Source organism: Streptomyces roseofulvus, from assembly GCF_039534915.1.
In the GTDB taxonomy this organism is placed as follows: domain Bacteria; phylum Actinomycetota; class Actinomycetes; order Streptomycetales; family Streptomycetaceae; genus Streptomyces; species Streptomyces roseofulvus.
In genome coordinates this window covers 3,847,177-3,903,340 of the sequence record NZ_BAAAWE010000001.1, presented here as the reverse complement: position 1 = coordinate 3,903,340, position 56,164 = coordinate 3,847,177, and the positions used below count along the sequence as shown (strand labels likewise).

Here is a 56,164-nt window from a genome sequence, read left to right as displayed (position 1 = left end):
CTCACCCCCGCCCAGTTCAACTCCTACCGCGGCGCCCTCGGCGAGGGCTCCGGCTTCCAGTCGGCGATGTACCGCCGCATGGAGTTCCTCCTCGGCGAGAAGTCGGCGTCCATGCTCGTCCCGCACCGGGGCGCGCCCCGCGTCCACGCCGAGCTGGAGAAGGCGCTGCACGAGCCGAGCCTGTACGACGAGGTGCTCGGCTTCCTCGCCCGGCGCGGCCTGCCGGTGCCGCCGTCCGTCCTCGGCCGCGACCTCACCCGCCGGTACGAGCCGTCGCCGCAGGTCGAGGCGGTGTGGGCGGGGCTCTACGCGGAACCCGACGCCGACGGCAACGCCGAGCTGGTCCGCCTCGGCGAGGCACTCAGCGACGTCGCCGAACTGGTCTGGCGATGGCGCAACGACCACCTGGTGGCGACCCGCCGCGCGATGGGCGCCAAGACCGGCACCGGCGGCTCCGCGGGGGTGGCCTGGCTGGAGAAGCGTGCACAGAAGAACGTGTTCCCCGAGCTCTGGACGGCCCGAAGCCATGTCTGACCTGTACGAGCGAGCCCTGGAGCTCGACGCCGCCGACCCGCTGGCCGGCCACCGCGCCAAGTTCGCCCTCGACGAGGAGACCGTCTACCTCGACGGCAACTCGCTCGGCGCGCTCCCCGCGCACGTCCCCGCCCGGATGGCCGACGTCATCGGCCGCGAGTGGGGCGAGCTGCGGATCCGCTCCTGGGACGAGTCGGGCTGGTGGACCGCCCCCGAGCGGATCGGCGACCGGATCGCCCCGCTCGTCGGCGCCGCCGCGGGCCAGATCGTCGCCGGCGACTCGACCAGCGTGAACGTCTTCAAGGCGGTCGTCGCGGCCACCCGGCTCGCGGGCGAGGGACGCGACGAGATCCTCGTGGACGCCTCGACCTTTCCCACGGACGGGTACATCGCGGAGTCCGCGGCCCGGATGACCGGTCACCGGATCGTGGGCCTCGACCCGGCCGACATCCCCGCCGCGGCGAACGAACGGACGGCGCTCGCGCTCGTCAACCACGTCGACTACCGCACCGGCCGGCTCCACGACCTGCCCGGAACCACCGCCGCCCTCCACGCGGCGGGCGCCCTCGCCGTCTGGGACGTCTGCCACAGCGCCGGCGCGCTGCCCGTCGGCCTCGACGCGCACGGCGTGGACCTGGCCGTCGGCTGCACCTACAAGTACCTCAACGGCGGCCCCGGCGCGCCGGCGTTCCTGTACGTCGCCGAGCGCCACCAGGACCGCTTCGACTCGCCGCTGCCGGGCTGGACCTCGCACGCCGAGCCCTTCGGCATGGACTCCGGCTACCGGCCCGCGGGCGGCGCCGTCCGGGGTCGCGTCGGCACCCCGGACATCCTGTCCATGCTGGCCCTGGAGGCGGCGCTCGACGTGTGGGACGGGGTCACGATCGACGCCGTCCGCGCCAAGTCCCTGGCCCTCACGGACCTGTTCCTGGAGTGCGTGCGGGCGTACGTCCCCGAGGGCCGGGTCACGCCGATCACCCCCGAGGCGCACGGCGAGCGCGGCAGCCAGGTCGGACTGGCCTGCGCGGACGCGGCCGCCGTCATGCCGGAGCTGATCCGGCGCGGCGTCGTCGGCGACCTGCGCCCCGGCCTCCTGCGGTTCGGCTTCACCCCGCTGTACGTCGGCTTCGCGGAGACCGAGAAGGCGGCCCGTGTCCTCGCCGACGTGCTCGCGGAGACGCCGGCCGCGTAGCCGCCGACTCACCGACGGTGGACGGCCGGTGACCGGTCGTCAGGTCGGATCTTCACCTGATCTGCGGGGCCCGGACCCTGATACGGTCCCCGCAGGTCAGGCCGATTCGGCCCCGTCACCGAGAGGTTGGAACACGCCATGCCGGACCCCGCCGCGCGCGAAGCCGCCGAACAGGCGTCGGCCTTCTCGCACCCGGCCGTCCCACCCGACGCCACCGCGGCGTACGGCGAACACCCGGACCAGGTCGTCGACTTCTACGCCCCCAGGACCGGCGCCGGGCGCGCCCCGCTGGTCGTCGCCCTGCACGGCGGCGCCTGGCGCGCGCCCTTCGACCGCCTGCACCTCGGCCCGTTCGCGGACTTCCTCGCCCGCCGCGGCTTCGCCGTCGCCAACGTCGAGTACCGGCGCGGCCCCGGCCTGCCGCACCAGGGCGGTGCGGCCCCGGTCGCCGGCCGCTGGCCGGAGACCTTCGCCGACGTCGCCGCCGCCCTCGACGCGCTGCCGGAGCTCGCCGCCGCCCACCTGCCGTCCGCCGACCCGCACCGGATGGTCCTCACCGGGCACTCGGCCGGCGGCCAGCTCGCCCTCTGGGCCGCCGCCCGGCACGTGCTGCCGGCCGGCTCCCCCTGGCGGCTGCCCGAGGCGCCCGCGCTGCGCGGGGTCGTCGCCCTCGCCCCGATCGCCCACTTCGAGCGCGCCCGCGAGCTGGACGTCTGCGGCGGGGCGGTCACCCAGCTGCTCGGCGGCGAGGAGGCGTACGAGGAGCGGGCCGCCGGCACCGACCCGGCGCGGCTGCTGCCCACCGGCATCGCCACCGCCGTCGTCCAGGGCCGCGAGGACTTCACCGTGCCCGCCGAGGTCGCGGACGCCTTCGTGGAGGCGGCGGCGAAGGCGGGCGAGACGGTCGGCCTGACGCTCCTGGAGGACGTCGGCCACTTCGCGCTGATCGACCCCGCGGCCGACGCCTGCGCGGTGGTCGCGGAGGAGCTGGCGCAGCTCGCGTTCTGAGCCCTCCGGGGGCGTGTAGTACTCAAGGGGGACGGCCCGGGATCCGCATCCAGCCGGACGCGGCCGTCCCCGGGCCTTCCGTACCGTGGACGGCGTGAACCCGACACAGACCCCCGACCCGGGCAGCCGCAGCCCCGAGCTCCGCATGACGCTGGACGCCCTCGGCGGTCTGCGCGACGACCTCTCCGGCGACGCCCTCTCCTACCGTCCGCTGCCCCGGCTCGCGCCGGACAGCCCCGTGCTGCGCTTCCTGCCCCGGCGGCTGCGCCCGCACGCCGTGCTGCTGCCGCACGCCGCGATCGGCTTCCTCGCCCTGGTGACCTTCCTCATGGGCTTCGACGAGATCAACGGCGCCGTCGGCCCGGTCGCCCTCGTCACCTGCGTGGTGCCGACGGCCGCCGTGGCCCTCACCCTGATCCGCCCCGCCGCGGCCTTCTGGCTGTCGATCTGCTCGACGCCCTTCGTCGCCTACCTGACCGGGTACGACGGCTGGCCCTGGGCGCCGAACTCCTTCGCCGCCCACCTCTTCGTCCTCGTGATCGTCGCCCTGCGGACCCGGCCCCGCACGGCGGCCTGGATGTGGACGGTCACCGCCGCGTACGCCACCTTCACCTCCTTCTTCCTGAGCATGGGCTCCGGATACGGCTTCAACGGCGCCGAGATGCTCTTCTTCTCCGCGCTCTTCCTGCTGGTCATCGCCGTCGTGCAGATCCGCGGCCAGGCCGCGCGGGAGGTCACCGCCCAGCGGACCGTCACCGCCGTCGAGCGGTCCAAGCGGACCCTCCTCGAAGAGCGGACCACCATCGCCCGCGAACTGCACGACGTCGTCGCCCACCACATGTCGGTGGTCGCCATCCAGGCCGAGGCCGCGCCCTACCGGGTGGAGAACCCGCCGCCGGAGCTGGAGCAGGCGTTCCGCACCATCCGGGAGAACGCCGTCGCCGCCCTCACCGAGCTGCGCCGCATCCTCGGCGTCGTCCGCGCCGAGGACTACGAGGCCCCCGACGCCCCGCAGCCGACCCTCGCCGACCTCGACGGCCTCGTCGCCAACGTCCGGGAGGCCGGGCTCGACGTGACCATGACGGTGACCGGCGCGGTGCGCGAGCTGCCGCAGGGCGTGGAGCTGTCCGCGTACCGGATCGTCCAGGAGGCCCTGTCGAACGTGCTGCGGCACGCGCCCGGCGCCCCGGCGAAGGTCGAGGTCAGCCATGTCCTCGGCGGCCTCGGCCTGCGCATCGCCAACGGGCCGGCGCGCGGCGCGGTGAAGCCCTCGCCGGGCGCGGGCCACGGCATCACGGGCATGCGGGAGCGTGTCACGATGCTCGGCGGCGAGATGACCGACGGGCCGACCGAGGACAGCGGCTACGAGGTCGCCGTCTTCGTCCCCGTCCAGCGGGAAGGGGCCGACCAGTGATCAGGGTGCTGATCGTCGACGACCAGATCATGGTCCGCGAGGGCTTCTCCGTGCTGCTCGGCGCGATGCCGGACATCGAGGTCGTCGGGGAGGCCGTCAACGGCCGGGAGGCCGTGGCGCAGGTCGCCGCGCTCCGCCCGGACGTGGTCCTCATGGACATCCGGATGCCCGAGCTGAACGGCATCGAGGCCACCCGGGAGATCGTCGCCGCGGACGCGGACGCCAAGGTGCTCGTCCTCACCACCTTCGACCTCGACGAGTACGTCTACCAGGCGCTCCGCGCCGGCGCCTCCGGCTTCCTCCTCAAGGACGCCTCGGCGCGGCAGCTCGCCGACGGCGTCCGGATCGTCGCGGCCGGGGAGGCGCTGCTCGCGCCGACCGTGACGAAGCGGCTCATCACCGAGTTCGCGAAGTCGGCCGACACCGCGCCGAAGGCGCCCGCCGTCGCCCAGATCGGCGAACTCACCGAACGCGAGACGGAGGTCCTGGTGCTGATCGCCCAGGGCCTGTCCAACCAGGAGATCGCCGGCCACCTCGTGGTCGCCGAGTCGACGATCAAGACGCACGTCAGCCGGATCCTGGTGAAGCTGGGCCTGCGCGACCGGACGCAGGCGGCGGTCTTCGCGTACGAGGCACGGCTGGTCCAGGTCGGGCGCTGACCCCTGCCCGGGCGGTAGCGTCCGGGCATGGACGCCGTCGCCGCATTCGACCCCTGGTCCCCGGAGTTCGTCGCCGACCCGTACCCCGCGTACGCCGCGCTGCGGGAGGGCGGGCGCGCCCACTGGTACGGGCCCACCCGGCAGTGGTTGGTCCCGCACCACGCGGACGTGTCGGCGCTGCTGCGGGACCGGCGCCTGGGGCGCACGTACACCCATCGCTTCACCCACGAGGAGTTCGGGCGCGCCGCCCCCGACCCGCTGCACGAGCCCTTCCACACCCTCAACGACCACGGGCTGCTCGACCTGGAGGGCGCCGACCACACCCGGATCCGGCGCCTGGTGTCGAAGGCGTTCACGCCGAGGACGGTGGAGAAGCTGGCCCCGACGGTACGGGAGCTGGCCGCCGGTCTGGTCGGCGAGCTGGTCGCGGCGGGCGGCGGCGACCTCCAGGCGGCGGTCGCCGAACCGCTGCCGGTCGCGGTGATCGCCGCGATGCTGGGCGTCCCGGAGGAGGACGAGGAGCGGGCCATGCTGCGGCCCTGGTCGGCGGCGATCTGCGGGATGTTCGAGCTGAACCCGTCGGAGGAGACGGCCCGGCGGGCGGTCCGGGCGTCGGTCGAGTTCTCGGACTATCTGCGGGAGCTGATCGCGCGGCGGCGGTCCGACCCGGGCGACGACCTGGTCTCGGCGCTGATCGGGGTGGAGGAGCTGACCGAGCAGGAGATGATCTCCACCTGCGTGCTGCTGCTGAACGCGGGGCACGAGGCGACCGTGAACACCGCGACGGGCGGGGTGTGGACGCTGCTGCGGCACGGGAGGTGGGACGCGTCCCTGGCGGCGGAGCTGTCCTCGGATCCCGGGAAGTTGTCCACAGCTGTGGACGAACTCCTGCGCTACGACACGCCGCTCCAGATGTTCGAGCGCTGGGTCCTCGACGACATCGAGATCGGCGGGACCGTCGTCCCCCGCGGCGCGGAGGTCGCGCTCCTCTTCGGCTCCGCCAACCGGGACCCGGCCCGCTTCGGCCCCACCGCGGACGCGCTCGACCTGGCCCGCGCGGACAACCCCCACGTCACCTTCGGCGCGGGCGTCCACTACTGCCTGGGCGCGCCGCTGGCCCGCCTCGAACTCACCGCGGTCCTCGGCGAGCTGCTGCGGCGGGCGCCGGGGATGCGGCTCGCCGCGGACCCCGTCCGGAGACCCGGTTACGTGATCCGCGGCTTCGAGTCGCTGCTCGTGGAGGTCTGAGCCCGTCAGACCTGGAGGTCGCGGCGGCGCAGGGCCGCCAGGCCGGCCGCGGTGAGGGCGGCCGCCAGGGCGGTGAGCAGGAGGAGCGGGGTCCAGGTCGTCTCCGGGCCCGGCAGCCTGGGCAGGTGGGCGAAGGGGGAGACGTCCAGGACGGCCTGCGGGAGGTCGAGGGCCGGACCGATCCAGCCGAGCGCCAGGCAGAGCCCGGCGGCGGCCCAGCCGGCCCCCGCCGCCCTCGGCACCGCGCCCCACAGCAGCGTCGCCACGCCCGCGAGGGTCCAGACGGCCGGCAGCTGGGCCAGCGCCGCGCCGAGGACGGACCCGTACGAGCCGCCGAAGCCGAGGGAGAGCCCGAGGCCCGCCGCGAGGAGGATCAGCGCCGCGCCGCCGAACGCGGGCACGAGGTGGCCCGCCGCCCAGCGGAGCCGGCCGAGGGAGCCCGCGAGGAGCGGTTCGGCGCGGCCGGAGGTCTCCTCGGTGTGCGCCCGCAGCACCGCGCCGACCGCGTACAGCGCGGCGAGCATCCCGAAGAGGGAGACCATCGTGGCGAGGAAGGCGTCGGTGAGGGCGGCCTGGCCGCCCATCCGCTCGAAGATCTCGCGGGCCTTCTCGTTGTCGCCGACCAGCTCCGCCGCGCCCTCGGCCATGCCGCCGAAGACGAGCCCGCCGAGCAGGAAGCCGGCGCCCCAGCCGATCAGCGCGCCGCGCTGGAGCCGGAGGGCGAGCGCCCCGGCCGTGGCGAGCCGGCCGGCGGCCGGACCGGGCCGGGTGGCGAGGAACGAGGCGCCGACGTCGCGGCGGGCGGCGAGCCCGTACGCGAGGACCGTCTGGGCGAGCACGGCGGCGGCGATCAGCAGCAGCACCCACCACCGCTCCCCGCCGAAGGCACGGACGTTCTCGGCCCAGCCGACCGGCGACAGCCAGGTGAGGACGGACGAGCCGGAGGCGTCCCCGGAGTCGCCCGCCGCGCGCAGCACGAACGCGAGGCCGAGGACGCCGCCCGCGATGCCCTTGGCGAGCCGCGCGCTCTCGGTGAGCTGCGCGGCGAGCGCGGCGACCGTCGCGAAGACCATGCCGGTGCCGCCGACGGCGAGGCCGAGCGCCAGCGCCCCGGCGAGGCCCTGGCCGGCCAGTCCGGCGACGATCACGAGCGCGGCGGCGGTGTTGAGCGTCAGCGCGGCGAGGAGCGCGGAGGTGAGCGGCGCGCGGCGGCCCACCGCGCCGGCGGAGAGCAGTTCCTGGCGGCCCGTCTCCTCCTCCTCGCGGGTGTGCCGGACCACGACGATCAGCGAGGCGACGGCCGCGAGGACGGCGGCGAAGGCACCGAAGCGCCAGGCGACGAGCCCGCCGAGGGAGTCGGAGAAGACCGGCCCGTAGAGGGAGCGCATCGAGCTGTTGGCGGTCATCGAGGCGGCGAGTTCGGCGCGCGCCGCGGCCGTGTCGTACAGCCCGCCGAGGGAGCCGGGGCCGGAGGCGACGAGGCCGCCGGTGACCAGGGCCCACAGCGGGAGGGCCAGCCGGTCGCGGCGGAGCGCGAGCCGGGTGAGGGTGCCGGTGCCGGCCAGCGCGGTCATGAGGCCACCTCGTCGTCCGCGTAGTGGCGGAGGAAGAGCTCCTCCAGGGTGGGCGGGGTGCTGGTGAGCGAGCGGACGCCGGCGGCGAGGAGCGCGGCGAGGACGGGGTCGAGCTTGTCGGTGTCGACCTGGAGGCGGACCTTGCGGCCCTCGGCGCGCAGGCCGTGGACGCCGGGGAGGCGGTCCAGGCCCTCGGCGGCGCCGGCGAGTTCGGCGCTGACGCTGGTGCGGGTGAGGTGGCGCAGGTCGGCGAGCGAACCGGACTCCACCGTGCGCCCCTTGCGGACGATGGAGACCCGGTCGCAGAGGGTCTCGACCTCGCTGAGGATGTGGCTGGAGAGCAGGACGGTACGGCCCCGGTCGCGGGCCTCGCGGACGCAGTCCTGGAAGACCTCCTCCATCAGCGGGTCGAGGCCGCTGGTGGGCTCGTCGAGGACGAGGAGTTCGGCGTCGGAGGCGAAGGCGGCGACGAGGGCGACCTTCTGCCGGTTGCCCTTGGAGTAGGTGCGGCCCTTCTTGGTGGGGTCGAGCTCGAAGCGCTCGATCAGCTCCGCCCGGCGGGCCCGGTCGAGGCCGTTGCCGCGCAGCCGCCCGTACAGGTCGATCACCTCGCCGCCGGAGAGGTTGCGCCAGAGGGTGACGTCGCCGGGCACGTACGCGAGGCGCCGGTGGAGGGCGACGGCGTCGGCCCAGGGGTCTCCGCCGAGCAGCCGGACGGTGCCGGAGTCGGCGCGCAGCAGCCCGAGGAGGACGCGGATGGTGGTGGACTTCCCGGCGCCGTTGGGGCCGAGGAAGCCGTGCACCTCGCCGGTGGCGACGGTGAGGTCGAGTCCGTCGAGGGCGTGCGTGCGGCCGAAGGACTTGTGGAGTCCGGCGACGCTGATGGCGTTCGTCATGCTTCGGAACGTACGCTCATTTCACAAACTTGTGAAGTTAAGGAAGCGTATAAAGTCGCTGTCGCAGCGCGACCGAGGGAGACGATGGAGCCATGACCAGGAGCGACGAGGAAGCCGTGTCCCGATTCGTGGAGCGTTTCGCCGCGGAGATGACCGAGGCGGGCATGCAGCGGATGGCCTCCAGAGTCTTCGCCGCGCTGCTCGCCTCCGAGACCGCCTCGCTGACCTCGGCGGAGCTCGCCGAACAGCTCAGGATCAGCCCGGCCGCCGTCTCCGGCGCGGTCCGCTACCTCACCCAGGTGGGCATGGTCGCCCGCGAACGCGAACCGGGCACCCGGCGCGAGCGGTACGTGCTCCACAACGAGATCTGGTACGAGACCTTCACCCGCCGCGACCAGATCCTGACCCGCTGGGAGAAGGTCCTCCGCGACGGCGCCGACACCCTCGGCCCCGACACGGCGGCCGGCGCCCGCACCGCCGAGACCGCCGACTTCTTCGCCTTCCTCCAGGAGGAGATGGCCCTGATGCTGGAGCGCTGGAAGGAGCGGAAGGCGGCGCGGGCCGCTCAGGACTGACGCTCGGGCTCCATCACCAGGGCCGGCCCGTCGAGCAGCTCGGCGGCCGTGCGCGAACCGGCCTCCCCGTACGGTCCGGCGGGCCACAGCGGCCGCTCCCCGCACCACGCCACGACCACCGCGTCCCCGTCGCCGCCCGGCTCCCCGTCGCGGTCGAGCCAGCCGCGCAGCTCCACCGTCCCGGTCGGCTCCACCGGCCGGTCCGGCGGCAGCAGCGGCAGGACCCCCTCGGGCCGGTCGTCCGGTCCGCCGTGGGCCGGGAAGACCACCAGCAGGGCACCCTCGCCGACCGGCTCGGGCACGAGCGCGTACCGCCGCTCGACGGGTACGGGAGCGGTCGCGGCCCGCACCAGGACCCGGACGACCGGCACGCCCCGCGTCCACGCGGCGAAGCAGGCCCACACCAGCCAGCCCGCGCCGAGGAGCAGCAGCACGGAGCTCGTGAGCACGTCCGGCCCGCCGGACCCCGGCTCGGGCCAGATCACGTCGAGCGCGAGCAGGCCGCCCATGACCGCCGTGACCGCCGCCGCGCCACCCACCTGGGTCAGCCCCGCGATCCGGCGCAGCGTCCGCACCCGCCACCACGGCACCGCGCGCACGTCCGCCTCCGGACGGCGCGTCCGCGCGTTCCGGCCGGCGGCCGCCCACCCCTCGGCGTGGGCGGCGAGGCGGGCGTACGTGAGCGCCGACGGAGCGGCGACGGCCGCCGCCGGGGACTCCGCGTCGGCGACGGCGGCGGCCCGCGGCCGGGCCTCCGCGTCGGCGGCGGCCTGCGGCTGGGCCGGGAACGGCAGGCCCGCCAGGCCCGCCTGCTCGGCGCGGGCCACGGCCCGCCGCCGCGCCGCCGCTCCCCGCACCGGCTTCGCCCGGAAGAGCTCGCCGCCGCCGGGCGCCGCGAGCACCCCGCCCGCCGCCGGGTCGCCGCACCACCAGAGCACGCCCACCGGGACCGGCCGGACCGCCGCCCAGCGGGCCCGCGACGCGATCGGCCGCAGCACCCACCGGCCCGCGCCGTCCGGGGCCGTCAGGACGACGGCCTCGCCGGACATGGCGCGCGAGAAGGCGGTGGCGGGATGCGCCGACCAGGGGCCCGCCGACAGGATCCGGCGGAAGCGGCGGGCGTAGGCGAAACGGCCGAGGCCGAGCAAGACGGACGCCGCCGCGCCCGCCACGATCCACGTGACCAGTTCGGCGCCGTCGGTGAACGTCCCGACGCCGACCGCGAGGGCCGCCAGGACCGCACCGCCCGCCAGCAGTCCGCCGCCGCCCCGCCGGTACGCCGCCAGCGCCTCAGCCGTCGCCGGCAGATCCAGAGCCCGTGCCACTTGCGCCCCCCAGGTCACACCCGTCACTCCCGCGGACGAAGGTAACCCCCGCGGACCGGCGCGAACACCCTCAGGCCGGCGGATCCGCGTCCCGGGGCAGGGTCAGCCCCCAGCCGGCCGCCCGGACCGTCCACGTGCGGCGGCGGACCGGTCCCGTCACCCGCCCGTCCGCGCGGTAGCGGAAGTCCGGGCCGGAGACCGTCAGGGTGCCCGCGACGGCCCGGCGCGGCGCGCCGGCCGGCCCGGCCGGGTGCACCGTCACCTCCGCCGTACCGCCGCCGCCGTCCACCGGGCGGGCGGTCACCGCCGCCACCGGCGCGTCCACGTCGGCCAGCAGCACCCCGTCCGCCTCCACCCGCAGCCGGTGCACCGGCACCGAGAGGACCGGCGGCACGGCCGGCCGCACCAGGGTGCGGACCAGCGAGCGGCAGGTCCCCCAGACGGAGGGCGCGCTGCCGGCGGCGGGCGCCGGCAGCGCGGGCAGCCGCAGATCGCCGAGGACCACCCCGCCGCTGTCGTCCACCAGCAGGTCCAGGCTCCGCACCGCCCCGTCCAGGACCGTCCGGGCCGCCGCCACCGCCGAGCGCGGCACGCCGAGGCCGTACGCGACCTCCAGCGCGTCCGGCGGCCCGATCGGGACCAGCGCGAGCGGCGCCCGGTCCCGGTGCAGCAGGGCCACCGCGCGCAGCAGCGCCCGGTCGTCGCCCAGCACGACGGGGCGCCGGGAGCCGCGCCGGGACAGGGCCCGGGAGAATTCCTCGGGGGAGTCCGGCAGGCAGATCTTCGCTTCCGCGCCCGCGGACAGGACATCCTTCGCGATCCGTACGGACTCGCCGTCACTTCGGCGGGCGACCGGGTCGACGATGACCAGCAGCTGGTCGTGATCCGACACCTCGGTCCTTCCTCGGGTAGCATCTTTGTGCAAGAGCCCCTTGCGCTATTGCGCCAGGGGCTTCGTCTATTCCGGGGCACACCGGTGAGGCGGCGTACGCCATCTGACCTTGGACATGCCCCACCCGGAAGGGGTGTACGCCTGTGCCCGCACTTGTGCTGCTCGGTGCTCAGTGGGGTGACGAGGGCAAGGGAAAGGCCACCGACCTGCTCGGTGGATCCGTGGACTACGTGGTGCGTTACCAGGGCGGCAACAACGCCGGCCACACGGTCGTCGTCGGCGACCAGAAGTACGCGCTGCACCTCCTCCCTTCCGGAATCCTCTCCCCGGGGTGCACCCCGGTGATCGGAAACGGTGTCGTCGTCGACCCGGCGGTCCTGCTCTCCGAGCTGAGCGGACTGAACGAGCGCGGCGTCGACACGTCGAAGCTCCTGATCAGCGGCAACGCCCATCTGATCACCCCGTACAACGTCACCCTCGACAAGGTGACGGAACGGTTCCTCGGCAAGCGCAAGATCGGCACCACCGGCCGCGGCATCGGCCCGACCTACGCCGACAAGATCAACCGCGTCGGCATCCGGGTCCAGGACCTGTACGACGAGTCGATCCTGGAGCAGAAGGTCGAGGCGGCCCTGGAGCAGAAGAACCAGCTCCTCGCCAAGGTCTTCAACCGCCGCGCGATCGAGTCCGGCCGGATCGTCGAGGAGATGCTCCAGTACGCGGACCAGATCAAGCCGTACGTCGCGGACACCACCCTGATCCTCAACAACGCCATCGACGAGGGCAAGGTCGTCCTCTTCGAGGGCGGCCAGGGCACCCTCCTGGACGTGGACCACGGCACGTACCCCTTCGTCACCTCCTCCAACCCGACCGCCGGCGGTGCCTGCACCGGCGCCGGCGTCGGCCCGACGAAGATCAACCGGGTCATCGGCATCCTCAAGGCGTACACCACCCGCGTCGGCGCCGGTCCGTTCCCGACCGAGCTCTTCGACGAGGACGGCGAGGCGCTGCGCCGCATCGGCGGCGAGCGCGGCGTCACCACCGGCCGCGACCGCCGCTGCGGCTGGTTCGACGCGGTCATCGCCCGCTACGCCACCCGCGTCAACGGCCTGACCGACTTCTTCCTCACCAAGCTGGACGTGCTGACCGGCTGGGAGGAGATCCCGGTCTGCGTCGCGTACGAGATCGACGGCAAGCGCGTCGAGGAGCTCCCGTACTCCCAGACCGACTTCCACCACGCGAAGCCGATCTACGAGACCCTGCCCGGCTGGTCGGAGGACATCACGAAGGCCAAGACCTTCGCGGACCTCCCGAAGAACGCGCAGAACTACGTGAAGGCGCTGGAGGAGATGTCCGGCGCCCCGATCTCCGCCATCGGCGTCGGCCCCGGCCGCACCGAGACCATCGAGATCAACTCCTTCCTGTAGGACGCATTGAGCGGCGGTCGGCGTGTAAGCGCCGACCGCCGTCATGTTTCGCCGACGGGAGGAGGGATGGTGTGACTAATCTGGCCGCCATGAGGGAGACAGGATGCTGCTGAGATTCCGGGTGGCGAACGTGCGGTCGCTGCGCGACGAGCAGGAGCTGTCGTTCGTGGCGCTCGACGACGCCGACGCCGAGGCCGAGCGTGCCGCGGCCCGCGAGACCACGCTCTCCGACGGCAGGAAGCTCCCCGTCCACACCGTTCTGGGAGTCTTCGGCTCCAACGCCTCGGGCAAGTCCAATGTCGTCGCCGCCCTGAAGAACATGCGTCACGCGGTGTTGCGTTCCTACACCGACTGGACTTCGTACGACGGCATCCCTCGCGAGGAATTCGCCTTGGACGCGAAGGCCGCCTCCGAGACCTCCCTCTACGAGGCGGACATCCTCCTCGAGGACGGCGTCCGCTGGACTTACGGCTTTGAGCTCGGCTCTCGCAGAGTCGAGGCGGAGTGGCTCTATGCCTATCCCAAGGGCCGCCGACAGGTCTGGTACGAGCGGGACGCGAGCCGCGAGAAGCTGATCGACTTCCCCGGTGACCGTCTGCACGACCGGGCCGGGCTGACCCGCATGGCAACTCCGGACGCCCTGCTACTCACCCGCGCGGGCAACGCCAGCCACGAGCAGCTCACGCCCGTCTTCGACTGGTTCCGGGACAACCTCTGGGACGTCACTCCGGAGACGGAACGCACGCAGCGCGAGGCATACACGGCCCTGCGGTTGCTGAGCAGCGAGGAGTTCCGGAGGCGCGCCGAGGAGCTGCTGCGCGTGGCGGATCTCGGTATCGCCGGGGTGGAGGTCGAGCAGACCTCGTCCGGCCGTCCGCTGGTCCGGCTGTCACACACCGGAGGTGGCGGAACGACTCTCATGGACTGGTCGTCGGAGTCCTGGGGCACCCGCTCCTGGTTCGCCCTGATCGGCCCGCTCCTGCTGGCCCTCGACACTGGGGCGGTCCTGCTCGTCGACGAGCTGGACGCCAGCCTCCATCCACGCTTCGCGGCCGAGGTCGTCCGCCTCTTCCAGTCGCCCAGGGTCAACCGGAAGGGTGCCCAGCTTCTCTTCACAGGCCACGATCCCTCCCTCCTCCGGTCGCCGGGAGGTGGGCGGCTGCTCCAGCCCGGCCAGATCTGGTTGACGGAGAAGGACGAGCAAGGCGCCACCGTCCTGTCGTCGGTCGCCGACTGGGAGCCCACGGAGGAGGAGGACCTGATGGCCTCCTACCTCGCAGGCTCCTTCGGAGCGGTGCCGAGAGTGTCGGAGGGGCAGATCGGGCGGCGGCTGCTGCGCACGGACGAGCTGGCACGGACGGGGACGGAAGAGAGCTGATGGCGAGGACACGGGGCGGGGACGGTATCAACCGGAAGCGCGGAGGCGGGGCGACACGAGGCCGTGCCCATCGTTCTCGGCAGGTCTACGTCTTCACCGAGGGCGAGGTCACCGAGCCCGAGTACATCGACCTGATCGTGAAGAACGGGACCCCGAAGAAGGCCGGGGAGACCGTCCAGGCCCACATCGCCAACCCGAACGCCGAGGGCAAGCTACGTAAGCCCCTGCGGCTCGTACAGGACGCTGTCAAGACTCTCCGCACAGTGGAACGCGAGGCCACGGACGCCGGGCTGCAGAAGGGCGAGCACTGGAACTGGCCCCAGGTGTGGGTGCTCTTCGACCGCGACGACCACCAAGGGATCGCGGAGGCCATGAGGCTGGCCGACAAGGAGGGCGTTCACGTCGCCTACTCCCACCCGTGCTTCGAACTGTGGCGACTGCTCCACTACACGAACTACACCAGCAGCTTCGGCGGCGTCTGCGGCGACGCCAACAGCCGGTTGAGGTCGAGCGCCGGGTTCGCGGCGACGTACGGGCCTGGGGTACGCACCGTGACCGAGCAGAAGTCCAAACATGTGCGTGGGGACCAGGTGCTGCACGAGAAGGGTGACCGCTACCGGAACGCCAAGAAGCATGCCCAGAAGATCAACGAGCGCTGCGAGTCGCCCGACCCGAACAAGTGGGACCCGTACACGGACGTCTTCGCCTTCGTGGAGGACGGGCTGCTCCTCAGCGGCTACTAGTCTGGGGCCTGCACCTTCCCGGCAGAGCAGCGAGCCGCCTGCCCGACGACCGTCCGCCACACCCAGGGAGCCCGTACGTGGCCAAGCTCACGCTCGACCAACTGGAGCGCCACCTCTTCGCTGCGGCGGACATCCTGCGCGGCACGATGGACGCCGCCGAGTACCGTGACTTCCTGCTGGTCCTGCTCTTCCTCAAGCGGGCCAACGACGAGTTCGAGGCGGCGTACGAGGAGATCGTTAAGCAGGAGCTGGCCAACGGAGCCTCACGCGAGGAGGCCGAGGAGGAGGCGTACGAGCCCGCCCAGTACACGGCGCGGCGGATCATGTACGTCCCGCCGGAGGCCCGCTGGGAGCGGCTGGCCGGGGCAGTGGACGACGTGGCCACGAAGTACCTTCAGCCGGCGCTCGACGCGATGGAGGGCCAGAAGGGCAACGAGCGGCTGCGCGGCCTGTTCAACCACATCAACTTCAACCGGATCGGTGGCGGCGGTGGTACCGGCGCCTCGGCTGCGAAGCTGGCGGACAAGCGGCTCCAGGCGCTCATCGGCCACTTCGGCAGTCTGCGGCTGCGTGGCGAGGACTTCGAGTTCCCCGACGTCATCGGCGCGGCGTACGAGTACCTGCTGAAGGACTTCGCCGACTCGGCAGGTGCCAAGGGCGGCGAGTTCTACACCCCCCGCGCGGTGGTGCGGATGATGGTCGAGCTCGCCAGGCCCCGCGCCGGCGACCACGTGTACGACCCGTGTGTCGGCTCGGGTGGCATGCTCATCCACGCCAAGGAGTACATCGAGGAACACGGCGACGACAGCGAGGACCTGGCGCTGGCCGGCCAGGACGCCAACAACGGCTCCTGGGTCATGGCCACCATGAACATGCTGTTCCACCGCGCCCACGACTTCGACCTGCAGACCGGCGACACCCTGACGAACCCGCTCCACCTGGACCGGTCGTTCGACATCGTCCTCAGCAACCCGCCCTTCTCCATGGACTACCGGGCGGTGGACATCGACGACATCGACGACCGCATGCCCTACGGCCAGACCTCCGAGAAGGGCAAGGCCGACCTGATGTTCCTGCAGCACATGCTGCACATGGTGAAGGGACGCGAGGGCTCCGTCTTCACCGTCATGCCGCACGGCGTGCTGTTCCGGGGCGGCGCGGAGGAGCGGATCCGGGCCAGGCTCGTCGAGGACGACCTGCTGGAAGCCGTGATCGGCCTGCCCGCCAACATCTTCTACGGCACCGGCATCCCGGCCTGCGTCCTGGTCCTGCGCTCCCGGGGCCGCAAGCGCGACGGCCGGGACGACCAGGTCCTGTTCATCAACGCGGACCGTGAGTTCCATGCTGAGCGGGCACAGAACGTGCTGCTGCCGGAGCACGTGGAGAAGATCGTCTCCACGTTCCACGCGAAGGCGGGCACGGAGGTGCCGCGGTTCGCCCGCTGGGTGAAGCGCGACGAGATCCGGGACAACAACTACAACCTCAACATCCGTCGGTACGTGGACAACACCCCGCCGCCCGAGCCGCAGGACGTCCGCGCGCATCTGACGGGCGGGGTGCCGAGGGCCGAGATCGAGGCGACGGAGAAGGCCCAGGTCCTGGAGGCGTACGGGGTCGGCGTCACGGACCTGTTCGCCGAGCGGGCCGAGGACTCGGACGACGCGTACGTCGACTTCCTTCCGGAAGACCGGCGACCGGACGCCGACCGGCTGACGGCCCTGGCCGAGCAGCGGGAGACGAAGCTCTGGGAGGCGTTCGAGGCCTGGTGGACGACGGAGACGGAGCAGATCGCCTCCCTCGCGCCGTACGACGGCGACGACCGTACGGAGTCCGAGAAGCGCGCCCAGCTCGCGCGACTGCGGGCTGACCTGATCGACTCGTTCCGCGCGCGCCTGCTCAGTGTCCAGCTCCTCGACCAGCACGCGCTGGCGGGTGCGGTCGCGGGCTGGTGGCAGGAGGCCCGTAACGAGCTCAAGGCGCTGGCCGGAAACGGCTTCAAGGGCGTCGTGGAGGGCTGGGTCGACACGGTGGAGACCCTGCTCGAACCGGAGCCGAACCCGTGGACGGGCGGGGCGCGCAAGCGCAGCGGGGCCGAGCGGCGGCAGGCGTACGCGCACAAGGTCGTGGCCCGGATCGCCCCCGACTTCCTGAAGGGACTCGCCGCGGCGGACGCGGAGAAGGCCCGCCTCGACGCGGCGGTGAAGACCGCAGAGGAGGCGGAGGCCGCACGGGCCGCGGCGGCGCTGGGCGTCTCGGAGGACGGCGAGGACTCCGAGGGCACTCCTGCCCTCGACCCGGCGGTGGCAGAAGCCCTGCTCAGCGAGGCCGACCTGAAGAAGCTGAAGCGGCAGCGCACGGCGGCCGGCAAGGCGGTGAAGGCGCTGGAGGAGGACTTCTACCCCCTGGACGGCCTGGGCGCGTCGCGCGCCCCATCGCTGCCGAAGGCCGCCCCGGAGGGGACGGACGGCCAGACGGCCCTCGACGTGACGCCCCCGGCCGAGCCCGACCGCCCCACCCCCCGCCTGCACGAGCGGCGCGACGCTCTGACGGAGGAAGGCGCGCGCGAGGCCGTCCTCGGCATCCTGCGAGACGACCTGGCGTCGAAGCTGGAGGGCCATGTCGTGCGGAGGCGGCGCGAGTTGATCGACACCTATTTGGGCTGGGAGCGGAAGTACCTGGTTTCGCTGCGCGACATCGAGGCACGGCGTGAGGCGGCGGCGGAGCGCTTGAACGGGTTCCTGGAGGAGCTGGGTTATGGGGCGTGAGGTGCCCAGCGGATGGCAGTCTTCCACCTTGGGAGACCACTTCGAGATGTCCCTTGGCAAGATGCTCGACAAGGCGGCAGCTCAAGGCGCAGACCACAGCCTGTACTTGACGAATCGCAATGTCCGCTGGGATCGCTTCAAGCTGGGTAACCTTGAGACAATGCACTTCACCCGCGAGGAGCGGGAGCTCTACAGGCTAGTCCCGGGCGACCTCCTGGTCACTGAAGGAGGCGAGATCGGCCGTACGGCGATGTGGGGCGGCGAACTGAAGGACTGTTTCTTCCAGAAATCGTTGCACAGGCTGCGCGCGCGGGGTGGAATTGAGCCGCGTTATCTTTTGCACTATATGAGGTTCGCGGCGCGACACGGATTGTTTGCGCATCTGTCAGGTCAGACTAGCATTGCCCACTTGACTAAAGAGAAGCTCTCTGGGCTAACGGTTATTCACCCAGTTGCTCGCGGGGAGCAGCGGCGAATCGTTGCTATGTTGGATTCGGTTGGGGAGAATGAGCGCACCGTTGAGGCATCAATCGCCAAGCTCCGTACGGTACGTCAAGCTGTCCTGGCCGATGCTCTCCGATCGGGTGCAACGGGCTGGCCTCGGCGACCGCTGACTGACGTTGTGCAACTTCCCGCGGGGCAGGTCGATCCGAGGGAAATGCCGTACCGGGAGCAGATTCTGTTGGCCCCAGATCATGTGGAGCCCAGGACGGGTAAGGTGATTGGTCGCGAGTCAGCGCAATCCCAAGGGGCTGTCAGCGGAAAGTACATCGTGAGGCCGGGGGACGTCGTCCTCAGTAAAATTCGGCCTGGCCTGAGGAAAGTTGCAGTCGCAGATTTTAGAGGTACTTGTTCGGCGGACATGTACCCTCTCTCTGTTGGCGATGACGTGCTGCCTGGTTTCTTGTGGGCGATGCTGCTCGGCGATGAATTCTCGAGTTTCGCCGAGAGTGTTTCAGGTCGGACCGGCATTCCAAAGCTGAACCGGAAGGACCTCTCGGACTACCTGATGTGCATTCCCCCTCTAGGGGAGCAGCGGCGGATTATCGCTGTGCTGGACGGCATTATCGGCCAGGAGCAATCAATCGAGGCGTTGGGTGACAAGCTGCGCGCGCTGAAGCAAGGCCTCGCTGATGCTCTGCTCAGCGGGAAGGTGCGCATCGACGACGTGGCTCTGTGAGTTGACCGAAAGGGGAGTGCATGCCCGTCCGCAAGCCGTCGACCGAGCGGCAGCGACGTCTCGGTGCCGAGTTGCGCAGGATGCGCGAGCACATCGGTATGACGATCAACGAGGCGGCCATTGAGCATTTTCAGCGCTGACGTTCCAGGGTGAGGATGGCTGCGGCGATGGCGGTCATGCGGTTGGGACTGCAGCGGGCTTTGCGGAAGATTCGCCAGGACTTCAGTCTTGCGATGCTCCGTTCGACCGGTGCCCGCGCCGCGGACAGAGCCCGGTTGATCGTCCGCTGGGTCGTGGTCAGGTCCCGTTTCGGGAGCCGTCTGATCGGTGTGGTCACCCAGGGGCCGGCGCCGATGTAGGCGCGGTCGGCGAGGACGGGGATGCCCTGGCGTTCGCAGATCCGGATGATGCGGTGGGTGCGGGCGGCGGTCAGGTCGTGGGTGCGGCCGGGCAGTGCGGGTGAGATCCACAGCAGGTTGCCCGCGGGGTCGGCGACGACCTGCACGTTCACGCCGTGGCGGCGGTGCTTCTGGGAGAAGTCGGCCCGGCTGTCGCCGACCCGGTCGCACTCGGCGAGTGTCCCGTCGAGCAGGACGTGATCAGGATCGGCCTCCCGCAGAACCCGCAGCAGTCCGGGCGCCCGACCGGATAGGTGTTGGACGACGGCTTTGACGTAGGCGTGGGCGGTGCCGACGGATATGCCGAAGCCGGCCGCGATCTGCGCGAGCGTGTCGTGCCGCCGAAGATAGACCAGCCCCACGAGGGCACGCTGGTGGGGCGGCAGTTTGCAGCGGCGGTCACCCTCACGGGTGACGATGAGCATGGATACCCACTCGACCAGGGCGTGCGGCAGGTCGAGTGCGGCAGGATGGGGAACCAACAGGGCTCCTGTGCCGATGGGTTGAGACTTCGAACACCTCCCTCAACGGCGCGGGAGCCTTGTGCGTTGCGGTTCTCATCCTGACTCGGTCTGGGTCACTCGATCAGTGGCCCCTCTGAAAGAGCTCATTGTTCACCGCACCGACCGGACGACGGTGAGTAATACGGAGTCCGCCCGCTCCGGCGTGAGCAGTGACCGGGTGAGGGTCTGGGCGGCCAACTACCGCTGCCCTGACGCCGCGTACGTTGATGCTCTGGCGGACATGGCCAGGGAGCGTGGCGCGAACTGGTGGGACGAGTACCGAGATGCGCTCCCCGCCAGCCTGTTGGACATCGCAGAGATGGAGCATCACGCGGCGGCGCTGCGGTCTGCGCAGATCATGCACATGCCTGGCGTGCTCCAGACCCCCGACTACATGCGTGGCATCTTCGCCGAGGCAGTTCCAACCATGGACCCCGCAGACCTCGAACGGCATGTTGAGTTCCGGGTGAGGCGCGCCGCGGTGCTCGATCGTCCCGAGCCGCCTCCAAGCGAGTTCCTGATCCATGAGACGGCGCTGCGCATGAGCTTCGGTGGCTTGAAGGCGCTGCGCAGGCAGCTGGAGCACCTGTTGGAGCAGGCCGAGCGGCCTGGCATCGTCGTCCGCGTCGTACCGTTCAGCGCCGGAGGCTTTGCGAATGCCGGCAGTTCGACGCTGTACGCGTGCGGACCGGTGCCGCAGCTGGACACGGTGCAGATCGACGTACCGACCGGAGTCACCTTCCTGCACGCCGAGACGTACCTTGCGAACTACCGTGCGGTCCTTGATCGCATGCGAGCGCGGGCGCTTGATCCCGCCGCTTCACGGGACTTCGTCCAGCAAGCAACCATGGAGATATGAGGGTTGGGGACCGGTGGAACTTCACTGGCGTAAGGCGTCCTTCTCGGCCGACACCGGAGCCTGCATCGAGGTTGCGGAGGGGGAAGGCTGGGTGTTTCTTCGTGAGAGCGACGACCCGGAGGTGATCGTGCGGACCACGCGTCGGAAGCTGCGCGCGTTCCTCGACGGAGTCAAGGCGGGGGAGTTCGACGACTTCGTTTAGACGTCTCATCCGACCGGCATATGCCAGTTTTCGCGAGCGGAGACAACATGTTGTCTCACGCATTGAGTGGTCCCTACCGTATGTAGTGGCTGCCCGGCGCTGCGTGCACTGCCGGGGAGTAAAGCGCCCCGGCGGTGTTAGCGGCACCCCGGGGCTTGGCCAACGCCTCGTAGGAGCGTCAGCATGCCCCACCGTATCCGGCCTGGACTTGTGCGAACACTCGTGCACCTCGCTGTGCCCGCCCTCGCCCACCTCGTGCTCGCCCTCGCCCCTGGGGCCGCTCCGGGCTCCGGATGCCCGACCGCGCCCCACGTCCCCCGGAATGCCGCCGACACGGCCGTACCGCGGCCGAGCAGCCGCACGCCCGGCGGTCGGAGGTGCCGCACCGCCCACCGGCCCGCGCCCGCGACCCGGGTCCGCCTCTACCTCGTCGTGCACGAGCAGCGTTCTCGCGGGCGGGCCCTCGCGCTCGCGCTGGACGGGATCGACGTCGGGCCGTGGGTGATCCACGGGCACCGGGTCGGGCAACCCGTCGCGACCGCGGGGCCCTTGGGGGTGGTGGCCTGATGGGCGGCGCACCCCGGATGCAGGTCAGCCGCGTCCCCGGCAAGCGGGTGCGGCGGGAGCGGGACGGCAACCTCACCATCGACCTCTGGCTGTGCAGGGATGGGGCGTTCGACGCCGATCTCCCGCTGCGGCTCACGCCGACCGAGGCGGAGGTCCTGCACGCCCAGCTCTGCTACGTCCTGGACGACGACACCGTGTCCGTGATCACCCCCGCGACCGACCTCCCCGACTGCCGTCGGCACGTTCAGTCCACCCGCCGCCAGTGAGGGTGACATGTGCTGTGTGCCGCAGCAGGTGGTCACCTCCTCGTACGGCGGTCCGTAGTGTCACGGTGTGGGGGAAGATGCTCGTGGCCACCAGTGTCGGCGGCCTGCTCGCCGTGCTCGTCGTGACGTTGATCCGTCAATCGGTGTGACGCGACAGACCGAAGCTTCCCCTCCGGCAGATCACCTGCCGGAGGGGAAGCTCAGCGGTTCACCGCCGTCGTAAGCCCACGTCACCGCCACTCGCTCCCGCTGAAGCTCTCTCCCAGCAGCTCGGTCAGGAGCCCCACCCGGAACGACTCGTGCTTGGCGATCAGTTGGGTGTGTGCGTCGATCTGGTTGCCGATCTCGCGCATTGCCCCCGCGATCAAGCGCTGCCGGTCGAGCGAGGGAAGCGTGACAGGGGTCTCGGCCAACGTCCGGGAGGTGAGGGTCTCCACGGCCTGGCCCTTGTTCGACTGGGCGACGATCCAGCCGTGGACGAGCGGATGTCCGAGGTAGTGCAGCAGGTACTCGGGCAAGACCCCTCCCTTCTTCGGCCGGAGGCGCAGGCAGGCGACCCCGAACAGCCAGGTGGCCTCCGCCGGGCCGACCACGGCGCGGCGCCCCAGCGTCCCCTGGCGTACGTAGATCAGGTCTCCCTGCTGGACCTGGTACCGGGCGAGACCAGCGGCCGTGCCGGGGCTGACGCGCTTGATGTGCGCCGTGGTGATGGCGTGGTTGGGGGTCAGGTCGGGGGCTGAGATGACAGGGACGCCTTCCAGCCCGGCCGAGAGCTCGGCCAGCTGCTGACCCGAGGGTCCGGAAGTGATCTCGCAGAGGTCGGCGAGTCGTGGGGTGTGGCTCACAGCCATCTCGTCATCCTTCTGGTGGGCATAAGTCGACGCGGGCCGAGTCCGGCCCGCGCGCCCGTGTCCTTCCGTCCGGGGTCGGACCCGACTGCCTTGCGGTGAGTTGCTAGTCGAGGATCTCGCGGATCCTGCGCAACCGGTCCTCGGCGACCGTGGAGCGGCCAACCCTCCGCAGGGTCTCGTCGCCCTTGCTGCTCGGGCGGAAGACCGCGTCGACGAGGTCGGCGACGGGGGAGTCGCGCAGGTAGACACGGACCTCGTGGTCCTGGTTGCCGGGCAGTTCCGCCGGGAAGTGCCCTATGCCATGCGCCTTCAGCTTGCCGGAGATGGTGGCCAGCACCCTGTTCCCCAGTCGGCCGGCACCCTCGATGTCGCGCAACGTGCCCATGGTGACGACCTGGAGGCCCCCCTCGGCCCTCGTCGACTCGCGGAGGTCCTCGTAGCTGCTGGTCATCAGTTCCCCTCCTGTGCGTTCAGTGCGCACGAATGAATTCAGCGATGAATGACGCTCGGCGTTCAAATTGTTTCGTTCACATCTCGCCGGTAGATGACTTCAGAACCGATGCGACTGTCTTCATAGGTCGCTGTGAAGTTCACTAGCGGTGTAGGCTTCAGCATCGCCGTGTGCTGAAGGGCTGTCAAGTCAGTTGTGTTCGCGCGTGATCGTGCGCGGTTTGGCCGGACGAGCCACCAGAGCGGCCCGAATCGATCGCGCGTCCGTACCCCTGGCGCACAATGGACCCTCACACGTTCACCGTGACGCAGGGGAGGGCGCGGCGGATGGCTGCCGGAGTGGTCGGCGAGGTCGGCGAGCGGGGCGAGGCGGAGTTGCCGCTGCTTGAGCACCTCAAGGCGATGGGCTGGCAGCACATCGAAGGGGCCCGGCTGCAGGCCGCGGGCGAGCGCGCTGACCATCGCGAGGTCCTCCTGGAGCGGCGGCTCCGGGCCGCTCTGCGCCGGACGGCGCCGTGGATGACCGAAGACAACGACACCGAACCAGCCATGTCCCGGCTGCGTGCCACCGCGCGCCATGTGTCGGCACAGTCGCTGCGCGACGCCAACCGCGACGCCACCACCCTCCTCCTGCACGGTGCTTTGCACCAGGGCCCGAACGGCAAGGACGTCAAGACCCACTACTTCGACTGGTCGCAGGCGGCACTGGAAGGAAGCCGCGAGGAGAGGCTGGCACACAACGACTACCTCGTCGTCGACCAGTTGAGAGTGCACGATGCCGACGGCCGCCCCGCCGTGCTCGACCTCGTCCTGTTCGTGAACGGCATCCCGCTCGTCGTCATCGAGTGTAAGTCGCCGCAGGTCCGTGACCCGCTGGGCAAGGCGATTCGTGACCTCCGCGCCTACACCGGCCGGCCCCTGGACGACGACACCCGCCACGGCGCGGGCGCACCGCGCGGTGTGCCGCACCTCTTCGCGCCCGCTCAGCTGCTCGTCGCCGCCGACGGACGGGACGCGGCCCTCGGTACGTACTCCTCGTCTGAGGAGCACTACGCGCTGTGGCGCAGCCTGACCCCCGACTACGGCGATCCGGCCCGTCCCGGCGACGACGGCGTGGAGCGGCTGCGCCGCGAGCTGCGCGGCTGGGGGCTGCTCGGCCCGGACGAGGCGCCCTCCCTCCAGCAGCGGCTGACCGCGATCGTCCTCCGGCCCGGCAACCTGCTGAACATCGTCCGGCACTACGTGTTCGAGAAGCCGACCGAGAACGATGACGGCGGGCGCGCCGGAGCGTCCAAGGGCCGGGCCGTCGGGCCGAAGACGGCCAAGGTGGTCTGCCGTCACCAGCAGTACCGTGCCACCGAGAAGATCGTGGCGCGGCTTCGCACTCGCCCGAGCCGGGCTGTCACCGGCGGCGAGCGGGACGAGCGGGGCGGTGTCGTCTGGCACACGCAGGGCGCCGGCAAGAGCTTCACGATGCAGTTCCTCGCTCGCCGCCTCCACATGAGCCCCGACCCTGACCTGAACACGATCACCCTGGTCGCCGTCACGGACCGCACCGACCTTCAGCGGCAGCTGCGCCGAGCGGTCGGGCTGAGTGAGTCCGAGACCCGCGAGGCCACCTCCCGTACGGACCTGGAGCGGCTGCTGGGCCGGGCGGGCCGGTCCGGCGGACGGGCGGTGATCTTCGCGACCATTCAGAAGTTCCTCGGCGACCTCGCACCGGGCACGACGGAGGGGAAGGACACTGCCGACGGCGAGGACCGGGCACTGGACGAGGACTTCGAGCAGGCGCGCCGACGCGTCGAGGCGGGCGAGAACGCGGAGGACGTGGCCGACCCCGCGCCCGACGAGCACACGCTCAAGCGCGCCGAGCGGATCTTCCCCGAGTGCAGCGACTCCGACCGGATCCTCGTCCTCGTCGACGAGGCGCACCGCTCGCACACCTCCGTCCTGCACGCCTGTCTGCGCAAGGCCCTGCCCAACGCCGCCCGGGTGGGCTTCACCGGCACCCCCTTGATGCAGGGGCGGCTGACCGACACCGGCCGGATCTTCGGCCTCGAACCGAGCACCGAACCGGGCGGGGCGCCGGAATTCCTCGACACGTACCGTATGACCGAGGCCGAACGCGACAAGGTCGTCGTGCCCGTCCGCTACGAGGGCCGGGCCATGACCGCCGAGGTACGCGACAAGGAACGCCTGGACGAGTGCTTCGAGGACCTGATCGAACCGCTTCCGGACGAGGAGCGGGCGCGGGTACGAGCGAAGTACGCCACGCCCTCCGCGCGGGCCGTCGCCGAGTCGCTGCCGCTGATCCGCCGCAAGGCCGTCGACATGCTGGAGCACTATGTGCGCGGCCCGCTCACTGGCGGCTTCAAGGCACAGGTCGCCGCCGTGAGCCGACGGGCCGCCGTCCTCTACCGCAGCGCGCTGCTGGACGCACGGGCCGAGCTGCTGCGACGGGTCGCCGAGTTCGACCGCAGCGGCCACCGCGAAGCCCTGCGGGGCAGGGCGCCCGAGACGTACACCGCGGAGGAGTCGCTCCTGTTGTGTGCCTGGCAGTTCCAGGAACTGCTGCGGCGCATTGACTTCGTCCCGGTGATCTCCGCTGGCGCCGAGCAGAAGGACGGGCTGTGGCGGGAGTGGAGCGACGAGAAGCATCAGCGTGAGCACATCGCGCGCTTTCTGCGGCCCTTCCCTCAGCTCCCGCCCGACAACCCCTGGGCGGTCGGGCCATTCGCCGAGCCGGAGCCTGACCCCGTGCCTGCCGGGTCCGTCGGCAGCATGAACCCATGGAGCGACCTGCTCCGCGGCGCGGGCGCACGGGGCGGGGACGGGCGGAAGACAGCTCGCGCCGAGGAGGCGGAACAGCCGCCCATCGCGTTCCTCATCGTCAAGTCGATGTTGCTCACCGGCTTCGACGCGCCCATCGAGCAGGCGCTCTACCTCGACCGGCCCATCCGCGACGCCGAACTCCTCCAGGCCATCGCCCGAGTCAACCGACCCTCTCGCCGCAAGCGGGAAGGACTGGTCGTCGACTACTACGGCGTCCTGAACAACCTTGGGGTCACACTTGCCGCCTACCAGGGCAACCCACCCGCGCTGGACTCGCTGCGCAGCATGGCCGATGAGGTTCCGGCACTGAAACTGACCGCCGACGAGGTCCGCGCCTTTTTCGCACGGGCCGGCATCGCCCCGGACGCGCTCACCACCCGGGCGGGGCTCGGCAGGGCCGTCCTCGCGCTCGGTGCACCAGAGGACCGTGCCGCCTTCGACACGGTGCTGAGCGAGTTTCTGGGCGCCGTGGACCGCGTGCTGCCGCACGAGGCCGCGCTAGGGCACCTGCCCGACGTGCGAGCCTGGAGCGTGCTTCAGATGAGGGTGCGCCGCCACTACCGGGACGACACCAGCGGCGGTTTCGCCATGCGCGGGTACGGGCGCAAGGTGCGGGCGCTGATCGCTGACCACCTCCAGGCACAGGAGGTCGAGCAGTGCATCCCGCCCGTCTCGATCCTCGCCCCCGACTTCGACAAGGTCGTCGGTACTCTCCCCGCCCGCGAATCGGCGGCCGAGCAGGTGCAGGCCCTGCGCTACCACCTGGAGGAGCGGCTGGCAGTGGAGGACCGACCGGTGTACCGACAGCTGTCGGTCGAGCTCGAGCGGGTCCTTGAGGAGTTCGCCGGGCGCTGGGAGGAGATCGGCCGGGAGCTTGGTCCGCTCGTCGAGAAGGCCCGGAGCGCCGAGCAGGCCGATCCCGCCGTCGCGGACCTGTCGCCGATGGAGCAGCGGCTGTATGTGCTGATCGGCGACAGGCTGGCCGAGAGCGCGGTCCTTCCGGATGCCGACCCCGAGCGGCTGCGTCTGCTCGTCGCCGAGGCCTACGACGAGATCACCGGCACGGTGCGGCTGGCGTCCTTCGGCGGCAAGGACGCCCATGTCACGCTGCTTGAGTCGCGGCTCTACGAGCGGCTCCGGGCCGCCGGGCTGCGCCTGCGGGGCGAGGGCCGCGAAGAGGTTAAGCAGCTCGCTTCGGCCCTCGCCGGATACACGGCGCAGCACCTTGCGGAGTTCCGGGCCGAGGCACGGCGAGAATAGGGGGATGTCTTCCGTGCCGTCCGCCGGCCCCCCGTCCGCTTCCCCTGGCGAGCCCGTACTGGGCGAGGACGGGATTGTGGTTGTCGGCGGACGCGAGCTGAGGGTGCGCATCAGCCGCCGCCGACGTCGTATCGGCATGACCGTCGAACGGGACCGTTCCCTCACCCTGCACGTCCCGGAGGGCTGCTCGGTCGAGCGGGTCGAGGCATTCGTCCGGAGCAGCCGGTCCTGGATCGAGGACAAGACCCGGCTCAGCGTCGAGCGCCGCCAGCTGCATCCCGTGCGCACCTTCCGGGACGGCGAGATCCACCGCTACCTGGGGCGGGATTACCGTCTCCTGATCGTCGACGGAGATGGGGATGCCGCGCCGGTGCGCCTCGTCGCGGGACGCCTGCGCCTCGACCACCGCATCGTCGCCGAACCGGAACGTGCCCGTTCGGCGCTGGCCGACTGGTACATCCGCGCGGGGCAGCGCTGGATGAGCGGCAGGCTCCAGCCCTGGGCGGCCCGCATGGACGTTCCCGAGCCCGCTGTGCGGGTTCGGGACCTGCGCCACCGGTGGGGGAGCTATCGGGCCGCAGAAGGTGACAACGGAGTGATCTCCCTGCACTGGGCGACCTTTCAGTTGCCGATTCACCTGATCGACTACGTTCTGGCACACGAGCTGGCGCATGTGCGGGTATCGGGCCATGGCCCGGATTACTGGAGGCTTCTGGGCAGGGCCCTGCCGGAGTGCCGCCAGATCAAGACCGAGCTCGACGAGCTCGGCCGCCGTGTATGGATGGGGGACCTGCCTCCGCCATGAGTTGATCGCGCGCCACGGCGGGCGGTTGGCCCCAGACGTCCACCTTGCCGTGTCGCTCCACGATCACGGCCACTGACCGGCCCTGTGTGCCCTGTGTGGAGGTCGTGCGTACCGGAACGAGTGAGGACGAGGGGGCAAGGGTTCAGTCCACGCGGTGGTACTCGCCCGGCTCCGTGTCCACCATCGGGTAGACCTGGAGGAGCTCCTCGCCCTTGTACGTCGTCAGGACCATGTAGCTGCCCAGGTGGTCGCTCACGCACTCGGAGTCCGCGCCGGGCTCCAGCGCCATGGGGCCGAGGACGTACGGGGGCGTCGTGGTCGCCAGGATCGCCGTCCTGGTGCAGTTCACCGCGTCGGCCAGCGTGTTGCCCTGCTCGTCCGTCCGCGGATAGACGTTCAGCGAGCGGAAGACGGTCGCGCCCACCGCGCCCTGGGTGATCGTCACCTCGTCGGTGTAGCGGTCCGCGTCCGGGCCGTCGACCAGCGGCTTCATCCGCCAGCGGCCGAGGTACTTCGCGGGCAGGATCGCCGAGCCGGTGCGGGCCTTGTGGAAGGTGGCCTTCGCGGTGCCGGAGGACCATTCGAGGACCTCGGGGGAGCGCAGCGTGAGGGTCTGGTGGGCGGCCGCCATGCACCGCTGCGGGGGAACGCTGGTCGTCACGTCGGACTCGCCCAGGACCACCTTGTCCTCGTCGGCGGAGACCAGCCGCGAGCGGCCCATGCACAGCCGGTTGTCGCCGACGTGCGTGTAGACGGCGGTCTTGGCCCCCGGCGAGCCCTGGACCAGCTCGATCCGGATGGTCTCGCGGGGGATCTCCGGGCTGCCCTGGAGGACGCCCTCCCAGGCGCCGAGGAAGGCGGCTGGCACGGCCCCGCCGGGCCGCGCCGAGGCGGACGACGAGGAGGACGCCGAGCCGGTGCCCTTGCCGTCGCGGGTGGTGGTGCCCGCCCCGCCGAACGGCCAGAGGGCGTAGCCGACGCCCGCCGCGGCCGCCACGGCGGCGGCCGTGAGCGCCGCGGTCAGCACCCGCCGCCGGGTCCGGGGCACCGGCCGGTCCGCCTCCGGCCCGGGCGCGGGCCCGGCGGACCGGCCGGCCGTCGCGTCGCCGGCCGCCGCGCCGCCCCGCGTACGGTCGGAGGTCTCCCCGGCCGCCGCACCGGCGGTGTCTCCGGCCGCCTCCCGGGCGCTCGCCGCGCTCTCCGCCTCCAGGAGCTGCGCCGCGTGCCGGCCGAGGCGGGCCAGCACCCCGGCGGGCAGCCACGGGTCGACGAACGGCAGCGTCTCGGCGATCTCGGCGGCCGTCGGCCGGGCCGCCGGGTCCTTGGCCAGACAGGCCCGGATCAGCCCGGTCAGCGCGGGCGCCACATCGGTCAGGTCCGGCTCGTCGTGGGCGATCCGGAACATCAGCGCGTGCACCCCGCTGTCGGAGGTGCCGAAGGGGGAGCGGCCGGTCGCCGCGTAGGCGAGGACCGAGCCCAGGCAGAAGATGTCGGAGGCCGGGCCGAGCCGCTCGCCGCGCACCTGCTCGGGCGACATGAAGCCGGGGGAGCCGACGACGGCGCCGGTGCTGGTGAGCCCGCCGTCGGTGACGGTGTCGACGGCCCGGGCGATGCCGAAGTCGATGATCCGCGGGCCGTCGACGGTGAGCAGCACGTTGGAGGGCTTGAGGTCGCGGTGGACGAGCCCGGCCCCGTGGATGTGGTCGAGGGCCCGGCCGAGGCCGGAGCCCAGGGCGCGGACGGTCGAGGGCGGCAGCGGCCCGTACTCGTCGCCGACGACGGTCCGCAGCGACGGCCCGGGGACGTATCCGATGGCGACCCAGGGGGCGGCGGCGGTGGTGTCGGAGCCGAGGACGGGCGCGGTGCCGGTGCCGCCGACCCGCTCCAGCGCCTCGACCTCGCGGGCGAAGCGGCGCCGGAACTCGTCCTGGGCGGCCAGTTCGGCGTGCACCACCTTCACGGCGACGGTCCGTCCGCCGGCCGAACGCGCGAGGAACACCCGGCCCATGCCGCCGACCCCGAGCCGGCCGACGATCCGGAACGGGCCGATGCTGACCGGGTCTTCCGCGTTCAATGGCTCCACGTGGCAAGAGGATGCCAGACCGGGCGGAGGGGCCGGTGACGGTCCGGGTCACGGTCCGGTGTCAGCCTTCCCCGCAGATCCGCGGCCCCTCCGGGGTGGCGCACGGCAGGTGCCCGCGGGCGCGCACGACGTGCCGCCCCCGGCCGCGTGCGGGGAAGGCGAGGAAACCGGCGGTGAGCGAGTCGCTCGGCGGGCCGCCCCGGGTGGAGGCGTGTTCGATCTCCCGGTAGGGGTACGGGGACCATGACCGGGACCGTACGGACGCGTGTGCGCCGCCGAGCGTGGCGGAGCGGCCCGGCACCTGGGTCTCGCCGCTCGTGCAGCCGGGCGGGAGGGGGCTCCCGGGGCGCCGCGGCGCGGGTCGTCCGGGTGGCCCGGCAGAGGTTGCCCGGGCCGGAGAGGCGTGGATGTAATGGCCGTGAGGGGGCCCTTCCGGAGGAGGAACCCCATGCGTGTCGTCGAAGTGACCGCCTACGGCGGACCCGAGGTCCTCGTGTCGGCCCGTCGGCCGGAGCCGGACCCGGCGGACGCGCCCGGGCGGGTCCGGGTGCGGCTGAAGGCCGCCGCGGTGAACCAGGCGGATCTCAAGATCCGCTCGGGCCGGCTCGCGGCCGCGCTCGGTGAGCTGGCCCCGCCGTTCGTGCTCGGCTACGACTTCGCGGGGGTCCTGGCGGACCCGGCGCCGGGCCTGCCGGCGGGCACCCGGGTGGCCGGTTTCGTGCCCTGGGTGGCGGAGGGCACCGGGGCGGGGACGTACGCGGAGACGATCCTGGTGGACCCGGCCTGGCTGGCACCGGTCCCGGACGAGGTGGACTTCACGGCGGCGGCCTCGCTGCCGCTCCCCGCGCTGACCGCCGCGCAGGCGCTGGACCTGCTGGCGCTCCCGGAGGGCGCGACGCTGCTCGTCACCGGCGCGAGCGGGGTGGTGGGCCGGCTCGCGGTCCAGCTGGCGGCCCGGTCGGGGCTCCGGGTGATCGCCCTCGGCGACGCCGCCGACGCCCATGAGCTGCGCGTCCTCGGGGCCCACGGGGTGGTGGGGCGCGGGGCGCCGGACGAGGTGATCACCGGGGTGCTCGGCTTCGCGCCGGAGCGGGTGGACGGCGTCCTCGACACGGCCCTGATCGCCGATCCGCTGCTGCCCGCGGTGAAGGACGGCGGGGTCTTCGTGTCCGCCTCCGGGGAGCGGATGCCGGTGGCCGAGCGGGACATCCGGGTGGACGCGGTGGTCGGCCGCCCGGACGCGGCCCGGCTGAAGGAGCTCCTCGAACTGCTGGGCGCGGGCGGCCTGGCGACCCGGGTGGCCGACGTGCTGCCGCTGGAGGAGGCGGCGGAGGCGCACCGCCGCGTGGAGGCGGGCCACCGTCCGGGCCGGATCGTGCTGATGATCTGAGGGGTGCCGCGCGGCGCACGCGTCCGGAAAAGTTCCCGCCGCCGGGCAACCCCCGGGGGACCTCGTGGGTCGGAGAGGTGACAACAGAACAAGCAGGGGGGATCCCGATGCATTCCGAACGACGCAGGGCCGGCCTCAGGGGCGCGCTGGCCGCCACCGCCGTCGCCGTGGCGACCGCGATCGGCGCGGGCTCCGCCGTCGCCGCTCCGCAGGCAGACCCGGTGGTGGCGCCCGTCTTCCATCTGTACAGCATCTACAAGCCGACCCACGAGCTGGTCGAGTGGTACCACCGCGGGCCGCTCCTCGTCAACGACGGGCCCGACGGCGTCGATCACTCGGACCTCGCCGACATCATCACGGCCGACAACGACAACGACGGTGGCGGAGAGGTGAAATGGATCCTCTACAAGAACGGCCGGCTGGACTTCAGCAGCGTGGTCGACGGAGTTCTCCGGGTGAGGACCGTCGGCAAGGGCTGGAACATCTACCCCGAGGTCCTGTCGCCCGGCAACCTCGGCGGGGCCAAGGAGGCCGACCTGATCGGCCGTGACACGGCCGGCGTGCTGTGGAGCTACCTGAGCTACCCGGACGGCCGCCTCACCACCCGCACGCGGGTCGGCGGCGGGTGGAACGCGTACGACCAGCTCGCGGGACAGGGGGACCTGACCGGCGACGGCAGGGCCGACATCGTCGCCCGCGACAAGACCGGCGTCCTGTGGCTCTACAAGGGCACGGGTGACTACAGGGCGCCGTTCGCGACCCGTACGCGGGTCGGCGGCGGGTGGAACGCGTACGACCGGCTGCTGTCGCTCGGCGACCACAACCAGGACGGCAAGGTGGACCTGCTGGCCCGGAAGACGACGGGCGAGATGCTCAGCTACGCGGGCACCGGCGACGCGGCGAAGCCGTTCAAGGCGCCGGTGCCGTTGGGAACGAACATGAAGAACTTCAACCTCCTCTAGGAGCGGGCCGCCTCCGCGTGCCGGGCCGTCTGTCACGAGTCCTGGTCTAGACCTTGACAGGTACAGACCAGTGCCGCTTCGCTGGCCTTCCCCCCACCGGAAGGACGACAGCGCATGCGACGACGTCTTCTCGCCCTCCTCGCCGCCCTCTGTACGGCGTTCGGACTCGCGGTCCTGCTGCCCGCCACCGCCGGCGCGGCACCCGCCTGCGTCACCGCCTGGAGCTCCGCCCAGGTCTACACGGGCGGCATGACCGCCTCGTACAACGGCCACAACTGGTACGCGAAGTGGTGGACGCAGAACGAGCGCCCCGGCACCACCGACGTCTGGCGCGACGAGGGCGTGTGCGGTACCGACGGCGGTGGCGGGACCCCGGACCCGTCCGGATTCGTGGTCACCGAGGCCCAGTTCAACCAGATGTTCCCGAACCGGAACCCCTTCTACACGTACGCCGGTCTGGTCGCCGCCACCAAGAAGTACCCGGCCTTCGCCGGCACCGGCAGCGACACGGTGAAGAAGCAGGAGGCCGCGGCCTTCCTCGCCAACGTCTCCCACGAGACGGGCGGGCTCGTCCACATCGTCGAGCAGAACACCGCCAACTACCCGCACTACTGCGACGCGAGCCGGCCGTACGGCTGCCCGGCCGGGCAGGCCGCCTACTACGGCCGCGGCCCGATCCAGCTCTCCTGGAACTTCAACTACAAGGCCGCCGGCGACGCCCTCGGCATCGACCTGCTCAACAACCCCTGGCGGGTCGAGCGCGAGCCGGACGTCGCCATGATGACCGGCCTCTGGTACTGGAACACCCAGAACGGCCCCGGCACCATGACCGCCCACAACGCCATGGTCGACGGCGCCGGCTTCGGCCAGACCATCTGGGCCATCAACGGCTCCCTGGAGTGCAACGGCCGCAACCCGGCCCAGGTCCAGAGCCGCGTCACCAAGTACCAGCAGTTCACGCAGATCCTCGGCGTCCCGACCGGCCCGAACCTGTACTGCTAGCCGCCCTGAGGACCCGTCAGTAGACCCGCCAGCTCGCCTTGGCCGCCCAGGTCAGGGCGAGCGTGGGCGCGAAGGCGCCGAGGAACGCGGGCAGCCGGTCGTACCCCGCCACCGGGAACTCCAGCGCCACCGGCAGCAGCAGCACCACCCCGGCCAGCAGGATGCCGAGGGCGGGCAGGTGGATCACCGGCTGGAAGCGGCGCATCCGCGCGAGGTCGGAGACCTCCATGTACGACTTCATGCAGCAGCCGGCGATGATCACCCACGGCCAGACGAAGATCACCGACATCCAGGTCAGGAACGTCGTGTCCCCGTCGACCCGGTCGTGCTCGCTCACCGGCCCGTCCGAGGCCCCCGGCGCGTAGTACACCTCCAGCTGCGTGCCCGGCGCGGGCGGCTCGGGCGCCGTGGAGTACTCCTCCACGGTGACCTCCCGGGCCCCGTCCCGGAACGGCACCCGCACCACGACGTCGCTCAGGTAGTACGGATCGTTGTCCTCGCCCTCGGGCACGTACTCGGGCTTCCCCGCCAGCCGCACGACCGGCACCGTGTACTGCCCGTACCCCGCCGCCTCCATCCGCTCCTCCCACCGCCCCCGCTCGGCGCTCGGGGTGAACAGCAGGAGGAAGGCGGCGACGGTGGACACCGGGACCCCGAAGGCGAAGAGGTACGGCAGCACCCTGCTGTCCGGCCGGGCCTTGCGCGGCGGCGCGTCCAGGTGCCCCTTCCCCCGCACCCGGTACGAGGCCACCACCCACCCGACCGCGCAGAGCGCCGACACCCCCGCCAGCGCCACCTCCGGCACCAGCGGCGGGTACGCGGACACTCCGGCCACCGAACACCCCACCGCGCCGACCGCGCTGACGACCATCCCCCACCCGAATCCCCTACGTGTACATGGCGCGCAGCATAAGCGCCGCACGACCGGAACACACCGGCCCGCCGGCACGACGAAATCCGCAGCCGCCCGCCCGGCAGAGCACAGTGTCGCGTCCGGCGCGCTCTCGGTGGACAAGATGGTGATGGCCGCCCCACCTGCGGTTCCTTACAGTCGGGGCATGACCCCTCATGTCGTACCCGACCCCCAGGCCGGCGCCGCCGTCAAGGCCGCGGACCGCGCGCACGTCTTCCACAGCTGGTCCGCCCAGGGCCTGATCGACCCGCTCGCCGTGGCCGGCGCGGAGGGGTCGTACTTCTGGGACTACGACGGCAACCGCTACCTCGACTTCACCAGCGGCCTCGTCTACACGAACATCGGCTACCAGCACCCCAAGGTGGTCGCCGCCATCCAGGAGCAGGCCGGGAAGCTCGCGACCTTCGCGCCCGCCTTCGCCGTCGACGTCCGCTCCGAGGCCGCACGCCTCATCGCCGAGCGCACCCCCGGCGACCTGAACAAGATCTTCTTCACCAACGGCGGCGCCGAGGCCGTCGAGAACGCCGTCCGGATGGCCCGGCTGCACACCGGCCGCCACAAGGTGCTCTCCGCCTTCCGCTCGTACCACGGCGCCACCTCCACCGCGATCAACCTCACCGGCGACCCGCGCCGCTGGGCCTCCGACACCGGCTCCGCCGGCGTCGTGCGCTTCTGGGCGCCCTTCCTCTACCGCTCGCCGTTCTACGCCGAGACCGAGCAGCAGGAGTGCGAGCGCGCCCTCGCGCACCTGGAGGACACCATCGCCTTCGAGGGTCCCGGCACCATCGCCGCGATCATCCTGGAGACGGTCCCCGGCACCGCCGGCATCATGACGCCGCCGCCCGGCTACCTCACCGGCGTCCGCGAGATCTGCGACAAGTACGGCATCGTCTTCGTCCTCGACGAGGTCATGGCCGGCTTCGGCCGCACCGGAAAGTGGTTCGCCGCCGAGCACTTCGACGTCGTCCCCGACCTGATGACCTTCGCCAAGGGCGTCAACTCCGGCTACGTGCCGCTCGGCGGCGTCGCCATCAGCGAGAAGATCGCCGCCACCTTCGAGACCCGCCCCTACCCGGGCGGCCTCACCTACTCCGGCCACCCGCTGGCCTGCGCCGCCGCCGTCGCCACCATCCAGGTGATGGAGGACGAGAAGGTCGTCCAGAACGCCGCCCGGATCGGCGAGAAGGTCCTCGGCCCCGGCCTGCGCGAGCTCGCCGAGCGCCACCCGTCCGTCGGCGAGGTCCGCGGCCTGGGCGTCTTCTGGGCGCTCGACCTGGTCAAGAACAAGGAGACGCGCGAGCCGCTCGTCCCGTACAACGCGGCCGGCGAGGCCAACGCCCCGATGGCCGCCTTCGGCGCCGCGGCGAAGAAGAACGGCCTGTGGCCCTTCGTCAACATGAACCGCACCCACGCCGTCCCCGCCTGCAACGTCTCCGAGGACGAGGTCAAGGAGGGCCTGGCCGCCCTCGACGCCGCCCTCACCGTCGCCGACGAGCACACGGTCTGACGTCCCACCCGTCGGACGGCACCCCGCCCGACGAGGGCCGCGCAGGGGCTGTGACAAGGGCCTCCTCCCGAGGGACCGGGTCTGGACTAGAGTCTTCCGGAACCTCATGGAGGGGGCCCCATCCGCATGCCCGGCACGCCCGCGAACAGCGCCGTCACCCGCAGCACCCTCAGCCGGCAGATCGCGGACGCGCTCCGTGACGAGGTCCTCGCGGGGCGTCTCCAGCCCGGCCAGGAGTTCACCGTCAAGCAGATCGCGGAGCAGTACGGCGTCTCCGCCACCCCCGTGCGCGAGGCGCTCGTCGAGCTCTGCGCCGAGGGCCTGCTCGACTCCGACCAGCACCGCGGCTTCCGCGTCCACCGCTTCTCGGTGGCCGACTACCGGGCCATGGTCGAGGCCCGGATGCTCGTCGTCGACGGCATCTTCCGCCGCCACGTCCCGCGCGACCGCGCCCCGCTCCCCGAGCCGGACGCCGGCATCGGCGTCGTCCTGGTGTCGATCCGCCGCCGGGGCGAGGCCGCCGCCCGCGCCGCCCGCGCCGGCGACCTGGACGTCCTCATCGGCTACGACCTCCGCTTCTGGCACGAACTGGGCCGGCTCGTCGCCCGCAACGAACCCATCGCCGGCTTCCTGCACCGCCTCCGCGTCCAGGCCTGGGTCTTCTCCGTGCCCTACCTGCGGGCCGAGCGCGAACTCCACGGCTGGCTCTGGTCCGGCCACGTGGAGCTGATCGACGCCGTCACCCGCGGCGACGCCGAGGGCGCCGTCGGAGTCGTCCGCGCCTACAACGCGCACTCCCTGGAATGGGCCGACCGCCTGGAGGCCCGGATCGGCCGGTGACCCGCCGCCGGGTTGAGGCCCGGCTTCCCGGGGCAGGTCCTCCTCGGGTGGGCGTCGTCGGCGCCGCCGACTACCCTGGCCCTCCCCGGAACTGACGGAGAGCGAGCCTCCCTTGGCCTGTGACCTGTGGCTGGTCCCCCTCGTCGACGTGCTGTGCCACAGCCCCGACAACCCCTTCGCCGAAGACCTCGCCGCCTACGACGCCGTGCTGAGCGCCTCGGGCCTGCCGACCGTGCCCGTGTACGCCTACATGCCCGGGCTCTCCGGCGACGTCGCCCCCGTCGCGGGCTTCGACTACGAGGCCCTGCACTATCTGCGCCGCGCCTACCTGCTGGCGATCTGCGGGCTGCCGGTCGAGCCGGTCGGCGAGCTCGGCGGGGACTACGAGCAGCTCCTGGAGATGTTCGAGGCGACCGCCCAGCAGTCCCACCTGGTCTGGCACTACGACCACGCGGGCGCCTACGTGCCGGTCGACTTCCCGGTCCCGCTCTCCAGCGACGAGCTGCTCGCCGGTGGCGGCCCGCTCGGCTCCTCGTACGGGCTGCTGCGGGAACTGGAGTTCGTCGCCCCGGCCCTCGGCATCGACCCGGCGAACCCGCCGGCCGCCCCGGCCCCGCCCGCCCGGCCCACCGAGCTGGAGGAGCCCGCGGCCCCGCTCCCGTACGACGACGGCCCCTTCGCCCGGGAGCGGCACGTCTGGCTCGGGCTGCACGCGGCGGCCACCCGCAGCCTCGCCCAGGGCTCGATGATCATGCTGAGCTAGGTCGTTTCTTTCGGATCAGGCCGGATCAGGGAGCGTGCGTGCCAGGCGTCGCGAGCCCGGCATGATCCGGAAGAGACGGCCTAGGCCCTGTCGCCGGCCCCGGAGCCCCTCAGCGGGCCTCCGGGGGCCGCTGGCGCGGCATGTTCGGCCGGGTGCCCGGCGGCAGCGGGAAGCGCCCGGACGGATGCGCCGTCTCCGGCCGGGCCGGGACGACCCCGACCGACTGGAGCGCCAGCGGCGCCGGCCCCGAGCGGAACTCGACCATCCAGTCCGCGGTCTCCGCCCGCACCAGCTCCGTGACGTCCTCCGAGAAGCGGCGCAGCACCCCGAGGCACCGCTCGGCCGCCTCGCTGGCGGTCCCCTCGGTCGGCCCGAGGACCTCCCGCACGCTCTCCGAGGCCCAGTCGAACTGCAGCGCCTGGAGCCGCCGCTGCACGGCCTGGGCCGTCGCCACGTCCCTTATCCAGCCGGACGTCAGCCCGAAGTACCGGTCGCAGGCCAGACAGGCCGCGCCGAGCAGCAGCGAGAGATAACCCCAGCCGGCCGTGCCGTGGGCGACCCCCGTCAGGTCGAGCAGCGGCAGCGCCGCCCCGGCGATCACGCCGAGCGCGGTGCCGATCCGCAGGGCGCGGGCGCAGCGGCGCTTCCACACCCGGTCCGAGAGGTACCACTCGGCGGTGCGCAGGGCGTTGGACTCCACCCACCGGTAGAGCTCGTCGAGACGCTCCGCGGGCTCCCCCCAGTCGCCCAGGGGGAAGGGCTTCCCCGTCAGATCTCTGTCGACGGCTTCCCCGGGCTGCCCCGGCGGCTGCATCTCCGGCTGGTGGCTCACCGGGGGACTCCTCTGCTCAGCCCAGCGTTCGTGTCGCTCGTGTCCTTCTGTGACGTGCGGTGCACGTGGTGCCTGCCCTTCCTACCGCCGAATGGTGGGCGATGGGCCCGGAATCCCGGGATTTCCGCCCGCAAGAGGGTGTTGATCAGGTAGAGGAGCCCGCAGTTTCTCACCCGAAAGAGTTGTCGCGGCAGGCCGGTCCGTGACCGCGTAGGCTCGGAACACCGGTACCCGACGGGACCGACCCGACCTTTCGACACGAGGAGTGACCGTGATCCCCGGTGGCGGCCAGCCCAACATGCAGCAGATCCTCCAGCAGGCGCAGAAGATGCAGCAGGACCTCGCCCGCGCCCAGCAGGAGCTCGCCGCGACCGAGGTCGAGGGCCAGGCGGGCGGCGGTCTGGTGAAGGCCACCGTGACCGGCTCCGGCGAGCTGCGCGCCCTGGTCATCGACCCGAAGGCGGTCGACCCGGAGGACACCGAGACGCTGGCGGACCTGGTCGTGGCCGCCGTCCAGGCCGCGAACGACAACGCGCAGCAGCTCCAGCAGACCAAGCTGGGCCCGCTGGCGCAGGGTCTGGGCGGAATGCCGGGCCTGGGCTTCTAGCGAGCACTTCCAGCCACTACCGTAAGAAGGCAAGAGCACACCCGGAAAGGGCGTTCCGTTGTACGAAGGCGTGGTCCAGGACCTGATCGACGAGCTGGGCAGGCTGCCCGGCGTCGGTCCCAAGAGCGCGCAGCGGATCGCCTTCCACGTCCTCCAGGCCGAGCCGACGGACGTGCGCCGGCTGGCCCACGCGCTCCTGGAGGTCAAGGAGAAGGTCCGGTTCTGCGCGGTCTGCGGGAACGTGGCACAGCAGGAGCAGTGCAACATCTGCCGCGATCCGCGCCGGGACCTGTCCGTCATCTGCGTGGTCGAGGAGCCGAAGGACGTCGTCGCGATCGAGCGGACCCGCGAGTTCCGGGGGCGGTACCACGTCCTCGGCGGCGCGATCAGCCCGATCGAGGGCGTCGGTCCGGACGACCTGCGGATCCGGGAGCTGCTCGCCCGTCTCGCGGACGGGGAGGTCACCGAGCTGATCCTGGCGACCGACCCCAACCTGGAGGGCGAGGCCACCGCCACGTACCTGGCCCGGATGATCAAGCCCATGGGGCTGAAGGTCACCCGGCTGGCCAGCGGTCTGCCGGTCGGCGGCGACCTGGAGTACGCCGACGAGGTGACGCTGGGCCGTGCCTTCGAGGGGCGGAGGCTGCTAGATGTATGACGACCGGGCGCGGGAGGACCGGGCCGGTGCCGGTGAGCTCTCAGGGAGGCTCCTCGATGTCTGACCCCACGCTCCACTCCGTCACGCAGAACCCCGACGACTTCGCGGTCCAGATCGCGGACTCCGTCGAGAGCTTCATCGTCGCCACGACCGAGGTCGCCAAGGGCGACGAGCCGGACAGCGCGGTGCCCTTCCTGCTCCTGGAGATCTCCCAGCTGCTGCTGGCCGGCGGCCGGCTGGGCGCGCACGAGGACATCCTCCCGGACGAGCGGTACGAGACGGACGCGGGCCCGGAGCCGGACGTGGACGAGCTGCGGGAGCGGTTCGCGGTCATGCTGGAGCCGGTGGACGTCTTCTCCGAGGTCTTCGACCCGTACGAGCCCCGCAAGGCGCCGGTCCCGGCCCGCATCTCGGACAACCTCGCCGACATCGTCGCGGACCTCCGCCACGGCCTCGCCCACTACCGGGCCGGCCGGACCTCGGAGGCCCTGTGGTGGTGGCAGTTCTCCTACTTCTCCAACTGGGGCCCCACCGCCTCCGCCACCCTCCGCGCCCTCCAGTCCCTGGTCGCCCACGTCCGCCTGGACCAGCCCCTGGCGGCCCTGGACGGGCTGGACACGGACGAGGACCTCACCGAGGACGACCTCGCGGAGGAGGCCGGCCGCGTGATGCTCCAGGAGATCGCCGGCCCCCTGGGCCTGAGGGCCCGCCCGTCCGCGAAGTAGCGGGCGGTCGTCCGGTTTGATCATTCCTTGAGCGTCTCGTCTCAGGATGTGATAGCGGGTCGGTGTTTTTCGGTCGCTCGTTAGACTGAGCCGACCGCAGCACGGGCTGCGGCACCGACCGAGCGAGGAGCGCACGTGGGCCTTGTCGTGCAGAAGTACGGAGGCTCCTCCGTTGCCGATGCCGAGGGCATCAAGCGCGTCGCCAAGCGGATCGTGGAAGCCAAGAAGAACGGCCACCAGGTGGTCGTCGTGGTCTCCGCGATGGGCGACACGACGGACGAGCTGATCGATCTCGCCGAGCAGGTTTCTCCCATGCCTGCCGGACGTGAGTTCGACATGCTGCTGACCGCCGGAGAGCGGATCTCCATGGCCCTGCTGGCGATGGCGATCAAAAACCTGGGCCACGAGGCCCAGTCGTTCACCGGCAGCCAGGCGGGTGTCATCACCGACTCGGTCCACAACAAAGCGCGCATCATCGATGTCACGCCGGGCCGGATCCGTACCGCCCTCGACGAGGGCAACATCGCCATCGTCGCGGGCTTCCAGGGCGTGTCCCAGGACAAGAAGGACATCACCACGCTGGGCCGCGGCGGCTCCGACACCACGGCCGTGGCGCTCGCCGCCGCGCTCGACGCCGAGGTCTGCGAGATCTACACCGACGTCGACGGCGTCTTCACCGCCGACCCGCGCGTGGTGAAGAAGGCGAAGAAGATCGACTGGATCTCCTTCGAGGACATGCTGGAGCTCGCCGCCTCCGGCTCCAAGGTGCTGCTGCACCGCTGCGTCGAGTACGCACGCCGCTACAACATCCCGATCCACGTCCGCTCGTCCTTCTCCGGACTCCAGGGCACGTGGGTCAGCAACGAACCGACAGGGGACAAGGTGGAGCAGGCCATCATCTCCGGTGTCGCCCACGACACCTCCGAGGCGAAGATCACCGTCGTCGGCGTGCCGGACAAGCCGGGCGAGGCCGCGGCCATCTTCCGGGCCGTCGCGGACGCCGAGATCAACATCGACATGATCGTGCAGAACGTGTCGGCGGCCTCCACCGGTCTCACCGACATCTCCTTCACCCTCCCCAAGGCCGAGGGCCGCAAGGCCATCGACGCCCTGGAGAAGGCGAAGACCGCGATCGGCTTCGACTCGCTCCGCTACGACGACCAGATCGGCAAGATCTCCCTCGTCGGCGCCGGCATGAAGACCAACCCGGGCGTGACCGCGGACTTCTTCCGCGCCCTGTCCGACGCGGGCGTCAACATCGAGCTCATCTCCACCTCGGAGATCCGCATCTCGGTCGTCACCCGCGCCGACGACGTCAACGAGGCCGTGACCGCCGTCCACTCCGCCTTCGGTCTGGACAGCGACTCGGACGAGGCCGTCGTCTACGGCGGCACCGGGCGCTGACCCCGCCGCCCCTTCGTCCCACCCACCGCGCCCGGCCGCTTCCCAGCGGCCGGGCGCGGTCGTCGTATCCGATTGCGGTGACTTCGTGGGTTCTGTGAACATCCTGTGAGCAATTCGGCGGCGGAACCCCCTTGAACTGCGGTGATGTGGTGTCGGACGATGCTCTTCCCCCTTGCTGCAACTAGTAGTTGGGCGGGGCGCGTCTCCGCGTTCACCCACGGACGTGGTGCGGAGCATGCGAAGAAACGGGGCAAAGGGGGAGAACGGTTACGCATGAGGACGATCTGCACGCCGCCGAGAACGGCGGGGTACGCGTACAACCATCGCGGGGGAACAAGAGTCCAACTGGCGTGGCAGACGTACTCGACATCCCTGCGCTCTCCCCGCTCCGCGGGGTCCGCACGGCCGTGCTCCCCCTCCGGGGACCCGGTGGCGTCCCCGCGCCCGCGCGCGGGTCGGCGGCCCGCCCGCCCGTACGTCCGCGCCCTCTCGACGGGCCTCCGGTGACCACCGTCGTGCCCACCGAACCCCGCGCGGGCGGTGTCAGCGGCATTCCCGCGCCCCGCAAGGCCGCCGACGCCACCACCGGCGCCGCCACCACCGGCGCCGGCACCACCGTCGACCACCTCACCGAGACCTACCGCGCCCACTACCGGTCGCTGCTCGGCCTCGCGGCCCTCCTCCTCGACGACACCGCCTCCTGCGAGGACGTCGTCCAGGAGGCGTTCATCCGCGTCCACTCGGCCCGCCGGCGCGTCCGCGACCCCGAGAAGACCCTCGCCTACCTGCGCCAGACGGTGGTCAACCTCTCCCGGTCCGCGCTGCGCCGCCGCATCCTCGGACTCAAGCTGCTGTCCAAGCCGATGCCCGACATGGCCAGCGCCGAGGAGGGGGCGTACGACCAGCTGGAGCGCGACGCCCTCATCAAGGCGATGAAGGGCCTCCAGCGCCGCCAGCGCGAGGTCCTCGTCCTGCGGTACTTCGCCGACATGACGGAGGCCCAGGTCGCCGAGACGCTCGGCATCTCGCTCGGCTCGGTGAAGGCGTACGGTTCCCGCGGGATCGCCGCCCTGCGCGTCGTCATGGAGGCGAAGGCATGAGCGCCGAGCGGGAGAACGACCGGGAGCAGCAGGAGCACGGCGAGGAGCGCCACGACCCCGACGAACGCAGCGGACGCGCCTTCGAACAGGGACGCGTCGGACGTGACGACCTGAGTGGACGACTGATGATGGACTTCGACCCCGGACCCGGCGAGGACGACGGCGAGGACGAGCTCGCGCTGCGGCGCCTGCTCCACGGCGCCGTCGCGGGCCTCGAACCGTCCACCGAGGCCCTCGACCACCTGCGGCACGCCGTCCCCGCCCGCCGCGCCCGCAAGCGGCAGGCCCTCGTCGGCGCCGCCGCCGCCGCGGTCCTCGTCGGCACCGCCGTCCCCGCCCTCGTCCACGTCGCCGGCTCCCCCGGCGTCACCGCCGCCCACCCGGCCCTCGCCGGCCACGGCGAGCAGGCCCAGGGCGGCACCGGCGCCGAGGCCGAGGGCCCGGCCGCCACCAAGGCGCCCTCCGTCAAGGTCTCGCCCACCACGGAACCCACCAAGGGCTCCCCGGGCAAGAACGGCGACCACCCCGGCCCCCGGGGCACCCCGACCGCCCCCGGCACCGCCGCCGGCTCCGGCACGGTGCCCAGCTGCGGCCGCGGCACCCTCCAGTCGGCGGGCGCGTACAACAGCGGCCCCGACGCCACCGGAGTCGTCTACGGCGGCTTCACCATCGTCAACGCCTCCCAGGAGGCGTGCGTCGTCGACGGCGACGGCCTGGTCGGCGTCGCCACCGTCGGCTCCGCCGACCCCGGCCGGATCGCCGTCGCCCGGCACACCAACGGCGACCCGGCGACCGGCCTGCCCGACCCCTCGGCCGAGTCCGCCTCGGTGCTGCTCCAGCCCGGCGGCTCGTACCAGGTGAAGTTCGCCTGGGTGCCGAGCGAGACCTGCCCGACCGGCGGCGGCACCACGCCGCCGGTCACCCCGACGCCGACGGAGCCCACCCCGACGCCGACCGAGCCGACGCCCACGCCGACCGAGCCGACGCCGACGCCGACCGAGCCCACGCCCACGCCCACCGAGGGCGGCGAGGGCACCGACCCCGGCGGAACCGAGACCGGCGGCGGCACGGAGACCGGCACCGGCACCGACTCCGGCGTCAGCACCCAGCTCCTGCGCGCCCAACCGGGCAAGGGCGGCGTCACCGTCAGCCACACCGCGGAGCCGGGCGACCCCACCGTCACCACGACTCTCGGCGACGCCTGCGCGGGCACGGTCTACCGGACCGGCCTGCTCCAGAACTGAGGACGCGGACACACGCGGAAGGGGCCGGGAGATCGCTCTCCCGGCCCCTTCCGCCGTATGCGGGAAGCCCGCCCGTCAGGACGCGGCCAGGCCCAGGTCCTCGTCCCGGGCCGCCTCCTTGTCCCGGCGCAGCAGCCGGAACCACATGAACACCACGAAACCGCCGAAGACGAACCACTCCGCCGTGTAGCCGAGGTTCTGGAACGCCTTCGCGTCCAGCCCCGTGCCCGCCGCCGCGGCCGCCGGCACCGGCGTGAGACCGGCCGGCGCGTCGGTGAGCGTGATCCACGCGTCGTACACGTCGTCCGTCACCACGTTCACCAGCGAGGCCGCGCTGATCATGCCCAGCTGCCCCTCCGGCAGCCCGCCGGCCGTCCGCACGCCCTTCGTGCCCTGGTTCTCCGACGCCTGGAGCGCGCCCACGACCGTGACCTCGCCGGACGGCACGGGCGGCGCCTCCGCGCCCGCCGGGAGCCAGCCCCGGACGACCGGCAGCGACCGCCCCTCGTCCGTCCGCAGCAGCGTCAGCACGTACGCGCCCGGCCTGCCGTCCAGTTCCCGGTCCGGCACCAGGAACTGCTCCCCGTACCGGCCGCTGGCCTCCGCGGCGCGGCCCGAGGTCTCCTTGTCCACCGGCAGCAGCTCCGCCAGTGGCTCGGCCCGCTGCGCGCTCGCGTCGGGCTTCCGCTCCGCCTCCTGGTGGGAGTCGACGCGATCCTCGAACTTGCCCAGCTGCCAGGTCCCCATGAAGACGCAGAAGGGGACGGCCAGCAGGACGAAGAGATTGATCCCCCACCAGCGGGGGGTCCTCAGGAACCGGTACACGCCCCCCACGGTACGGGGACGGGCCCGGAGCCCCGCCGGGAGGGCACCGAATACCCGTTCGCGCCCGGGTGACCGGCTCGTTAACCTCGCCGCATGTACTCCCCGACCCCCGACGACTGGCACGAGGCCAACCGCGCCCGCTGGGACGAGCGCGTGCCGATCCACGCCGCCAGCGAGTTCTACGACCTCGACGCCTTCCGCGCCGGCAAGGACGCCCTGCGCGACTTCGAGCTCGCCGAGGTCGGCGACGTCACCGGCCGCAGCCTCCTGCACCTCCAGTGCCACATCGGCCTCGACACCCTCTCCTGGGCCCGGCACGGCGCCGCCCGCGTCGTCGGCCTCGACTTCTCGGAGCCGGCCGTCGACACCGCCCGCTCGCTCGCCGCCGACCTCGGCCTCGGCCCCGACCGGGCCGCCTTCGTCGCCTCCGACGTGTACGACGCCGCCGAGGCCGTGCCCGACCGGGCGTACGACATCGTCTACACCGGCGTCGGCGCCCTCTGCTGGCTGCCCGACCTCGACCGCTGGGCCGAGATCGCCGCCGCGCTCGTCGCCCCCGGGGGCTTCCTGTACGTCTCCGAGTTCCACCCCCTCGCGGACTCCTTCGACGACGAGACCGGCAGCACGCTCGTCCACGACTACTTCGTCCGCGACCCCTGGGTGGACACCACCCCCGGCACCTACGCCGACATCGACGCGCCGACGGTGCACAACCGCAGCGTCGAGTGGGTGCACCCGGTCGGCGAGGTCGTCACCGCGCTCGCCAAGGCCGGGCTGCGCATCGAGTTCCTGCACGAGCACGACGTCACGCTCGTCCCCCGCTACGCGACCCTGGAGCGCCACGAGGACGGCTACCACCGCTTCCCGGCCGGCCGCCCCCGCGTCCCGCTGATGTACTCGCTCAAGGCGTCGCGTCCGGCCTGAGCCGGATCACCGCCCGGCCGCCCGCCAGATCCACCGTGGTCCGGCGCGGCGGCGCGCCGTCCTCCTCGTCGTCCCGGAGCAGCAGGGCGCTCTGCCGCTCCTTCAGCTCGCTCTGCTTCCCCGGCGAGAAGGTGGCGTGCAACTGCTCGAAACCGGTCGACGAGACCGTGCCCCGGCGCTTCCCGCGGCCGGTCATGCGCAGGAACTGGTCGGCGAAGGCCACGACGGTCAGCAGGATGACCAGCCCGGGCAGCGTCACGAACACGGCGAACTCCATGAGCCCAGGAGACCACGCGGCCCGCGCCGCCCGAAAGGGACCGGCTCGGACACCCCCGGTCCGCGTGCGCCCGCTACGGCTCCGGTCCGCGCGTGCCTCCCACGGCTCCGGTCCGCGCGCCCGCGGCGCCAGGTGGTTCTCCGGGTCACGCCTCCGGCTTGACGTGGTGCATCCGGCGCCCGTCCGGGCCGAGTACCTGCGCGCCGATCTTGTACGTGCGCAGGCTGACCGCCGTCCCGGTGATCCGCAGCGCCGGCGCGGTCCGGACCAGCCCCGCCGCGACCTCGTGCAGCTCCTCGACCGAGCCCAGCCACATCGCCACCACCAGGTTGTGCGGCCCGGTCACCGAGGTGATCACCTGGGTGCGCCGCACCCGTGTCAGCGCCGCCACCGTCGACGCCTCGTCCAGCGGCGCCACCTGCGCCGTCACCATCGCCCACACCGGACGCCCGGAGAACCGCGGCGCCGGCTGGCAGTGGTGGTGCAGCGCGCCGCCCGCCGACAGGACCTCCAGCCTGCGGCGTACCGTCGACTCGCTGGTTCCGCACTGCCGGGCCAGCTCGGCGGCGCTGCGGCGGGCGTCCCCGGCCAGCTCCGCGACGAGCCGCCGGTCCAGGTCCGTCACCTGGGGGACCACGCGCGCGCGTGCCCCGTCCCGCCGCTCCAGGGCGGTGACCTCCGCGAGCAGCCGGGCCTGCGCGGGGGTGAGCTGCTCGACCCGCGAACGGTAGGGACGGTTGTGCATGCGCGTGACGACCTGCGTACGGGCCCGGAGCACCCCGGGCAGCCGGCGCACCCGGCCGGTGACATAGGCGTCGAGCGCGGGCAGGTCCGGCGCGATCAGCAGCAGGACCAGGTCGGCGCCGCCGGTCACCGCGTGGACGCCGAGGGTGCCCGGGTCGCCGCACAGCTCGACCGCCGTGGCCTCGGTGGTGCCGGCGGTGCACTCCAGCTCGACCCAGGCGTACAGGGCGGCCTCGGCGCCGCGCCGGGCGATGAGCATCGAGGTCCAGGCGTAGCCGCCGGCGGTGAGGTGCTCCCAGCGGCGGGCGAGGGTGTCGGGTCCGGCCCCGAGGACGGCGGACAACTGGGTCCAGCTCGCCCGCGGCAGTATCTGGAGCGCGTGGATCAGTGACATATCCGCCTCGCCCAGGACGGATTCCCCGGTGCGCATTTTCCTCCTTGGCCGATCCCCGGAAAACCTTGGTCGTGGCCCCGAGAGCACCCCAGGATGTGGACCAGGGCATATGCATTCAAGCCGCCTCGGCGCTCGATGGCCATGTATTCGGCCAACGTCACAGTGACGGCGCGCGGCGGGCCTGGCCATATCCGTGGAAACGGGGACACGGGGGATGACGAGCATGGGGCGAGTGGCGGGAGAACCGCCCGCGTACGAGGTGCTGTGGGGCGAGCAGGTCGGCGCCGACCAGCTCGCCGCCGCCGAGCGGGGGTACGCGGCCGCGGGCCCGGCCGAGCGGCTGCTGTGGGAGCGGCTGTCGGTCTTCGAGGGCGCCTTCGACCGGCGGGCGGTGGAGGAGGTCTGCGGATACGGGGCGCTGGCCGCCGTCGACGTCGGCACCGTCCTGGACCGGCTGGCGCCCCGGGCGCTGCTGCCGGTGGACGACCTGTTCGACGGGGAGGACGGCGGGCCGCGCCACTGGATGCCGCACGCGATGCGCGCGGTCGGCGCCCGTCGGCTCACCGCCCGCGGCGACCGCTGGATCGTGGTCCTGCACCACCGCACGTGGTGCGTGAAGGTCGCCCGGCGGGCCGCCGAGTGGTGGCAGCGGGGCCGCCAGCTGGACGCCCGCGACCTGGCGCTGCGCGAACTCCCCGACCTGGCCGCCGCCATGGACCCGACGACGGCGGCGGCCGCGCCCGGCGACGAGGCCGCCGCGTCCCTGGAGATCGCCGTCTCGCTGTGGTTCCTGTGGGTGGCCTGCGGGCGGGGCACCGAGGGGCGGACCCGGCTGCGGCACGCCCTCACGCTGCACCCGGGCCCGCCGCCCGCCCGGGCGCTGTGGCTCGCCGCCTTCCTGGAGCTGGAGTCGGGCCGCCCCGAGGACGCCGATCCGCTGCTCGTGCGGGCGTGGGCGAGCGCGGTACGGGACGGGGACGAGCGGTGCCTGGGGCTGCTGGCCCATCTGCGCGGCTCCATCGCCCTCTACCAGGGGCGCACCCGGGCGGCGGCGGACGAGTTCCGGGAGGCGCTGGCGCAGATCGGGGACGTGCCGGACTTCGGCCCGACGCGGGAGGCGTGCTGGGCGGCGCTGGCGCTCTGCTTCAGCCGCACCGACCCGGAGGCCGCGCAGGAGGCGCTGGACCAGCTGGAGCTGGACGGGGCGGGCCGGCGGACCTGGGCGGGCCGCGACGTCTTCGCCGACGCCTGGGCGGACCACGCCCGGGCCGAACTCCTCGCCTGGGACGGGGAACGGGGCCGGGCCGCCGAGCTCGCCCGCCGGGCACTGGGCGAGCACCTGCGGCTCGGATCCGCGGTCGGCGCCGCCTGCGCCGCCGAACTCCTGGCCCGCATACGGCTGCTGGACGGCCGCCCCGACCGGGCGGCCCATCTCCTGGGCGCCGTCGACCTGTTGCGGGCCGCCGCCTTCGACACCTCCTACCGGCCGGCGCGGTACTGCACGGCGGCCCGGTCCCGCAGCGACGCGGCGCTGAACGCGCTGCTGGACGCCCCGGAGCTGCGGGAGGCGTACGAAGAGGGGGCCAGGAAAGGGCTGTTCGCCCTCTCCCGCGAACGCTGACGACGGCGCCGAGAGCGGCGCCGAGAGCGGCGCCGAGAGCGGTGCCGACAGCGGTGCCGACGGCCGGCGTCGGCGGCCGGCGCGGACGGCCCGGCGCTTCACCCGTGCGGGGTGGGGACGGTCGGCCGCCGAGGAGTTGTCCACAGCTTTGTCCGGGGGCCGTTCCGCTGCCGGGTCCGCTGCCTACGATGACGCCATGATCGCTTTCGCGGTGTCCGCCCTCTTCCTCCTCTGCTTCGGGGTCGGCGTGCTGCGCGACCGCCGCCGCTTCGGGAACGCGGTGTACCTCGGTCTCGCCGTCACCTTCCTCGGCATCGGTCTGCTCTCGGCCGTCGACGACCTGCCGCACGGTCTGACGGAGACGGTCCTCGTCCTGCTCCTGCTGGTGCTCTGTCTCGGCCCGGTGGTCCTCGCCGGGCTGCTCTGCGCCAACGGCGTCGAGATGGTCCGCAAGGAGGGCAGACGCCCGGCCAATCTGCTGTCGCTCCTGGCCGGCCTCGGCATCTTCGGGGTGCTCGGGCTGACGGCGGTCGCGGTCCTCCTCCGCTCCCGGGTCCTCGGCATCGTGTCCGTCACCCTGCTGCTCGTCCTCGGCTATGTCTCCTTCCTCTTCCTCTGCTTCGTGGGGTACGCGTTCCTGTACGGACGGATGCGGTTGCGCCGGGACGCCGGCTTCGTGGTGGTGCTGGGCTCCGGGCTGATCGGCGGCCGGCGGGTGCCGCCGCTCCTGGCGAGCCGGCTCGACCGGGGGCGGGAGGTGTACGAGCGGCTGGCCGCGCGCGGCGGGGACGGGCCGCCGCTCCTGGTCACCTCCGGCGGCCAGGGACCGGACGAGGAGCTGCCGGAGTCCCACGCCATGGCCGCGTACCTGGTGGAGCGGGGCTTCCCGGAGGACCGGATCATCCGCGAGGACCGCTCCCGCACCACGGAGGAGAACCTGCTGTTCAGCAAGGAGTTGATGGAGGCGGAGCGGCCGGACGCCGGCTGCGTCGTCGTCACCAACAACTTCCACGCCTTCCGGGCTGCGCTCATGGCGCGGAAGGCCGGGGTGGACGGCCAGGTGGTGGGCTCGCCGACCGCCGCGTACTACTGGCCGAGCGCCACGCTCCGCGAGTTCGCGGCGGTCTTCCTGGAGTACCGGGCGGTCAACCTGACGGTCTGCGCCGTGCTGGTCGGCATCGGCTGCCTGGGGCTCCTGGTCACCCGGTGACGGCCGGTCCGGAGGGGCGCGCGGGCCCCGGCGTCCCTACGCTGGAGGGACGGAGGTGTCCGCAGGCGCCGGAGGCGGCGTCCGGAGCCCGCCGCGGAGGTGACCCATGAGGCGACGCCACCACTTCCACATCGACTACCGGGGCCATTCGGTCTCGGCGACCGTGGAGACCGGTATGCGGCCCGTGGTCGAGGTGCTGGTCGACGGGAAGGAGACCGGGCACACGCCGGCCGAGGGCGACCGCCCGGTGGCCGTCCCGGTCGAGCTGCCGACGGACCCGCCGACACCGGCGACCGTGCGCGCCACCGCGGGCCCGGGCGTGCCCCGCTGTGTCCTCATCGTCGAGGGGGACCCCGACGCGCACGTGATGGCGCCGCGGCTGTACTGAGGCGGCGCGGCCCGGGCGGCCGGATCAGGACAGCCAGGCCATGCCGATGAAGAGGAAGACCACGAAGGCGACGACGCCGGCGACGGCGGCCGTCTTGCGCGGCCGGCGGCGGGACAGCTCGGCGAGCGCGCCCCCGGCGGACCCGGAGCCCCCGCCCCGCTCGCCCGCCCGGCGACGGGCCCCGCCCCCCGCGGCGGCCACGGCCGTCGGCGCGGACCCCGGCCCGGCGGGGTAGGAGGGGGAGCGAACGGAGGAGGAGGGGGTGGGGGAGGGGGGACGGGGGGCAGGGGGCCGGGGAGCGGGCATGGCGGCCGGCGAAGCACCGGGCGCGAGGTGCCCGGGCGGCGCCGCCTGGACCGGCGGGGTGGGGACGGTCCCGGGCATGGCCGCGGCGGCGGGGCGGGGCGCGTACTCCCGCCAGGCGCCGGAGCCGAACCAGTCGGCGATGGCCTGGGCGGGCGGGCGCTGCTCGGGCTGCTTGGCGAGCAGGCTCAGCAGGTACGCCTCGAAGGCGGGGGTGAGGACCACCCCGAGCCGGCTCGGCGGGGTCGGCGCGCTGTCGATGTGCTGGTACAGCAGGGCCGTCGCGGTGTCCGCGCGGAACGGCGGGTGCCCGGTGAGCAGCTGGTAGAGGACGCAGCCCAGCGAGTACACGTCCGAGGCGGGGGAGGCGGGCTTGCCGAGGGCCCGCTCCGGGGCCAGGTAGAGGCCGGTGCCGACGATCTGCCCGGTGGTGGTGAGTCCGGCGGAGGGGTCGTCGACGAAGCGGGCGATGCCGAAGTCGGCCAGTTTGACCGTGCCCTCGGCGTCCATGAGCAGGTTGCCGGGCTTGATGTCGCGGTGGACCACGCCCTGCCGGTGGGCGGCGGCGAGGCCGGCGGCGGCGTGCGCGGCGACCACGGCGACCCGCTCGGCGGGCAGCACCAGGGGGTTGGCGGGGGTGGAGCCGAGGCTGTCGCCCTCGACCAGCTCCATCACCAGGAAGAGCTTGCCGTCCCAGGTGCCGAAGTCGAAGACGCCGACGACGTGCGGGTGGCTGAGCCGGGCGGCGGTCTGCGCCTCCAGGCGGAAGCGGTCGGCGCCGGAGGGGTCGGTGGACTGCGCCAGCATCAGCTTCACGGCGACCGGCCGGCCGAGGACCTCGTCGGTGGCCTGCCACACCTCGCCCATGCCGCCACGGCCGATACACCCGTGAAGCCGATATCGGTCCGCGACCAGCACCAGGAGACGCCCTTTCGACAATCGATCACTTGACGGCAGAGGACCAGGGTAGAGCCGCCGGACACGCGCCCTCGCCGCGCTCCCCCCGAAGCAGAACCACGGCGGAACCGCCGACGTACGCACGGACGCAGCGGAGGCCCCCGGGGGTTCCGCCGCGGACCGACCGATTCCACCCGGCCCCGCCCCGACCCCGCCGACCTCCGCCCGGCCCCGCCCCTGCCCCGCCCCGGCCCCGTCCCGGCCGCGCCGACCTCCGCCCGCCTCCGGCCCCACCTCGCACCTTGCCGCCCGGTCCTCCCTCGCACCCCGCCTCCCACCCCCGGTACCGCCCCGGTACCTTCCGGGTTCCGTCAGGGTTCCCGGAGGGTGAACAATGGGTGCCGTGGGGCCGGCGGGAGCCGGCCCGCACGCGAGACCCGACCCCGAGCTGGAACGGAGTGGACCGTGGCGCGACCGAGAGTGGGCGTGGCGGTACTGACGATGGGCACCCGCCCCGCCGAGCTGGGCGCGCTGCTCGACTCGGTGGCGCGGCAGGACGAGCCCCCCGCCCGGGTCGTCGTGGTCGGCAACGGCACCGGTTCGCTGCCCGAGCTCCCCGAGGGCGTCACCGGGGTGGAGCTGCCCGAGAACCGCGGGGTCACCGGCGGGCGGAACGTGGCCATCGACACCCTGCGCTCCTTCGGTGACGTGGACGTCCTGGTCGACCTGGACGACGACGGCCTGCTGGTCGACACGGACGTCTTCCGCCGTCTGGTGGACCTGTACGAGACGGAGCCCGAGCTCGGCGTCGTCTCCTTCCGGATCGCCGACGAGACGGGCGAGACCCAGCGCCGGCACATCCCGCGGCTCGGCGCGAAGGACCCGATGCGCGGCGGCGAGGTCACCACCTTCCTCGGCGGCGGCCACGGCCTGTCGATGCCGATGCTCGACCGGATCGGCGGCTGGCCGGAGGACTTCTTCTTCGCGCACGAGGAGACCGACCTGGCGTGGCGGGCCCTCGACGCGGGCTGGCGGATCAAGTACGCGCCGGAGCTGCTGCTCCAGCACCCGAAGACCAGCCCGGCCCGGCACGACGTCTACTACCGGATGACGGCCCGCAACCGGGTGTGGCTGGCGAAGCGGAACCTGCCGGCCGCGCTGGTCCCGCTCTACCTGGCGGTCTGGGTCCTGCTGACGGTGGCCCGCACCCGCTCGGCGCGGGGCCTGCGCGCCTGGTTCGCGGGGTTCGCGGAGGGCCTGAAGGCTCCGGCCGGACCGCGCCGCCCGATGCGCTGGTCCACCGTGCTGCGCATGACGAGGCTGGGCCGCCCGCCGATCATCTGAGGCCGCCCTCCAGGAACTCCTCGACGAGGTCCGCCCATCCCTCCGGGTCCTCCCAGAACGGCAGGTGTCCGGTGGCGAGTTCGGCGGTCCTGGCGCCCGGGACGGCGGCGGCGAGCGCCCGCTGACGGTCGGGGGAGACCAGCGGGTCCTCGGCGGTGACGACGACGAGCGCCGGCACCGCCAGCCGCGCCAGGTCCTCCCGTACGTCGATCCGCGCGGCGAGCTCCAGATGGCCGGGGGTCGCGGCGGGCGGGGCGGGCGCCAGCATCAGCATGGCCCGCAGCCGGTCGGGGTCGGTCCGGTCCAGGAAGCTCCCGCCGAGCCCGGTCAGCGCCAGCTGCTCGGCGAGCAGCCGCGGCCGCCCGCTCTCGTACAGCCCCCGCCACACCGAGAGCCCGAGCCGCATCCGGTGGTCGGCCCGCGCGAACGGCGCGGTCAGCACCACGCCCCTGACCCGCTCCGGACACCGCACGGCGAGCCGTACGGCCAGCGGCGTCCCCAGCGAGTACCCGCACACGACGAACGCGTCGACCCCGGCGTCGTCCGCGGCGGCCAGCAGCCCGTCCACGGCCTCGTCGACGCCGCCCCGCCCGGGCAACTCCCCGGCCACCCACCGGAACCGTCCCCCGAGCCGCCGCAGCAACCCGCCGAAGTGCCCCTCGACGGTTCCGCCGGCCCCGTGCACCAGCAACAACCCCGCCATGCCGACCTTCCCCCCACAGGAACAGAGACAGGTGAGGCCGGTACTGAGATCAGTACCGGCCTCACCTGCTGTTTCGGCTGTCGGGGTGGCGGGATTTGAACCCACGACCTCTTCGTCCCGAACGAAGCGCGCTGCCAAGCTGCGCTACACCCCGATGTCGCTGCTCTGTTGTTCTCGTCGCGGCGACATCGATTACTTTAGCCCACCCGCGCCCAGAGACGAAATCCGGTTCTCGCGGCCCGCCGCCGGGGCGGCGGACGCCCCCCGTACGCAGGTCAGGCGCGTGCCGTCAGGGTGAGGAGCGTCGCCTCGGGCGGGCAGGCGAAGCGGACCGGGGTGAAGCGGTTGGTGCCGCAGCCCGCGGAGACGTGCAGGTAGGAGGTGTGGCCGCCGGCGGTGTGGGTGGAGAGGCCCTTCACCCGGTCGGTGTCGAGGTCGCAGTTGGTGACGAGGGCGCCGTAGAAGGGGACGCACAGCTGCCCGCCGTGGGTGTGCCCGGCGAGGACCAGCTCGTAGCCGTCGGAGGTGAAGGCGTCGAGGACGCGCAGGTAGGGGGCGTGCACGATGCCCAGGGAGAAGTCCGCCGTGGCGTCGGGGCCGCCGGCCACCCGCTCGTACCGGTCCCGCTTGATGTGCGGGTCGTCGAGGCCGGTGAAGGCCAGCTCGGCCTGGGGCAGCTTGAGCCGGCCCCGGGTGTTGGTGAGGTCCACCCAGCCGGCCGCGTCGAAGGCGTCCTTGATGCCCTCCCACGGGTTGTGCACGGCGCCGACGACCGGCTTGTTGCCGTTGAGCCCGTGCCGGCCCTGCGCCTTCTCGACCAGGTAGCGGGCGGGGTTGCGCAGCCGGGGGCCGTAGTAGTCGTTGGAACCGAAGACGTACACGCCGGGGAACTCCATCAGCGGTCCCAGCGCGTCCAGGAGCTCCGGCACGGCCTCGGTGTCGGAGAGGTTGTCGCCGGTGTTGACGACGAAGTCGGGGCGGAGCCCGGCGAGCTTCTGCAGCCAGGCGCGCTTCTTGTTCTGGCCGCACACCATGTGCACGTCCGAGACCTGGAGCACCCGGAGGTCGTCCATGCCCGGTGGCAGGACGGGGACGGTGATCCGGCGGAGCCGGAAGGAGCGGGCCTCGAAGCCCGCCGCGTAGACGAGTCCGGCCGCGGCCGTCGCCGCGACGCCTGCCGTGATCTTCAGGGGGATCCCGTACCGTGCGCGCATCCCCCCATCGTTCCAGACCCGTGGGGCGTAAATGCACGGGCGGTACGCGGGGAGCACCTGCCACACTTGACGCCATGACCACGCTCAAGGCACGACTGAAGGACGACCTCAACGCCGCGATCAAGGACCGCGACGAACTGCGCTCCTCGACCCTGCGGCTGACCATCGCCGCGATCACCAAGGAGGAGGTCGCGGGCAAGACCAAGCGCGAGCTCTCCGAGGACGAGGTGCAGAAGGTGATCGCCAAGGAGGCGAAGAAGCGGCGCGAGGCCGCGGACGCCTTCGAGCAGGGCGGTCGCCACGAGTCGGCCGAGCGCGAGCGGGCGGAGGGCGTCATCCTCGACGCGTACCTGCCGAAGCAGCTCTCCGACGAGGAGCTGGACGGCATCGTCGCCGAGGCCGTCGAGGAGGCCCGGGCGGCCGGTGCCGAGGGCCCGCGCGCCATGGGCGCCGTGATGAAGATCGTGAACCCGAAGGTGGCCGGGCAGGCCGAGGGCGGCCGGGTCGCCGCCGCGGTGAAGAAGCACCTGGCGGGCTGAGCCCCGGCCCCCGACGTACGAGAAGGGCGCCCCCACCGGATCCGGTGGGGGCGCCCTTCTGTCGGCCGTGCCGGGGGTCAGCCCCTGCCGCGGCCGTTGCCGCCCCGGGTGGCGTCGCCGCCGGTCAGGTCGGGGAGCGGGAAGGTCGGGATGGTGACGGTCGGCTTGTCGGACGGCTTGTCGTCCCGGTCGCCGGGCTTGTCGTCGTCCCGCTTGTCCTTCTTCGGGTCCTTGGGCTTCTCGGCCCGGGGGATCTTGACGTCGACGAAGGACGGGGCCTCGTCACCGAGGGCGCCGGTCATCGCGATCCGCCAGATCGGGCCGGGGAGGCAGCCACCGCAGACCTTGTCGTAGTACTCGCCGCCGATGGTGATGTCGTACATCGACTTCTTCTCGCCGATGTCGTCGCCGACCCAGACGGCGGTGGACAGGTTCGGCGTGTAGCCGACGAACCAGGCGTCCTTGCGGTCGTTGGTGGTACCCGTCTTGCCCGCGTTGTCGCGGTCGCTCAGGCCGGCCCGGGTACCGGTGCCGTCCTCGACCACGCCCTTGAGCATCTGGTTGATCATGTCGGCGGTGCGGTCGGACATCGCGCGCGTGCACTTGGTCTGCGGCACGTTGAGCTTCTCGCCGTTGGCGGTCTTGATCGACTCGATCGCGACCGGGACGCAGTAGATGCCGCGGTTGGCGAAGGTGGCGTAGACCGAGGCCATGTCGAGCGGGGTGCTCTCGATGCTGCCGAGGGTGGCGGACGGGCTCTGCTTGATGGGCTTGCCCAGCTCGCGCTCGTAGCCGACCTTCTTCGCCATCGTCAGCGTCTCGCAGAGGCCGGCCATCTGCTCCAGGCGCGCGAAGTAGGTGTTGATGGACTTCCCGAGGGCACTCGTCATGTCGTACATGCCCTTCTCCGACTCGAGCTCGTTGCCGACCTTCCAGTCGGCATAGCCG

The 56,164-nt window shown here is 72.4% G+C and carries 52 protein-coding genes and 1 tRNA gene (2 of these 53 running past the window's edge); 35 read left to right on the top strand and 18 right to left on the bottom strand.

Going from position 1 to position 56,164, the window contains the following annotated elements:
- From ABFY03_RS17875 to ABFY03_RS17850, 6 genes are all read left to right on the top strand, one after another.
- Window positions 1–534, top strand: the 3' portion of a protein-coding gene (locus ABFY03_RS17875; RefSeq protein WP_319009493.1) for a tryptophan 2,3-dioxygenase family protein. It extends 336 nt beyond the left edge of the window; the window shows 534 of its 870 coding nt (coding positions 337–870); its start codon lies off the left edge, out of view; it ends in the stop codon at window positions 532–534.
- Window positions 527–1,726, top strand: a complete 1,200-nt coding sequence (gene kynU / locus ABFY03_RS17870) for a kynureninase (RefSeq protein WP_319009494.1) — start codon at window positions 527–529, stop codon at window positions 1,724–1,726. Before ABFY03_RS17875 ends, kynU begins: the two co-directional genes overlap by 8 nt.
- A gap of 138 nt (window positions 1,727–1,864) precedes the next feature.
- Complete coding sequence (locus tag ABFY03_RS17865; RefSeq protein WP_319009495.1) at window positions 1,865–2,734, top strand: alpha/beta hydrolase family protein; 870 nt, start codon at window positions 1,865–1,867, stop codon at window positions 2,732–2,734.
- 145 nt (window positions 2,735–2,879) lie between these two features.
- Window positions 2,880–4,148 (top strand): sensor histidine kinase, encoded by a 1,269-nt coding sequence (locus tag ABFY03_RS17860; RefSeq protein ID WP_346172266.1) that lies wholly within the window; start codon window positions 2,880–2,882, stop codon window positions 4,146–4,148.
- Entirely contained in the window at window positions 4,145–4,807 is a 663-nt protein-coding gene (locus ABFY03_RS17855) for a response regulator transcription factor (protein WP_319009496.1), read from the top strand. The genes ABFY03_RS17860 and ABFY03_RS17855 overlap by 4 nt, the downstream gene beginning before the upstream one ends.
- A gap of 27 nt (window positions 4,808–4,834) precedes the next feature.
- Window positions 4,835–6,055 (top strand): cytochrome P450, encoded by a 1,221-nt coding sequence (locus tag ABFY03_RS17850; RefSeq protein ID WP_319009497.1) that lies wholly within the window; start codon window positions 4,835–4,837, stop codon window positions 6,053–6,055.
- A 5-nt stretch (window positions 6,056–6,060) separates the two neighbouring features.
- Here the strand turns inward: ABFY03_RS17850 and ABFY03_RS17845 are convergent, their stop codons facing one another.
- Entirely contained in the window at window positions 6,061–7,629 is a 1,569-nt protein-coding gene (locus ABFY03_RS17845; protein WP_346170352.1) for an ABC transporter permease, read from the bottom strand.
- Window positions 7,626–8,525: an ABC transporter ATP-binding protein gene (locus ABFY03_RS17840; protein ID WP_346170351.1), complete on the bottom strand. Its 900-nt coding sequence runs from the start codon at window positions 8,523–8,525 to the stop codon at window positions 7,626–7,628. Before ABFY03_RS17840 ends, ABFY03_RS17845 begins: the two co-directional genes overlap by 4 nt.
- A 92-nt stretch (window positions 8,526–8,617) precedes the next feature.
- On the opposite strand from ABFY03_RS17840, the gene ABFY03_RS17835 reads away from it, so the two are divergent.
- Window positions 8,618–9,100: a GbsR/MarR family transcriptional regulator gene (locus tag ABFY03_RS17835; protein ID WP_319009500.1), complete on the top strand. Its 483-nt coding sequence runs from the start codon at window positions 8,618–8,620 to the stop codon at window positions 9,098–9,100.
- On the opposite strand, the gene ABFY03_RS17830 is transcribed toward ABFY03_RS17835, so the two are convergent.
- Entirely contained in the window at window positions 9,091–10,425 is a 1,335-nt protein-coding gene (locus tag ABFY03_RS17830; protein WP_319009501.1) for a hypothetical protein, read from the bottom strand. The two genes, ABFY03_RS17835 and ABFY03_RS17830, sit on opposite strands and share 10 nt — an antisense overlap.
- A gap of 70 nt (window positions 10,426–10,495) precedes the next feature.
- Entirely contained in the window at window positions 10,496–11,317 is an 822-nt protein-coding gene (locus ABFY03_RS17825) for a diacylglycerol kinase (protein ID WP_346170350.1), read from the bottom strand.
- A gap of 143 nt (window positions 11,318–11,460) precedes the next feature.
- On the opposite strand from ABFY03_RS17825, the gene ABFY03_RS17820 reads away from it, so the two are divergent.
- From ABFY03_RS17820 to ABFY03_RS17800, 5 genes are all read left to right on the top strand, one after another.
- Complete coding sequence (locus ABFY03_RS17820; protein WP_319009503.1) at window positions 11,461–12,744, top strand: adenylosuccinate synthase; 1,284 nt, start codon at window positions 11,461–11,463, stop codon at window positions 12,742–12,744.
- 103 nt (window positions 12,745–12,847) lie between these two features.
- The gene (locus tag ABFY03_RS17815) at window positions 12,848–14,122 is read left to right on the top strand and encodes an AAA family ATPase (RefSeq protein WP_346170349.1); all 1,275 of its coding nucleotides are present in this window, start codon (window positions 12,848–12,850) and stop codon (window positions 14,120–14,122) included.
- Window positions 14,122–14,865, top strand: a complete 744-nt coding sequence (locus ABFY03_RS17810) for an RloB family protein (protein WP_346170348.1) — start codon at window positions 14,122–14,124, stop codon at window positions 14,863–14,865. Before ABFY03_RS17815 ends, ABFY03_RS17810 begins: the two co-directional genes overlap by 1 nt.
- Before the next feature lie 77 nt (window positions 14,866–14,942).
- Complete coding sequence (locus ABFY03_RS17805) at window positions 14,943–17,630, top strand: type I restriction-modification system subunit M (RefSeq protein ID WP_346170347.1); 2,688 nt, start codon at window positions 14,943–14,945, stop codon at window positions 17,628–17,630.
- Window positions 17,620–18,810 (top strand): restriction endonuclease subunit S, encoded by a 1,191-nt coding sequence (locus ABFY03_RS17800; RefSeq protein WP_346170346.1) that lies wholly within the window; start codon window positions 17,620–17,622, stop codon window positions 18,808–18,810. The genes ABFY03_RS17805 and ABFY03_RS17800 overlap by 11 nt, the downstream gene beginning before the upstream one ends.
- Before the next feature lie 130 nt (window positions 18,811–18,940).
- Here the strand turns inward: ABFY03_RS17800 and ABFY03_RS17795 are convergent, their stop codons facing one another.
- Complete coding sequence (locus ABFY03_RS17795) at window positions 18,941–19,690, bottom strand: transposase family protein (protein ID WP_346169656.1); 750 nt, start codon at window positions 19,688–19,690, stop codon at window positions 18,941–18,943.
- A gap of 106 nt (window positions 19,691–19,796) precedes the next feature.
- Between ABFY03_RS17795 and ABFY03_RS17790 the strand changes: the two genes are divergently transcribed.
- The 3 genes from ABFY03_RS17790 (at window position 19,797) to ABFY03_RS17780 (ending at window position 21,605) form a co-directional block, all read left to right on the top strand.
- Entirely contained in the window at window positions 19,797–20,570 is a 774-nt protein-coding gene (locus ABFY03_RS17790; protein ID WP_346170345.1) for a DUF5753 domain-containing protein, read from the top strand.
- A 13-nt stretch (window positions 20,571–20,583) separates the two neighbouring features.
- On the top strand, window positions 20,584–20,772 hold the full coding sequence (locus tag ABFY03_RS17785; RefSeq protein WP_346170344.1) for a DUF397 domain-containing protein: 189 nt from the start codon (window positions 20,584–20,586) through the stop codon (window positions 20,770–20,772).
- Window positions 20,773–21,338: 566 nt separating this feature from the next.
- Entirely contained in the window at window positions 21,339–21,605 is a 267-nt protein-coding gene (locus ABFY03_RS17780; protein ID WP_346170343.1) for a hypothetical protein, read from the top strand.
- Between the two features lie 230 nt (window positions 21,606–21,835).
- On the opposite strand, the gene ABFY03_RS17775 is transcribed toward ABFY03_RS17780, so the two are convergent.
- Both ABFY03_RS17775 and ABFY03_RS17770 read right to left on the bottom strand, forming a co-directional pair.
- Window positions 21,836–22,456 (bottom strand): restriction endonuclease subunit S, encoded by a 621-nt coding sequence (locus tag ABFY03_RS17775; protein WP_346170342.1) that lies wholly within the window; start codon window positions 22,454–22,456, stop codon window positions 21,836–21,838.
- A gap of 103 nt (window positions 22,457–22,559) precedes the next feature.
- Window positions 22,560–22,907, bottom strand: a complete 348-nt coding sequence (locus tag ABFY03_RS17770) for a hypothetical protein (RefSeq protein WP_346170341.1) — start codon at window positions 22,905–22,907, stop codon at window positions 22,560–22,562.
- 326 nt (window positions 22,908–23,233) lie between these two features.
- Between ABFY03_RS17770 and ABFY03_RS17765 the strand changes: the two genes are divergently transcribed.
- Both ABFY03_RS17765 and ABFY03_RS17760 read left to right on the top strand, forming a co-directional pair.
- The gene (locus ABFY03_RS17765; protein ID WP_346170340.1) at window positions 23,234–26,998 is read left to right on the top strand and encodes a type I restriction endonuclease subunit R; all 3,765 of its coding nucleotides are present in this window, start codon (window positions 23,234–23,236) and stop codon (window positions 26,996–26,998) included.
- 4 nt (window positions 26,999–27,002) lie between these two features.
- Entirely contained in the window at window positions 27,003–27,803 is an 801-nt protein-coding gene (locus ABFY03_RS17760) for a M48 family metallopeptidase (RefSeq protein ID WP_346170339.1), read from the top strand.
- Window positions 27,804–27,945: 142 nt separating this feature from the next.
- Here ABFY03_RS17760 and ABFY03_RS17755 read toward each other — a convergent pair whose 3' ends face one another.
- On the bottom strand, window positions 27,946–29,886 hold the full coding sequence (locus ABFY03_RS17755; protein WP_346170338.1) for a serine/threonine-protein kinase: 1,941 nt from the start codon (window positions 29,884–29,886) through the stop codon (window positions 27,946–27,948).
- 448 nt (window positions 29,887–30,334) lie between these two features.
- Between ABFY03_RS17755 and ABFY03_RS17750 the strand changes: the two genes are divergently transcribed.
- The 3 genes from ABFY03_RS17750 (at window position 30,335) to ABFY03_RS17740 (ending at window position 33,240) form a co-directional block, all read left to right on the top strand.
- Window positions 30,335–31,276 carry an NADP-dependent oxidoreductase gene (locus ABFY03_RS17750; protein ID WP_346170337.1) on the top strand — a complete coding sequence of 314 codons (942 nt, stop codon included), beginning with the start codon at window positions 30,335–30,337 and terminating at the stop codon, window positions 31,274–31,276.
- A gap of 107 nt (window positions 31,277–31,383) precedes the next feature.
- Window positions 31,384–32,238: an FG-GAP repeat domain-containing protein gene (locus ABFY03_RS17745; RefSeq protein WP_346170336.1), complete on the top strand. Its 855-nt coding sequence runs from the start codon at window positions 31,384–31,386 to the stop codon at window positions 32,236–32,238.
- A gap of 114 nt (window positions 32,239–32,352) precedes the next feature.
- Window positions 32,353–33,240, top strand: a complete 888-nt coding sequence (locus ABFY03_RS17740; protein WP_346170335.1) for a glycoside hydrolase family 19 protein — start codon at window positions 32,353–32,355, stop codon at window positions 33,238–33,240.
- Between the two features lie 16 nt (window positions 33,241–33,256).
- Here ABFY03_RS17740 and ABFY03_RS17735 read toward each other — a convergent pair whose 3' ends face one another.
- The gene (locus ABFY03_RS17735) at window positions 33,257–34,111 is read right to left on the bottom strand and encodes a hypothetical protein (protein ID WP_346170334.1); all 855 of its coding nucleotides are present in this window, start codon (window positions 34,109–34,111) and stop codon (window positions 33,257–33,259) included.
- A gap of 187 nt (window positions 34,112–34,298) precedes the next feature.
- Here ABFY03_RS17735 and ABFY03_RS17730 point away from each other — a divergent pair, with 187 nt between their 5' ends.
- From ABFY03_RS17730 to ABFY03_RS17720, 3 genes are all read left to right on the top strand, one after another.
- Window positions 34,299–35,660, top strand: coding sequence for an aspartate aminotransferase family protein (locus tag ABFY03_RS17730; RefSeq protein ID WP_346170333.1), 1,362 nt, complete (start codon window positions 34,299–34,301; stop codon window positions 35,658–35,660).
- A 126-nt stretch (window positions 35,661–35,786) separates the two neighbouring features.
- Entirely contained in the window at window positions 35,787–36,500 is a 714-nt protein-coding gene (locus ABFY03_RS17725; protein WP_319009136.1) for a GntR family transcriptional regulator, read from the top strand.
- Window positions 36,501–36,612: 112 nt separating this feature from the next.
- Window positions 36,613–37,263 carry a hypothetical protein gene (locus ABFY03_RS17720; RefSeq protein ID WP_319009137.1) on the top strand — a complete coding sequence of 217 codons (651 nt, stop codon included), beginning with the start codon at window positions 36,613–36,615 and terminating at the stop codon, window positions 37,261–37,263.
- A gap of 109 nt (window positions 37,264–37,372) precedes the next feature.
- Here ABFY03_RS17720 and ABFY03_RS17715 read toward each other — a convergent pair whose 3' ends face one another.
- Window positions 37,373–38,077 (bottom strand): SLATT domain-containing protein, encoded by a 705-nt coding sequence (locus ABFY03_RS17715; protein ID WP_234338260.1) that lies wholly within the window; start codon window positions 38,075–38,077, stop codon window positions 37,373–37,375.
- Between the two features lie 289 nt (window positions 38,078–38,366).
- Here ABFY03_RS17715 and ABFY03_RS17710 point away from each other — a divergent pair, with 289 nt between their 5' ends.
- The 6 genes from ABFY03_RS17710 to ABFY03_RS17685 all read left to right on the top strand — a co-directional run bounded on the left by ABFY03_RS17710 (window position 38,367) and on the right by ABFY03_RS17685 (window position 43,833).
- Window positions 38,367–38,702, top strand: coding sequence for a YbaB/EbfC family nucleoid-associated protein (locus ABFY03_RS17710; RefSeq protein WP_031008790.1), 336 nt, complete (start codon window positions 38,367–38,369; stop codon window positions 38,700–38,702).
- A 58-nt stretch (window positions 38,703–38,760) separates the two neighbouring features.
- Complete coding sequence (recR, locus tag ABFY03_RS17705) at window positions 38,761–39,360, top strand: recombination mediator RecR (RefSeq protein ID WP_319009138.1); 600 nt, start codon at window positions 38,761–38,763, stop codon at window positions 39,358–39,360.
- Between the two features lie 56 nt (window positions 39,361–39,416).
- Window positions 39,417–40,085 (top strand): DUF5063 domain-containing protein, encoded by a 669-nt coding sequence (locus ABFY03_RS17700; RefSeq protein ID WP_346170332.1) that lies wholly within the window; start codon window positions 39,417–39,419, stop codon window positions 40,083–40,085.
- Window positions 40,086–40,220: 135 nt separating this feature from the next.
- Window positions 40,221–41,489 (top strand): aspartate kinase, encoded by a 1,269-nt coding sequence (locus tag ABFY03_RS17695; RefSeq protein ID WP_319009142.1) that lies wholly within the window; start codon window positions 40,221–40,223, stop codon window positions 41,487–41,489.
- A 551-nt stretch (window positions 41,490–42,040) separates the two neighbouring features.
- Window positions 42,041–42,589, top strand: a complete 549-nt coding sequence (locus ABFY03_RS17690; RefSeq protein WP_346172265.1) for a SigE family RNA polymerase sigma factor — start codon at window positions 42,041–42,043, stop codon at window positions 42,587–42,589.
- Window positions 42,586–43,833: a hypothetical protein gene (locus ABFY03_RS17685; RefSeq protein ID WP_319009143.1), complete on the top strand. Its 1,248-nt coding sequence runs from the start codon at window positions 42,586–42,588 to the stop codon at window positions 43,831–43,833. Before ABFY03_RS17690 ends, ABFY03_RS17685 begins: the two co-directional genes overlap by 4 nt.
- A 75-nt stretch (window positions 43,834–43,908) precedes the next feature.
- Here the strand turns inward: ABFY03_RS17685 and ABFY03_RS17680 are convergent, their stop codons facing one another.
- Entirely contained in the window at window positions 43,909–44,658 is a 750-nt protein-coding gene (locus tag ABFY03_RS17680) for an SURF1 family protein (RefSeq protein ID WP_346170331.1), read from the bottom strand.
- A gap of 93 nt (window positions 44,659–44,751) precedes the next feature.
- On the opposite strand from ABFY03_RS17680, the gene ABFY03_RS17675 reads away from it, so the two are divergent.
- Window positions 44,752–45,582, top strand: coding sequence for a class I SAM-dependent methyltransferase (locus ABFY03_RS17675; RefSeq protein ID WP_319009145.1), 831 nt, complete (start codon window positions 44,752–44,754; stop codon window positions 45,580–45,582).
- Here ABFY03_RS17675 and ABFY03_RS17670 read toward each other — a convergent pair.
- On the bottom strand, window positions 45,560–45,859 hold the full coding sequence (locus ABFY03_RS17670; RefSeq protein ID WP_319009146.1) for a DUF6191 domain-containing protein: 300 nt from the start codon (window positions 45,857–45,859) through the stop codon (window positions 45,560–45,562). The genes ABFY03_RS17675 and ABFY03_RS17670 overlap by 23 nt on opposite strands.
- Window positions 45,860–46,004: 145 nt before the next feature.
- The gene (locus ABFY03_RS17665; RefSeq protein WP_319009147.1) at window positions 46,005–47,033 is read right to left on the bottom strand and encodes an Lrp/AsnC family transcriptional regulator; all 1,029 of its coding nucleotides are present in this window, start codon (window positions 47,031–47,033) and stop codon (window positions 46,005–46,007) included.
- A 196-nt stretch (window positions 47,034–47,229) separates the two neighbouring features.
- Here ABFY03_RS17665 and ABFY03_RS17660 point away from each other — a divergent pair, with 196 nt between their 5' ends.
- The 3 genes from ABFY03_RS17660 (at window position 47,230) to ABFY03_RS17650 (ending at window position 50,216) form a co-directional block, all read left to right on the top strand.
- Window positions 47,230–48,618 carry a tetratricopeptide repeat protein gene (locus ABFY03_RS17660; RefSeq protein WP_346170330.1) on the top strand — a complete coding sequence of 463 codons (1,389 nt, stop codon included), beginning with the start codon at window positions 47,230–47,232 and terminating at the stop codon, window positions 48,616–48,618.
- 196 nt (window positions 48,619–48,814) lie between these two features.
- Entirely contained in the window at window positions 48,815–49,828 is a 1,014-nt protein-coding gene (locus tag ABFY03_RS17655; protein WP_319009149.1) for a YdcF family protein, read from the top strand.
- A 106-nt stretch (window positions 49,829–49,934) separates the two neighbouring features.
- The gene (locus ABFY03_RS17650) at window positions 49,935–50,216 is read left to right on the top strand and encodes a hypothetical protein (protein ID WP_319009150.1); all 282 of its coding nucleotides are present in this window, start codon (window positions 49,935–49,937) and stop codon (window positions 50,214–50,216) included.
- A 24-nt stretch (window positions 50,217–50,240) separates the two neighbouring features.
- On the opposite strand, the gene ABFY03_RS17645 is transcribed toward ABFY03_RS17650, so the two are convergent.
- Window positions 50,241–51,386, bottom strand: coding sequence for a serine/threonine-protein kinase (locus tag ABFY03_RS17645; protein WP_386723685.1), 1,146 nt, complete (start codon window positions 51,384–51,386; stop codon window positions 50,241–50,243).
- 495 nt (window positions 51,387–51,881) lie between these two features.
- Here ABFY03_RS17645 and ABFY03_RS17640 point away from each other — a divergent pair, with 495 nt between their 5' ends.
- A complete protein-coding gene (locus tag ABFY03_RS17640) occupies window positions 51,882–52,760 on the top strand; it encodes a glycosyltransferase family 2 protein (RefSeq protein ID WP_319007709.1) in 879 nt (292 codons plus the stop codon).
- Here the strand turns inward: ABFY03_RS17640 and ABFY03_RS17635 are convergent.
- The 3 genes from ABFY03_RS17635 to ABFY03_RS17625 form a co-directional block, all read right to left on the bottom strand.
- A complete protein-coding gene (locus ABFY03_RS17635; protein WP_346170328.1) occupies window positions 52,753–53,463 on the bottom strand; it encodes an alpha/beta fold hydrolase in 711 nt (236 codons plus the stop codon). The two genes, ABFY03_RS17640 and ABFY03_RS17635, sit on opposite strands and share 8 nt — an antisense overlap.
- Window positions 53,464–53,543: 80 nt before the next feature.
- Window positions 53,544–53,617 (bottom strand) — tRNA-Pro (locus tag ABFY03_RS17630).
- Window positions 53,618–53,738: 121 nt separating this feature from the next.
- On the bottom strand, window positions 53,739–54,677 hold the full coding sequence (locus tag ABFY03_RS17625) for a metallophosphoesterase (protein WP_319007711.1): 939 nt from the start codon (window positions 54,675–54,677) through the stop codon (window positions 53,739–53,741).
- Window positions 54,678–54,751: 74 nt separating this feature from the next.
- On the opposite strand from ABFY03_RS17625, the gene ABFY03_RS17620 reads away from it, so the two are divergent.
- Window positions 54,752–55,216 (top strand): GatB/YqeY domain-containing protein, encoded by a 465-nt coding sequence (locus ABFY03_RS17620; protein ID WP_319007712.1) that lies wholly within the window; start codon window positions 54,752–54,754, stop codon window positions 55,214–55,216.
- A 77-nt stretch (window positions 55,217–55,293) separates the two neighbouring features.
- Here ABFY03_RS17620 and ABFY03_RS17615 read toward each other — a convergent pair whose 3' ends face one another.
- Window positions 55,294–56,164 carry the final stretch of a transglycosylase domain-containing protein gene (locus ABFY03_RS17615; RefSeq protein ID WP_319009091.1) on the bottom strand. 1,361 nt of this gene lie beyond the right edge of the window, so 871 of the gene's 2,232 nt are visible here — the last part of the coding sequence; its start codon lies off the right edge, out of view; its stop codon occupies window positions 55,294–55,296.

Coding starts and splice junctions, on each gene's coding strand:
- kynU (WP_319009494.1), top strand. CDS start 527: ATGTCTGACCTGTACGAGCGAGCCCTGGAGCTCGACGCCGCCGACCCG.
- ABFY03_RS17865 (WP_319009495.1), top strand. CDS start 1,865: ATGCCGGACCCCGCCGCGCGCGAAGCCGCCGAACAGGCGTCGGCCTTC.
- ABFY03_RS17860 (WP_346172266.1), top strand. CDS start 2,880: ATGACGCTGGACGCCCTCGGCGGTCTGCGCGACGACCTCTCCGGCGAC.
- ABFY03_RS17850 (WP_319009497.1), top strand. CDS start 4,835: ATGGACGCCGTCGCCGCATTCGACCCCTGGTCCCCGGAGTTCGTCGCC.
- ABFY03_RS17845 (WP_346170352.1), bottom strand. CDS start 7,629: ATGACCGCGCTGGCCGGCACCGGCACCCTCACCCGGCTCGCGCTCCGC.
- ABFY03_RS17840 (WP_346170351.1), bottom strand. CDS start 8,525: ATGACGAACGCCATCAGCGTCGCCGGACTCCACAAGTCCTTCGGCCGC.
- ABFY03_RS17835 (WP_319009500.1), top strand. CDS start 8,618: ATGACCAGGAGCGACGAGGAAGCCGTGTCCCGATTCGTGGAGCGTTTC.
- ABFY03_RS17815 (WP_346170349.1), top strand. CDS start 12,848: ATGCTGCTGAGATTCCGGGTGGCGAACGTGCGGTCGCTGCGCGACGAG.
- ABFY03_RS17810 (WP_346170348.1), top strand. CDS start 14,122: ATGGCGAGGACACGGGGCGGGGACGGTATCAACCGGAAGCGCGGAGGC.
- ABFY03_RS17800 (WP_346170346.1), top strand. CDS start 17,620: ATGGGGCGTGAGGTGCCCAGCGGATGGCAGTCTTCCACCTTGGGAGAC.
- ABFY03_RS17780 (WP_346170343.1), top strand. CDS start 21,339: ATGGGCGGCGCACCCCGGATGCAGGTCAGCCGCGTCCCCGGCAAGCGG.
- ABFY03_RS17775 (WP_346170342.1), bottom strand. CDS start 22,456: ATGGCTGTGAGCCACACCCCACGACTCGCCGACCTCTGCGAGATCACT.
- ABFY03_RS17770 (WP_346170341.1), bottom strand. CDS start 22,907: ATGACCAGCAGCTACGAGGACCTCCGCGAGTCGACGAGGGCCGAGGGG.
- ABFY03_RS17765 (WP_346170340.1), top strand. CDS start 23,234: ATGGCTGCCGGAGTGGTCGGCGAGGTCGGCGAGCGGGGCGAGGCGGAG.
- ABFY03_RS17760 (WP_346170339.1), top strand. CDS start 27,003: ATGTCTTCCGTGCCGTCCGCCGGCCCCCCGTCCGCTTCCCCTGGCGAG.
- ABFY03_RS17750 (WP_346170337.1), top strand. CDS start 30,335: ATGCGTGTCGTCGAAGTGACCGCCTACGGCGGACCCGAGGTCCTCGTG.
- ABFY03_RS17745 (WP_346170336.1), top strand. CDS start 31,384: ATGCATTCCGAACGACGCAGGGCCGGCCTCAGGGGCGCGCTGGCCGCC.
- ABFY03_RS17740 (WP_346170335.1), top strand. CDS start 32,353: ATGCGACGACGTCTTCTCGCCCTCCTCGCCGCCCTCTGTACGGCGTTC.
- ABFY03_RS17735 (WP_346170334.1), bottom strand. CDS start 34,111: ATGGTCGTCAGCGCGGTCGGCGCGGTGGGGTGTTCGGTGGCCGGAGTG.
- ABFY03_RS17730 (WP_346170333.1), top strand. CDS start 34,299: ATGACCCCTCATGTCGTACCCGACCCCCAGGCCGGCGCCGCCGTCAAG.
- ABFY03_RS17725 (WP_319009136.1), top strand. CDS start 35,787: ATGCCCGGCACGCCCGCGAACAGCGCCGTCACCCGCAGCACCCTCAGC.
- ABFY03_RS17715 (WP_234338260.1), bottom strand. CDS start 38,077: ATGCAGCCGCCGGGGCAGCCCGGGGAAGCCGTCGACAGAGATCTGACG.
- ABFY03_RS17700 (WP_346170332.1), top strand. CDS start 39,417: ATGTCTGACCCCACGCTCCACTCCGTCACGCAGAACCCCGACGACTTC.
- ABFY03_RS17685 (WP_319009143.1), top strand. CDS start 42,586: ATGAGCGCCGAGCGGGAGAACGACCGGGAGCAGCAGGAGCACGGCGAG.
- ABFY03_RS17675 (WP_319009145.1), top strand. CDS start 44,752: ATGTACTCCCCGACCCCCGACGACTGGCACGAGGCCAACCGCGCCCGC.
- ABFY03_RS17670 (WP_319009146.1), bottom strand. CDS start 45,859: ATGGAGTTCGCCGTGTTCGTGACGCTGCCCGGGCTGGTCATCCTGCTG.
- ABFY03_RS17665 (WP_319009147.1), bottom strand. CDS start 47,033: ATGCGCACCGGGGAATCCGTCCTGGGCGAGGCGGATATGTCACTGATC.
- ABFY03_RS17655 (WP_319009149.1), top strand. CDS start 48,815: ATGATCGCTTTCGCGGTGTCCGCCCTCTTCCTCCTCTGCTTCGGGGTC.
- ABFY03_RS17650 (WP_319009150.1), top strand. CDS start 49,935: ATGAGGCGACGCCACCACTTCCACATCGACTACCGGGGCCATTCGGTC.
- ABFY03_RS17645 (WP_386723685.1), bottom strand. CDS start 51,386: ATGGGCGAGGTGTGGCAGGCCACCGACGAGGTCCTCGGCCGGCCGGTC.
- ABFY03_RS17635 (WP_346170328.1), bottom strand. CDS start 53,463: ATGGCGGGGTTGTTGCTGGTGCACGGGGCCGGCGGAACCGTCGAGGGG.
- ABFY03_RS17625 (WP_319007711.1), bottom strand. CDS start 54,677: ATGCGCGCACGGTACGGGATCCCCCTGAAGATCACGGCAGGCGTCGCG.
- ABFY03_RS17620 (WP_319007712.1), top strand. CDS start 54,752: ATGACCACGCTCAAGGCACGACTGAAGGACGACCTCAACGCCGCGATC.